At 61.4% G+C, this 57671-nt stretch carries 32 protein-coding genes (1 of these 32 running past the window's edge); 20 read left to right on the top strand and 12 right to left on the bottom strand.

Going from position 1 to position 57671, the window contains the following annotated elements; all coding sequences use genetic code 11:
* A protein-coding gene (locus ACIOVB_RS04425) for an ATP-binding protein (RefSeq protein WP_401265197.1) crosses the window boundary here: on the top strand, positions 1-2061 show its 3' portion. 111 nt of this gene lie to the left of the window's left edge; only the last 2061 of its 2172 coding nucleotides appear in the window; its start codon lies beyond the left edge, outside the window; the stop codon is at positions 2059-2061.
* 139 nt (positions 2062-2200) lie between these two features.
* On the opposite strand, the gene ycaC is transcribed toward ACIOVB_RS04425, so the two are convergent.
* Entirely contained in the window at positions 2201-2833 is a 633-nt protein-coding gene (gene ycaC / locus ACIOVB_RS04430; RefSeq protein ID WP_401265199.1) for an isochorismate family cysteine hydrolase YcaC, read from the bottom strand.
* Positions 2834-3056: 223 nt separating this feature from the next.
* Here ycaC and ACIOVB_RS04435 point away from each other — a divergent pair, with 223 nt between their 5' ends.
* Both ACIOVB_RS04435 and ACIOVB_RS04440 read left to right on the top strand, forming a co-directional pair.
* The gene (locus tag ACIOVB_RS04435; RefSeq protein ID WP_401265201.1) at positions 3057-4625 is read left to right on the top strand and encodes a diguanylate cyclase; all 1569 of its coding nucleotides are present in this window, start codon (positions 3057-3059) and stop codon (positions 4623-4625) included.
* A 132-nt stretch (positions 4626-4757) separates the two neighbouring features.
* Entirely contained in the window at positions 4758-5507 is a 750-nt protein-coding gene (locus tag ACIOVB_RS04440; protein ID WP_401265203.1) for a helix-turn-helix transcriptional regulator, read from the top strand.
* A 60-nt stretch (positions 5508-5567) separates the two neighbouring features.
* Here ACIOVB_RS04440 and ACIOVB_RS04445 read toward each other — a convergent pair whose 3' ends face one another.
* From ACIOVB_RS04445 to ACIOVB_RS04465, 5 genes are all read right to left on the bottom strand, one after another.
* Positions 5568-7526, bottom strand: coding sequence for a MacB family efflux pump subunit (locus ACIOVB_RS04445; RefSeq protein WP_401265205.1), 1959 nt, complete (start codon positions 7524-7526; stop codon positions 5568-5570).
* Between the two features lie 2 nt (positions 7527-7528).
* Complete coding sequence (gene macA / locus ACIOVB_RS04450) at positions 7529-8677, bottom strand: macrolide transporter subunit MacA (RefSeq protein ID WP_187678735.1); 1149 nt, start codon at positions 8675-8677, stop codon at positions 7529-7531.
* A gap of 66 nt (positions 8678-8743) precedes the next feature.
* Positions 8744-17044, bottom strand: coding sequence for an amino acid adenylation domain-containing protein (locus ACIOVB_RS04455; RefSeq protein WP_401265209.1), 8301 nt, complete (start codon positions 17042-17044; stop codon positions 8744-8746).
* The gene (locus ACIOVB_RS04460; protein ID WP_401265211.1) at positions 17041-30015 is read right to left on the bottom strand and encodes an amino acid adenylation domain-containing protein; all 12975 of its coding nucleotides are present in this window, start codon (positions 30013-30015) and stop codon (positions 17041-17043) included. Before ACIOVB_RS04460 ends, ACIOVB_RS04455 begins: the two co-directional genes overlap by 4 nt.
* 259 nt (positions 30016-30274) lie before the next feature.
* Positions 30275-36685 carry an amino acid adenylation domain-containing protein gene (locus ACIOVB_RS04465; RefSeq protein WP_401265213.1) on the bottom strand — a complete coding sequence of 2137 codons (6411 nt, stop codon included), beginning with the start codon at positions 36683-36685 and terminating at the stop codon, positions 30275-30277.
* A 485-nt stretch (positions 36686-37170) separates the two neighbouring features.
* Between ACIOVB_RS04465 and ACIOVB_RS04470 the strand changes: the two genes are divergently transcribed.
* The 6 genes from ACIOVB_RS04470 to ACIOVB_RS04495 all read left to right on the top strand — a co-directional run bounded on the left by ACIOVB_RS04470 (position 37171) and on the right by ACIOVB_RS04495 (position 41990).
* Positions 37171-37965 (top strand): helix-turn-helix transcriptional regulator, encoded by a 795-nt coding sequence (locus tag ACIOVB_RS04470; protein ID WP_401265216.1) that lies wholly within the window; start codon positions 37171-37173, stop codon positions 37963-37965.
* Between the two features lie 72 nt (positions 37966-38037).
* Positions 38038-39447, top strand: coding sequence for an efflux transporter outer membrane subunit (locus ACIOVB_RS04475; protein ID WP_401265218.1), 1410 nt, complete (start codon positions 38038-38040; stop codon positions 39445-39447).
* Positions 39448-39603: 156 nt separating this feature from the next.
* The gene (locus ACIOVB_RS04480) at positions 39604-40209 is read left to right on the top strand and encodes an SCO family protein (protein WP_187678740.1); all 606 of its coding nucleotides are present in this window, start codon (positions 39604-39606) and stop codon (positions 40207-40209) included.
* A complete protein-coding gene (locus tag ACIOVB_RS04485; protein WP_401265220.1) occupies positions 40209-40688 on the top strand; it encodes a copper chaperone PCu(A)C in 480 nt (159 codons plus the stop codon). The genes ACIOVB_RS04480 and ACIOVB_RS04485 overlap by 1 nt, the downstream gene beginning before the upstream one ends.
* A 208-nt stretch (positions 40689-40896) precedes the next feature.
* Complete coding sequence (locus ACIOVB_RS04490; protein WP_187678742.1) at positions 40897-41349, top strand: Ohr family peroxiredoxin; 453 nt, start codon at positions 40897-40899, stop codon at positions 41347-41349.
* 185 nt (positions 41350-41534) lie between these two features.
* On the top strand, positions 41535-41990 hold the full coding sequence (locus tag ACIOVB_RS04495; RefSeq protein ID WP_401265223.1) for a MarR family winged helix-turn-helix transcriptional regulator: 456 nt from the start codon (positions 41535-41537) through the stop codon (positions 41988-41990).
* 31 nt (positions 41991-42021) lie between these two features.
* Here the strand turns inward: ACIOVB_RS04495 and ACIOVB_RS04500 are convergent, their stop codons facing one another.
* Both ACIOVB_RS04500 and ACIOVB_RS04505 read right to left on the bottom strand, forming a co-directional pair.
* Positions 42022-43512 carry an aldehyde dehydrogenase family protein gene (locus tag ACIOVB_RS04500; protein WP_401265226.1) on the bottom strand — a complete coding sequence of 497 codons (1491 nt, stop codon included), beginning with the start codon at positions 43510-43512 and terminating at the stop codon, positions 42022-42024.
* Positions 43509-43904 carry a c-type cytochrome gene (locus tag ACIOVB_RS04505; protein WP_401265229.1) on the bottom strand — a complete coding sequence of 132 codons (396 nt, stop codon included), beginning with the start codon at positions 43902-43904 and terminating at the stop codon, positions 43509-43511. The genes ACIOVB_RS04500 and ACIOVB_RS04505 overlap by 4 nt, the downstream gene beginning before the upstream one ends.
* 335 nt (positions 43905-44239) lie before the next feature.
* On the opposite strand from ACIOVB_RS04505, the gene ACIOVB_RS04510 reads away from it, so the two are divergent.
* From ACIOVB_RS04510 to ACIOVB_RS04530, 5 genes are all read left to right on the top strand, one after another.
* Positions 44240-45388 carry an amine dehydrogenase large subunit gene (locus tag ACIOVB_RS04510; RefSeq protein ID WP_401265231.1) on the top strand — a complete coding sequence of 383 codons (1149 nt, stop codon included), beginning with the start codon at positions 44240-44242 and terminating at the stop codon, positions 45386-45388.
* A 12-nt stretch (positions 45389-45400) separates the two neighbouring features.
* Positions 45401-45940, top strand: a complete 540-nt coding sequence (locus ACIOVB_RS04515) for a MauE/DoxX family redox-associated membrane protein (protein WP_401265234.1) — start codon at positions 45401-45403, stop codon at positions 45938-45940.
* Between the two features lie 3 nt (positions 45941-45943).
* Entirely contained in the window at positions 45944-46564 is a 621-nt protein-coding gene (gene mauD, locus ACIOVB_RS04520) for a methylamine dehydrogenase accessory protein MauD (protein ID WP_401265237.1), read from the top strand.
* Positions 46565-46578: 14 nt separating this feature from the next.
* Positions 46579-47100: a methylamine dehydrogenase light chain gene (locus ACIOVB_RS04525; protein ID WP_401265240.1), complete on the top strand. Its 522-nt coding sequence runs from the start codon at positions 46579-46581 to the stop codon at positions 47098-47100.
* A gap of 142 nt (positions 47101-47242) precedes the next feature.
* The gene (locus ACIOVB_RS04530; RefSeq protein WP_401265243.1) at positions 47243-47764 is read left to right on the top strand and encodes a c-type cytochrome; all 522 of its coding nucleotides are present in this window, start codon (positions 47243-47245) and stop codon (positions 47762-47764) included.
* A gap of 3 nt (positions 47765-47767) precedes the next feature.
* Here ACIOVB_RS04530 and feaR read toward each other — a convergent pair whose 3' ends face one another.
* From feaR to paaY, 3 genes are all read right to left on the bottom strand, one after another.
* Positions 47768-48682 (bottom strand): transcriptional regulator FeaR, encoded by a 915-nt coding sequence (gene feaR, locus ACIOVB_RS04535; RefSeq protein WP_401265245.1) that lies wholly within the window; start codon positions 48680-48682, stop codon positions 47768-47770.
* 84 nt (positions 48683-48766) lie between these two features.
* On the bottom strand, positions 48767-49690 hold the full coding sequence (gene paaX, locus ACIOVB_RS04540; protein ID WP_305443021.1) for a phenylacetic acid degradation operon negative regulatory protein PaaX: 924 nt from the start codon (positions 49688-49690) through the stop codon (positions 48767-48769).
* Positions 49691-49745: 55 nt separating this feature from the next.
* Positions 49746-50342 (bottom strand): phenylacetic acid degradation protein PaaY, encoded by a 597-nt coding sequence (gene paaY, locus ACIOVB_RS04545; RefSeq protein ID WP_401265248.1) that lies wholly within the window; start codon positions 50340-50342, stop codon positions 49746-49748.
* Positions 50343-50712: 370 nt separating this feature from the next.
* Between paaY and paaF the strand changes: the two genes are divergently transcribed.
* The 6 genes from paaF to paaK all read left to right on the top strand — a co-directional run bounded on the left by paaF (position 50713) and on the right by paaK (position 56890).
* A complete protein-coding gene (gene paaF, locus ACIOVB_RS04550; RefSeq protein WP_401265250.1) occupies positions 50713-51483 on the top strand; it encodes a 2,3-dehydroadipyl-CoA hydratase PaaF in 771 nt (256 codons plus the stop codon).
* Positions 51484-51516: 33 nt separating this feature from the next.
* Positions 51517-52308 (top strand): 2-(1,2-epoxy-1,2-dihydrophenyl)acetyl-CoA isomerase PaaG, encoded by a 792-nt coding sequence (paaG, locus tag ACIOVB_RS04555; protein ID WP_401265252.1) that lies wholly within the window; start codon positions 51517-51519, stop codon positions 52306-52308.
* A 2-nt stretch (positions 52309-52310) separates the two neighbouring features.
* The gene (paaH, locus tag ACIOVB_RS04560) at positions 52311-53825 is read left to right on the top strand and encodes a 3-hydroxyacyl-CoA dehydrogenase PaaH (protein WP_401265255.1); all 1515 of its coding nucleotides are present in this window, start codon (positions 52311-52313) and stop codon (positions 53823-53825) included.
* Complete coding sequence (gene paaI / locus ACIOVB_RS04565) at positions 53812-54261, top strand: hydroxyphenylacetyl-CoA thioesterase PaaI (RefSeq protein ID WP_401265257.1); 450 nt, start codon at positions 53812-53814, stop codon at positions 54259-54261. Before paaH ends, paaI begins: the two co-directional genes overlap by 14 nt.
* Positions 54254-55465 (top strand): 3-oxoadipyl-CoA thiolase, encoded by a 1212-nt coding sequence (gene pcaF, locus ACIOVB_RS04570; RefSeq protein ID WP_401265259.1) that lies wholly within the window; start codon positions 54254-54256, stop codon positions 55463-55465. Before paaI ends, pcaF begins: the two co-directional genes overlap by 8 nt.
* Before the next feature lie 99 nt (positions 55466-55564).
* On the top strand, positions 55565-56890 hold the full coding sequence (paaK, locus tag ACIOVB_RS04575) for a phenylacetate--CoA ligase PaaK (RefSeq protein ID WP_401265261.1): 1326 nt from the start codon (positions 55565-55567) through the stop codon (positions 56888-56890).
* 42 nt (positions 56891-56932) lie between these two features.
* Here paaK and ACIOVB_RS04580 read toward each other — a convergent pair whose 3' ends face one another.
* Complete coding sequence (locus ACIOVB_RS04580) at positions 56933-57451, bottom strand: hypothetical protein (RefSeq protein WP_401265263.1); 519 nt, start codon at positions 57449-57451, stop codon at positions 56933-56935.
* Positions 57452-57671: the final 220 nt, after the last annotated feature.

The raw sequence follows: 57671 nt of genomic DNA on the forward strand, positions 1-57671 counted from the left end.
GCAGCCAGCCGAGCGGCGCTCGCCAATAGTGAGGCGCGCTTCAGTACCATTCTGGAAACCATCGAGGCCGCATTCGCTATCGTCAAAGTCAAATTCGACGCCGACGACCACCCCGTGGATTATTGTTTCGTCGAGGCCAACCCGGCGTTCGAACGTCAGTGCGGCGTCAACCTGCGGGGTAAATGGGTCACAGAGTTCGCCCCTAACCTTGAGAAGTTCTGGTTCGAGACTTACGGACACGTGGCCAAGACCGGCGAGCCGGCAAACTTCGAGAATTACGCCAATACGTTTGAACGCTGGTTCGATGTGCGTGCAGTGCGGGTCGGTGACCCTGCCGATCGCCAGATCGCGATTTTCTTCAGCGACGTCACCGCACGCCGAGACGCCGAAGAGCGCTTGCGGATCAGCGAAGCGGTCGCGCGGGAAAACGTCGAGCGCGTACAACTCGCCCTCGCGGCCGGCGCCATTATCGGTACCTGGCACTGGGATCTGCCGACCGATCGCTTCACTGTGGATGAGTCCTTCGCCAGGGTTTTTGACCTTGATCCCGCATTGGGCCGCGACGGCCTGACCCTGGAACAAGTGGTGATGACCGTACACCCCGATGACAGAGAGGGGCTCACCGGTGCGATCAATGAAGCGATTGCCCGTGGCGGCGCCTACTCCCATCAATACCGGGTGCGCCGCGCCGACGGGAAATACAACTGGATCGAGGCCAACGGTCGCGTCGAATGCGCCGACAACGGCACCCCGCTGCGCTTTCCCGGTGTGCTCATTGATGTTGAGGATCGGCGCAATGTCGAGGCGGAGCGCGACCGCGCCAACGCCGAATTGCGCGCGCTCAACGAAACTCTGGAACAGCGTGTATCAGCACGCACAGCCGATCTCATGCAAGCCGAAGAGAAACTGCGCCAGTCACAAAAAATGGAAGCGGTCGGCCAACTGACCGGCGGCCTGGCCCATGACTTCAACAATCTTCTCGCCGGCATCTCGGCCGCCCTGGAATTGATAGAAAAACGCATCGCTCAAGGCCGCCTGAAGGAGGTCGACAAGTATTTGGTCACCGCCCAGGGCGCGACTAAACGCGCCGCGGCCCTGACCCATCGCCTGCTGGCCTTCTCCCGACGCCAGACCCTCGATCCACGGCCAACGGATGTGAACACCCTGATCGCCGGGGTGACCGAACTGATCCAGCGCACCGTCGGCCCGAGCATACGTTTGAATACCGTCGCCGCACCCGATCTCTGGCCGGCCCTCGTCGACGCCAGCCAACTGGAAAACGCCCTGCTGAATCTGTGCATCAACGCCCGCGATGCCATGCCCGATGGCGGAAGAATCACAGTCGAGACGGCCAATCGAACAATGGCGTTCGAGACCGCCCGTGCTCTGGACATGCCCGAGGGGGAATACCTTTGTCTATGTGTCACTGATACCGGCACTGGCATGAGCGCTGACGTCATCGCGAAAGCCTTCGACCCGTTTTTCACCACCAAGCCGCTCGGCCAAGGCACCGGCCTGGGGCTGTCGATGATCTACGGGTTCACCAAGCAATCCGGCGGTCAGGTGCGGGTGCATTCGAAAGTAGGCCAAGGCACCACCATGTGCATCTACTTGCCTCGGTACCGCGGGGAGGCGCTGCAAAATCACGATGCCACTCACAGCACGACAACACCTCTGGCAAAAGCGGGGGAAACCATCCTGATTGTCGACGACGAGCCGACAGTGCGGATGTTGCTCAAAGACGTACTCAGCGAACTCGGCTACACCCTCCTGGAAGCGGCCGACAGCGTCGAGGGACTGGAAGCATTACGCTCCAGCGCACACATCGATTTGCTCATCACTGATGTCGGATTGCCTGGCGGTATGAACGGGCGACAGATGGCCGATGCGGGCCGGGAAATCCGCCCAAAACTGAAGACCTTGTTCATTACCGGCTACGCCGAAAACGCCGTTATCGGCAGCGGCCAACTCGGGCCGGGCATGCAAGTGCTGACCAAGCCCTTTGCCGTCGACACACTGGTTTCGCGCGTCGGCAACTTGATGTCCGCCAAACTGGATTGAGGCTGCCTCAGGCAACGACTCGCAGGCATGGCTGCGCCCGATATTGCGCTTCCGGGTCGTCGCCAGGATTGGACTTTCCAACTGCAGAAAAAACCAAAGCCTGCTTTTAAGGGCAGGCTTCTGGCATTGCAGCGTCGGCTTACTTCTGCTGAGCGGTCAGCGCCGCATAGCCATTCATCAAATTGCGGTAGTTCGGAATTCGCTGCGACAGCAAGTTACCCAGCCCTTCGATGTCATTGCGCCAGTCGCGGTGCAGCTCACAGGCCACCGAGAACCAGTTCATCATCTGTGCGCCGGCCTGGGTCATGCGGTTCCACGCGGCTTGTTGCACGGTGGTGTTGAAGGTACCGGAGGCATCGGTCACCACGAACACATCAAACCCTTCCGCCAGCGCCGACAGGGTCGGGAACGCTACGCAAACATCTGTTACCACACCGGCAATGACGATCTGCTTGCGGCCGGTGGCCTTGATTGCCTTGACGAAGTCTTCGTTGTCCCATGCGTTGATCTGGCCTGGGCGAGCGATGTACGGCGCATCGGGGAACATCTCTTTCAGCTCCGGTACCAGCGGGCCGTTCGGGCCTTGTTCGAAACTGGTGGTGAGGATGGTCGGCAGTTCGAAGAACTTGGCCAGATCGGCCAGCGCCAGCACGTTGTTCTTGAACTCGTTCGGCGAGAAGTCCTGCACCAGAGAAATCAGACCGGTCTGGTGATCAACCAGCAGAACTACGGCGTCGTCTTTGTTGAGGCGGTTGTAGGTTGGAGTGTTCATCTGTGCGTCCCTTTGTAATTGTGGAAGTTCGTTTGCGTTCAAGATGGGCACAGATTACTGAGACACTGAAACGGGATAAATCGGCTGAAAAGCGTTTCTCCGTCAACTCAGAAGAGACAATCAATTCATACTGAATCTTGCTCCGACAACAACCCGACCTTTATGGCGATCCTTGTCATACTGTTGCCATGCATTACGTTGAATCGAAACCAAGGAGATGTTCATGCTCGGACGCCACCCGCCAGAGCGGAACGCTGACAAGCTCACCTCCCCCGCTGCCCTGAAAGCCGTGAGGGCGGGATCGACTTTTCGACTCACGGTCAGTTTCATGCTGGTGGTGGTCGTTGCCTTTCTGGCAGTCGAGAGCTGGCGGACATGGCGCGACTATCGCGCCGCCTTCGCCTCCGCGCGCGACTCAGTCACCAACCTGACCCGTGCGACGGCTCAACATGCCGAAGACACCATTCGGCAAATGGATGTGCTGACGGCGGCCCTCAGCGAGCGGATCGAAGGCGATGGTCTGCAAAACCTCGATGTGCCGCGCATTCACAAACTGCTGGTGCAGCAATCGACAATCATGCCGCAGTTGCACGGCTTGTTTATCTACGGGCCTGACGGACAGTGGATCGTGACCGACAAGGAGGTCACGCCCGAGACTGCTAATAACGCCGACCGCGATTATTTCCAGTACCACCGCACCCATGACGATCGGCAAGTGCGCATTGGCGAGGTGGTCGAAAGCCGCTCCACCCACGACCTGATCATTCCCATCTCGCGCCGCCTGAATAATCCCGATGGCTCGTTCGCCGGTGTGCTGCTGGGCACGATCAAAGTGAGCTATTTCGTCGATTACTACGGCGACTTCAGGATCGACGACAAAGGCGCGCTGGTGTTGGCCAAACGTGACGGCACAATCCTCGTGCGCCGCCCGTTCATTGCGTCAGTGATCGGCAAGAGCCTGGCCAATAGCGAGATATTCAAGACCTACCTGCCCAACTCCAATGTGGGCATCGCGCAAGTGCGCGCCGTCATCGACGACACCGAACGTCTGTACGGCTACCGCGCCCTCAGCACTTATCCGCTGGTGGTGGAGGCCGGGCTTTCCCAGGAATCGATCATCGAACCATGGCGTCAGGACTTGCTGAAAAACGGCTTCGTGCTGGTGTTTCTGATCCTGGTGCTGACTTGTTTCGGCCTCATCGTACTGAGCCAGCTGCGCCAGCGCATGGCGATGGAGCGGGAAATCCGCCACGCCCACCAGACCATGCGCGACATGGCGCTGACCGACAGCCTCACCGGACTTGGCAACCGGCGCCGACTGGACAATGCGCTGGCCGATGAAGTCCGTCTGGCCCGGCGCCAAGGCTCGGCACTCTCGCTGATCATGCTCGATGTCGACTACTTCAAACGCTACAACGACCAATACGGACATGCCGTCGGAGATGACTGCCTGAGCGCGGTCGGACGCGCGATCCAACAAGCGGTCAAGCGTCCGGGTGACTTGGCCGTGCGCTACGGCGGCGAGGAGTTCACCGTGCTGTTGCCCAATACCGATAGCGATGGAGCGATTCAGGTGACCGAAGATATTCTGCAAACCATACGCTCGCTCAGAATGGAACACGCCGGGCACCCTTTGGGCTATGTCACGGCCAGTGCCGGGATTACCACGCGTCATCCGGTCGATGAAACGGTCACGCCTGCCACCTTGCTGAAATCGGCGGATACCTGCCTGTACCAGGCCAAGCAACAGGGCAGAAACCGTTGGTGCTCAACGGCTCCGGTTATGAGCTAATAACGCCTTCATTAAACCGTCGCTCAAACGTTGTACTAGGATAAGAACCAATTTCTGCAATTTTCGTCGCTCAAGGACATCGTCGACAAAGCCGCAGGAGTGTTAGCCCCCGCAAACTCATGGATGATGTAAATGAATTCATACCTGTTCCCTCACATCGGCAAAGTCATCGCCAGCACTGGCAGCCGTCATTTCCCGCGCATGCTGCATGACCTGATCCTCACTCAACTGGCAGTCGATGCCACGCACATCCGCCAGATGCGTGTTGAACCGGTGGGCCGCACCGCGACCCGCAGTGAACCGGAACCCATGAAAGAGCCGGCGTTGTTGGCCGAAACGGTATTTTCCGACCACAGTGTCGCGGCGGTCGACGATTTGCCTAATCTAGAATCATCGACCGCCGCCGAGGCTTCGCAACTGCACCTGACCCGGCGCAAGGACGGTTACCGCTACGTGATTTCGGTATACCGCAACGGCCAGTCGCAACGCTTTTCCGCGCAGGAGCGCAGCCTGTTGCAGGACATCTCCCCGGTTCTGTTGCCGATGGTGGAAAAGCACATCGATGCACTCCAGCCAGCCAACCCTTGTGCAGAAAACCCGGGCGAAGCTGCCGAGGGCACGGGACTGGAAACCCTGCGGGCGCGCTTCAATGAACGCTTGCAGCAATTGGGGTTGAGTCTGTCCAATCGTGAAACCGAAGTGTGCATCGGCCTGCTTGCAGGACGTACTGCGCCGGAGCTGGCCGAGCAATTGCAGTTGAAGGTCAACACGGTAGAGAGCTATCTCAAGCGCGCGGCGATCAAGTTGGGGATCAGCGGGCGGCATTCGTTGATGCGCTGGATGTATTCGCCGCAGGAAACTTCGGCTTCCACGGCGGCCTGACAAAAATCCCACCTGTAGGAGCTGCCGAAGGCTGCGCCTACAGGAATTCGGTGAGTACCATCAGTCGCGGGCCAACGCCTCGATCGGATCAAGCCGCGAAGCATTCCGTGCCGGCACGAATCCAAACACGATGCCGATCAGCGTCGAGCAAACCACCGCTGTCAGCACCGAAGCCAGCGAGAACACCATCTCCCACTCTTTGATAAACACTGAAAACAGATGGCCGATGGCGTAGGACAGCGAAATCCCGATCGCCCCGCCCAACAGACAGACCATCACCGCCTCCACCAGAAACTGCTGACGAATATCTGACTGGCGCGCGCCAACCGCCATGCGAATGCCAATCTCGCGAGTACGCTCGGTCACGGACACCAGCATGATGTTCATTACCCCGATACCGCCGACCACCAGCGAAATCAGCGCAATCAACGACAACAACAACGCCAGCGAGCGACTGGTTTTCTGCACGGTCTGCATGATGCTGTCGAGGTTATTGGTGAAGAAATCCTTGGTGCCGTGGCGTTGCAGCATCAGTTTGTTGACGTGTTCATCCACCACGTTGCTGGGTTGGCCGTCCTTGAGCCGCACGCTGATGCTGTCCAGGTAGCGCTGGCCCAACAGGCGCCCGGCAGCAGTTTCGTACGGCACCCAGACGTTGAGAGACTTGCTCGCAGCGAACAGGTTTTTGTTCTCGGCGGCCACACCGATCACCGTACAAGGCAAGTTGCCGATCAGGATCACTTGCCCCAACGGGTCGACATGTTCGCCGAACAGCCGAAGCCGGGTTTTGTGATCGATCACCGCCACCTGTGCCTGGCGCCGGGCGTCGCTTTCACTGAACGGGATACCGGCCTCCATCTTGATACCACGTACCTGAAAGTACAGGTCGCCGACACCATTGACCTGCGCATCCAGATCGATATTGCGATAACGCAGCAGCAGGTTTCGGCCGACCACCGGCGTGGCGCTGTCGACGTAATACAGCTGATTGAGGGCGGCAACGTCAGCGGGCACCAGAGTTTCAATGGCCGTCGAGCGGCTGTCGCCAAAACTGGTGCCGGAATAGATATCGATGGTGTTACTGCCGATCGCCTGAATGTCCTTCAACACGTAACGTTTGGCACCCTCGCCGATAGCCGAGATCGACACCACCGACGTAATGCCGATTACGATGCCAAGCATGGTCAGCAAGGTGCGCATGCGGTGCGAAACCAGCGCGACCCAGGCCATGCTGAACGCTTCCTTGAACAAACCGAGGCTGGCGACCAGGCGTCGTCCAGCGGTGGATTTGGCAGGGACCGCTTCGTCGCCTGACAGCTGCGCCGTGGCGCGCTCGTTGCGTCGGTCGCTGAGGATCTCGCCGTCACTGACCTCGATGATGCGTTCGGCGTTGGCCGCGACTTTCGGGTCGTGGGTCACCAGGATCACCGTATGCCCGGCAGCGTGCAATTCCAGCAGAATGCGCATGACCTCCTTGCCGCTGGTGGTATCGAGGGCACCCGTAGGCTCATCGGCAAGGATCACATCACCGCCGTTCATCAACGCCCGAGCGATACTCACCCGCTGCTGCTGCCCGCCGGACAGCTGACTCGGTCGGTGGCTCAGGTGCCCTTGCAGACCCAATCGCGCCAACAATTCCCGAGCGCGGGCATGACGTTGCAGCTCCGGGATGCCCGCGTAGATCGCGGGCATCTCGACGTTATGCATGGCACTCAGGTGCGGCAGCAGGTGATAGCGCTGGAAGATGAAGCCGAAGTAGTCGCGACGCAATGCCGCCAGGGCCTCGTTATCGAGGTCACGGGTTTCCTGGCCGTTGATCCTGTAACTGCCGGCGGTGGCGTAATCGAGGCAGCCGAGAATGTTCATCAACGTCGATTTACCGGAGCCGGAGGCGCCAATGATCGCGACCATCTCTCCGGCATGGATCGTCAGGCTGATGTCCTTCAACGCGAGAAACTCACGGTCGCCGGCGGTAAAGCTGCGGGTAATCCCGCTCAGTTGCAGCAAGGGCTCGTTCATCGTCAAGACCCCGCCACGGTCGACACCGGATCACCGATCACCACGCGGTCGCCCTCGGCCAGACCATCATTGACCTGCACCTTGACGTTGTTGTTGATCCCGGTTTGCACATTGCGCGCCTGTGCCTGGCCCTTGGCGTCCAGCACGCGCACCGGAAAACTGCCGTCACTGTTGCGCGGCCCCAGCGCTGCCACCGGAATGGTCAACACGGATTTGGCAGTATCCAGCACCACCCGCACCTGCGCGGTCATCGAGATGCGCAAGCGATGATCCGGGTTGGGCACCTCGAACAGTGCGTTATAGAACACCGCCGTGTTCTGTTTTGGCGTGCCGGCGGGCGGCGTTTCGAGAAAGTTCTGCGGTGCCGGTTCAGTGCCGCGCAGCTTGCCGTAATAGCGTTTGTCCTCGCCGAGAATGGTGAAATACACCTCCTGCCCCGGCATGATATGAATCACGTCGGCCTCGGAAACCTGCGCCTTGACCGTCATGGTGTCCAGATCCGCCAATTTCAGCAGGATCGGCGCCAACTGGTTAGCGATAACGGTCTGGCCTTCTTGAGTAACGATGCCGACCACGTCGCCATCGATCGGCGCGACGATTCGTGTGTAGGCCAGGTTGACCTTGGCGGTGTCGATCTGGATGTGCGCACTCTTGATCTGCGCGTCCAGTGACATCAGATTGGCCTGCTGCACTTCGTAGTCAGACTGCGCGGTTTCGAAGTCCTGGCGCGAGATCGATGCGTCGTCCTGCAAGTTCTTGTAGCGTTCGTAAATCGCCTTGGTCTGCCTGAGTTGGGCCTGCGTGGCGCGTTTTTGCGCTTGCAGGTTTTCCTCATCGACCTGGGCCTGACGCAGGGTGTTCTGCAACACCAGCGGATCGATTTCTGCCAGCCACTGGCCCTTTTTCACCTTGTCGCCCACCTTGACCTTGAGCGACTTCAACTGGCCGGACACTTGCGCACCGACGTCCACCTGCTTGATACCTTCGAGCAACCCGGTGGCCAGCACCGCATTTTCGATATCACTGCGTTCAACCGTCGCAGTCAGGTACTGCGGCGCCTCGGCCGGCGCCTTTACCGCATAGAACACCAACCCGGCCAGCGCCACCAACGCCAATCCCATACCGACTTTGCGCAACTTCGACTTTTCCATAAATGACCACAAGTCCGTTCAGGATTGAACCCGGCCAGCGGCCGGGCTCTGGTAGATAAACAACATTCAGGACAGCACTTCGTTAACCGGCACCGACAAGCCGTCATGCCACCACGCCGCAAGACTGAAGACGTTGGGCGCCTTGAGAATCGTGAAGTGGTTGCCCGGCCCGTACCACACCGCCAGATCCGTCACTTGGTGCTGCCAGCCTTCGACCATCGCTGCTTGCTCGCGCTGATTGCCCGCCGCGTCCAGCGTCGGGTCGTCGACCAGCGCCAGCCGCACCAGGCCGGTGTAAGCCTGGCGTGGCTGGTAAACCGTGCGCAGCGCAGTGGCAAAGGTGCGCACCGGGCCATGCATCGCCTGTTCGGATGAGCGCGCGGACAGGACGCCGGCACGCACCATGCCTTGGTGCAACAGGCGCATTTGCAAAGCGTCATCGGCCTCGGCAAATGCCTGCGCATCGATACCCAGCGATTTACCGGAAGACAGCTGCAACGCCTCGATCAAGCGCTGTAGCGCAGCAGTGGTCGTGTACGGTTTGCCCACCACACCGTTACCGCCGGGCGCTTCGCTGTCGATCAGGGTCAACGAGGCGACCGTGCGCCCGGCATCCTGCAATTGCGCCGCCATCGCGTGTGCCACCCAACCACCGAACGAATGGCCGATCAGGTGCACCGGACCTTGCGGGTAGAGTTGCTCGATGGCTTGCAAATAAAACCTGGCGGCAGCCTCGACCTGACTGTGCGGCACCGTGGCGCCGTCGAGACCGCGCGGTTGCAGACCGTGAATCGGCCACTCCGGCCCGAGCGCCTCGGTCAGGTGGATAAACCCGGTGACGCTGTCACCCGCGCCGGGTACGCAAAAGATCGGTGCATGCCCGGGGTGGCCAGTCTGCACCGTCAACAACGGCTGATAAGTGACGGGCTCGGGAGCCTTCGCCCCGTCCAGTGCCTGACCGAGCGCTTCTCCCAGGGCGCCGATATGCGGCGCCTTCATCATGCTCTGGTGATCCCCGGGCACGTCGATGCAATGCAGCAAACCCGCAGGCAACTCTTCGGCCCAACCCCGCGTCGGGCTGAGCAGTGACATTTGCGCCGAACGCTCCTGAGCGCGCAGTAAATGCAGGGGTAGCGGAATCGGAGCAATTCGGTAGTGCGCCAGCGCATGCCCGTGGGCCACTTCACGGTCGAGGTAGTGCCAGGCATCCGTCGAAGCGATCGCCGCCAGTTCCGGACGCAACAATTGTTGTTCCCGGCAGCGCTCGAACAGCTCCGCGAACCCCATCGGCTCCAGCTCGGTCTGCAGCAGGGCCAGGCGAGCCAGGGCTTGCTGCCCCTCGGCACCCTGCCCGGCCCAATGCGCCGTGCAGTGCAGCAACAATTGGCGCTTGTGCACATGGGCATCGTTCCAGCGTGCCTTGTCCGGGTCGGCCAGACGCGGCACATAGGTATCGATCAAGCCGAGGAATTCCACCCACTCATCCATGCCGAGCAACTGCAGGGCAATTTCATACGCCAGTACGCCACCGAACGACCAGCCGGCCAGTCGATACGGCCCACTAGGCTGCTGTGCACGGATAATCCCGACCAGCCGCGCCGCGAGGCATTCCATCGTGCGCAGCTGGGGTTGCCCGAGGTCGATGCCCGGCAAGCCATAGATGGGGAACTCACCGGCGATGTGCGTGCCCAGCGCCGGGAAATACACGTCCCGGCCGCTGAATTCATGCACCAGGAACAACGGTGTGCCATGACGGCCGGCACGCACCACGACCAGACCGTTTTGCGGCTCGGCAACACCGTTGCGCGAGCTGAGCAGCGTTGCCGCAGACTCCACAGTCGGATGCTGGAACAGTTCGGCCAAAGTGATCGTCTGGTTGTTCTGTTGCAGCAGGCTGACCAGACGCACCGCCAACAATGAATGCCCGCCCAGTTCAAAGAAGTTGTCGTGGCGGCCGACGCGTTCGACCTGCAACACCTCAGCCCAAAGCCGGGCAAGATTCGCCTCCACGGGATTGGTCGGGGCTTCGTAAACGCGACTGAGCAAGGCTTGCGGTGTCGGCTCCGGCAACGCCTTGCGATCGACCTTGCCATTGTTGTTCAGCGGCAGCGTGTCGAGGCGCACCCAGGCCGCAGGCACCATATATTCCGGCAGGCGTGCTTGCAGCAGCGCACGCAGGGTGGCGCTTTGCAGACTGGCATCATGCGCCGTGTAATAGGCCACCAAGCGCATCGGTTCCTGACCGTCGCGCCGGGCCAGCACCACCGCTTCCCTGACGCCCGGACAGCTCAACAGGCGGTTCTCGATTTCACCCAACTCGATGCGGAAACCGCGGATCTTGACCTGATCGTCGTTGCGCCCGATGCACTCCAGTTGCCCTGGCGCCAACCAGCGCACCAGATCTCCGGTGCGGTACATCATTGCCTCAGGCTTGGCGCTGAACGGATCGCGGAGGAATTTCTCGGCAGTCAGTTCAGGTCGATTCAAGTAACCCAACGCAACGCCCTGCCCGCCGATATACAGCTCACCGATCACACCAAACGGCACCGGTTGCTGATGGGCATCGAGCACATACGCACGGGTGTTGGAAATCGGCCCACCGATCGACACGCTGTCGGCATCGTTCGCAACGGCGCGCACTTCAAAAGTCGTGGCGTAGGTCGTGGTTTCCGTCGGGCCGTAGCAGTGCACCAGACGCAGATCCGGCGCCTGCGCCAGCAGGGCGCGAAACGCCGCCGGATCACCCCGTTCACCGCCGCACAGCAGGATTCGCAGACCTTTGAGTGCCTCGGGAATCAGTTGCACGTACTGGTTGAACAGCGCGGTGGTGACAAACAGGATGGTCGCCCCGCAGCGGCGCAACTCGTGCCCGAACGCCTGCGGGTCGAGCAAGGTGGCTGGGTCGATCACCGCAACCTGAGCACCGTTGAGCAGCGCCCCCCAGACATCCATCGTGCTGGCATCGAATGCCGGGTTAGAAGCGAAGGCCACCCGATCAAGCGGATTGAAATCGGCGTAGCCGTTATTGATCACCAGCCGGGTGATCGCCCGGTGCGGCACCATCACGCCCTTCGGTGTACCGGTTGAGCCGGAGGTGTACATGATGTACGCCAAAGACTCTGCCGACTGCGGCAGTTGCGGGTTGTGCGACGGTTGCCCGTCGAGTGCCAGGGCATCCAGATCAATCCGGCGCACCGGGTCATCGAATACGGCACCGGTCGCCGTCAGCAAGGCCGCCGCCTGACAGTCCTGAACCATGAACGCCTGACGGTCGGCAGGCGCGTTGATGTCCAGCGGCAGGTACGCCGCCGCGCATTTAATGATCGCCAGTTGCGCGATCAACAGATCCAGCGAGCGCGGCAACAGAATCGCCACAGGGTCGCCGGGACTTACGCCCTGAGCCATCAAGTAATGGGCCAGTTGGTTGGCCTTGCGGTTCAACTCGGCGTAACTCAACGCTTGCGCGCCATGCACCGCCGCAACGGCTTCGCCCCGCGCCGCCGCGTGCTGTTCAAACACGCGGTGAACGGTCAGGGTTTGCGGATACTCCCGTTCAGTGGCGTTGAAGTCGACCAGCAATCGCTGGCGTTCCTCGTCATCGACAAGTGGCACGTGTTCCAGCACCGCTTGATCATTGCTGACCATCGCCTGCAGCAACTGCTGGAAGTAACCGACAAACCGCTGCGCCGTTGCTTCATCGAACAGTGCCGTGGCGTACTCCAGCCACCCGCCGATAACGCCCTGCGCGTCGCCCAGGGTCAGCGTCAGGTCGAACTTGGCGAAGTGGCTTGGCTCCGCGACGGCCTCCAGCGTGAGCTCACCCAAGGCCAGCGCCGGGCCATCGCTGTTACGCCAGTTGAGCATGGTCTGGAACAGCGGGCTGTGCGCCAGACTGCGCACCGGCCGGGTGATTTCCACCACTTGTTCGAACGGCAGATCCTGATGCGCCTGGGCTTGCAGCGTCAGCGCCTTGACCCGCGACAGCAACGCTTCGACGCTCAGCGCTCCCGAGGTATCGATGCGCAATGCGAGGGTGTTGACGAACAGGCCGATCAAACCTTCGATTTCGGCTCGCGTGCGGTTGGCCACCGGTGAGCCAATCACCACATCAGCCTGCCCGGACAAGCGACTGAGGACCATCGCCCAGGCACTCATCACCGTCATGTACAAGGTCACGCCATGACGCTGACTCAAGGCTTTGAGCGCAGCGCTCAAGCGCTCGTCCAGGCGCACCTCGACGCTGCTGCCGGCATAGTCCTGTTGCGCCGGGCGCGGTCGGTCGGTGGGCAGCGTGAGCACGGCCGGCGCGTCGGCCAGCGTGCGTTGCCAGTATTCACTCTGACGCTGCAATACGTCGCCGCTCAACCAGCGGCGTTGCCACAGCGCGTAGTCGGTGTACTGCAACGCCAGCGGCGGCAACGGATCGTCCTCGCCATGCCTGAACGCCTGATACAGCGCCATCAGTTCGCGGGTCAGCACGCCCATCGACCAGCCGTCCGAGATGATGTGGTGCAAGGTAATCAACAACACATGGTGATCGTCCGCCAACCGCACCAGCCGTCCGCGAATCAATGGATCGCCCTCCAGATCGAACGGCCCCGATGCCTCGCCCTGAATCAGCGCGAGCAAAGCCTCGTCAGCCGCCGGGTGCAGACGCAAATCCTCGACGCGCAACAGCAAACCGCTGTCGACCGGCGTAATCAGCACCTGTGCGTCGCCGTTGAACGGGGCAAAACGACTGCGCAGGGTCTCGTGGCGCGCGACGATGCGGGCCAGCGCCCGTTGCAGTGCATCGTCGTCAAGCACGCCTCGCAAGCGCAGGCCGATCGGGATGTTGTACGCCGTGTTGGCACCTTCCATCTGCGCCAGAAACCAGAATCGCTGCTGGGAAAATGACAGCGGCAGCGCCCCTTCGCGCGGCACGGCCAGAATCGGCGGCTGCGTACAGCGCCCGGCCTGGGTCAACACTTGCGCCACCGCCGCCAGTTCGGCATTGGCGAACAACTCGCCCAGCGCAAGCTCGACGCCCAGGCGCTGTCGTACTTGCGCAACCATGCGCATGGCCAGCAACGAATGGCCTCCAGACTCGAAAAAGTGATCTCGACGCCCGATCCGTTCAACCTGCAACACCTCGGCCCAGATCTGCGCCAACGTGGTTTCCACTTCACCCTGCGGCGCCTCGTATGCCCGAGTGAACAGCGCCGAGCGCTCAGGTTTGGGCAAGGCCTTGCGGTCGAGTTTGCCGTTGGCGGTCAGCGGCAGCGCATCAAGTTTCACGAAGGCTGACGGCACCATGTACTCGGGCAACTGGGTCAGAAGCTGCGCGCGCAGTTCAGCCACGGCCAATGGCTGGACCTGCGCCTGTTCGGTGAAATACGCCACCAGTCGTGGCTGCCCCGGTTCATCCTCGCGAGCCAGCAACACCGCCTCCTGAATGCCGGGGAGCTGGTTGAGGCGGTTCTCGATTTCCCCCAACTCGATGCGCACGCCACGGATCTTCACTTGATCATCGTTGCGCCCCAGGTATTCGAGGGTGCCGTCGACCCGCCAGCGTGCCAGGTCGCCAGTTCGGTACATCCGCGCTTGAGGTACGCGGCTGAATGGATCGCGCAGGAAGCGTTCGGCGCTCAGGTCCGGCCGATTCAGATAGCCGCGGGCAACACCGCTGCCGCCGACATACAACTCTCCCGTCACGCCAATCGGCACCGGACGCTGTTGATCATCGAGCAGATACACCGTCGCATTGCTCACCGGTTTACCGATGTGCAACCCATCGCCCGCCTCGATGCGCCCGGACGTTGCCACCACGGTGGTCTCGGTCGGGCCGTAGTTGTTGATCACGTCGAAGTGCTGATTGCGCGAAAACTGCCGCAACCGGTCGCCACCGACCAGCAGCGTGCGCAGGGTCGGATGTTCCAGGTTCTGGCTGAAGGCGTACTCGGCCACCGGCGTCGGCAGAAAACTCACGTCCAACGGTTGCGCACGCCACCAGTCGAGCAAGGCATCAATGTCTTCACTGCCCTCGTGAGCCGGGGCGATATGCAAGGTCGCGCCTGCACACAGCGCCGGCCAGATTTCCCATGCCATGGCATCGAAACCAAACCCGGCCAGACTTGAGGTGTGGCGACCGGCGCATAAATCGAAGGCCGCACAGTGCCAGTCAACCAGATTGCACAGCGTGTGGTGCTCGACCATCACCCCTTTGGGCAGGCCAGTGGAGCCAGAGGTGTAGATCACGTAGGCCAGATGCGAGGGATTCAGGCCGGGCACCTGGGGATTGTGGGTAGTGCCCAGCGGCCAGGTGCACGGGTCAAGATCGATCACCGGCACGTCCAGAACGGGCAGGCGCTGCGCAAGATCACTGGATGTCAGCACAGCCACCGGCGCACTGTCGCTGAGCAGGTAGCTCAAGCGCTCGGCGGGGTGCGCCGGGTCCACCGGTACGTAAGCGGCCCCGGCCTTGAGAATCGCCAGCAGTCCGACCAGGGTTTGCAGGCCGCGTCGGGCGACAATCGCCACCCGATCGTCGGGTTTCACGCCCAGCCCGATCAGATAGTGGGCCAGTGCGTTGGCCTTATGGTTCAACTCGGCGAACGTCAATGGCTCACCCAGATACACCGCCGCCAACGCGTCGGGCCGGGCGACAACCTGAGCCTCAAAACGATGATGAAGGGGCTGCGCCGGCGGGTATTCGACGTGAGTGGCGTTGAACCCCGACACAACCTGCTCGCGCTCGGCCGGCGGCAACACCGGCAATTGATTCGACGGGGTGTCTGATGCGCGCTCCAGGGCCAGCAGCAGATTTTCCACCGCGCACAGCATGTAGGTGCAGATTCGGTGGGAGTCGACCTCGGTGCTGGCGAGCAACGTCAGGCTGAAGCGGTCAGCAAAATCGTCGATGCTCAGGGTCAGTGGGTAGTTGGTACGTTCTTCCGAACGCAAGACGCTGATGCCCTCCCAGGCTGCGAGCGCCTCGGCGCTGGCATTGGCACTCGACGCGCTGTGCCGGTAATTGAGCAGCGTGCTGAACAACGGCGAAGACGCCACCACGCCACTGCAACGCTGGGCCAGCGCCAGCGGCGCGTGTTCGTGGCGCATCAGGGTGGTCAGGCGCGCATGGGTGGCCTTCACTGCCTCGCCCGCCGCTTGCGCCCCTGCATCGACCCGCAACGGCAACGTGTTGATGAAAATCCCCAAGGCGCGGTCGGTGGATTCAGCGCCTTGCATCCGCCCCATCAGCACGGTGCCAAACACCACATTCGATTTACCGGTCAGCGCGCTCAAGACCTGCGCCCAACCGAGATGAAACAGGCTCGCGACACTCACCCCCAGCAACCGTGCCTGTGCCCGCAAACGCTGACCGAGTAGCGGATCAAGCGCCAGACTGAGCTCCTCGATATCGCTGCCGTCACCGTGGACGCCTTGCAAACCAAACGGCAATGTCGGCTCGTCAATGTCACCGAGCATGTCGCGGAAAAAGGCTTCATGTTCCTGCTCGCTGATCCCCAATCGAGCGTGTGCCACGTAGTTGCGAAACGGCACGGGCGGCCCCAATCGAGCAGCGAATCCGGACAGACAGGCTTGCAGCTCTTCGCTGACCACCGCGAGCGCGGAATGGTCCATCGCCATGTGATGAAACAGCAACATGGCGACGATGCGCTCCTCGCGCGGATCCCACGCGTGGACCAGACGCAACAGCGGCGCACGGGTGACATCGAGGCGAAAATGCCGGGCGTCGAAACGCTTGTGCAACTGCGTCAGCACGTCACCGTCGGCCACTTCCAACGGCACCTCTTCCAGCGGCAGCTCGGCGGTTCTCAAGACCACTTGCAACGGCGTATCCAGGCCCTCCCAGAACACCGCCGTGCGCAAAATGTCGTGACGGTCGATCACGGTCTGCAAGGCCTGGACGAACGCCTGCAAGCGCTCGCGCCCGCTGAACGCAAAATGCGCCTGCATGACGTACGGATCGCCATGGGTGGCACTGACATGGTGGTAGAGGATGCCTTCCTGCAACGGTGTCAGCGGATAGATGTCCTGCACATTGGCGGCGCCACCGGGGACGGTGTCGACCAATTGATCGAGACGGTCCTGACTCAACTCGGCGAGCGTCAGCATCGCCGACGTGATTCGCGTGGTGCTTGGGACGATGCCATTGACCGGCACCTCGACTTGCCCCGCTCTCGCTGCCGAGTACGTCCCGGCCTTGATCAATTCGATCAGCGCCGGCTTGTGCTCGCGCAGCAACGCCAGCAGGGCCGGCTCGCTCAACGCCTGTTTGTTGCCGTTGACCCGTAACTGGTCATCGGTGACCGCCAACTGGATGTCTTTTTCCTTCAACGTCACCAACAGTTCGTTCACGTTCACAGGACGATCTCCATTCTTTCCGTGATTGCCGCGTAACCGGCCAGGGTCGGGTGTTCAAACAACGCCCTGACATCCGCTTCAATGCCTTCCTGTTGCAGACGTCCGACCAGACTCACCGCCAGCAACGAATGCCCACCCAACTCGAAGAAATGGTCGTGACGCCCTACCCGCTCGACGTTGAGCAACTCGCACCACAGCCGCGCCAGGATGATTTCCAACTCACCGACCGGCGCTTCGTATTCGTGGCTGCTCACCGAGTGCTGATTCGCTACAGGCAACGCCTTGCGATCGAGTTTGCCGTTGGGGCTGAGCGGCAAGCGGTCGAGATGGACGAAAATCGCCGGGACCATGTAGTCCGGCAGATGCTGCAGCAACGCCCCACGCAGAATGTCGACGTCCAGCCGTGCGCCCGTGTAATAGGCCACCAGGCGTTTGTCCCCTGGAACATCTTCGCGGGCAACCACGACCGCTTCCTGCACGCCACCGATCTGTGTCAGGCCTGCCTGAATCTCGCCAAGCTCGATGCGCAGCCCACGGATTTTCACCTGGTCGTCGTTGCGCCCCAGATACTCGATATTGCCGTCGGCACGGTAGCGGGCAATGTCGCCGGTGCGGTACATCCGCGCGTGCGTCTGATCACTGAACGGATCGTTGAGGAACCGTTCGGCGCTCAGCTCGGCACGGTTCAAATACCCCCGCGCCACTTGCACACCGCCGATGTACAACTCGCCGACCACGCCTTGCGGCACCGGTTGTTGCCACGCATCGAGGATGTACATCCGGGTATTGGCGATCGGTTTGCCGATTGGCGTGTTGTCTGGAATGTCTTCGCAAGATCCGGTGCAATGCCAGGCCGTGACATCCACCGCCGCTTCGGTCGGGCCGTATAGGTTGTGCAGTTCGCTGGCCGGCAATTGTTGTTTGAAACGCCGCACCAGACTGCCGGGCAATGCTTCGCCGCTGCACATGACCTGACGCAGCCCTGCGCAACGCTCGGTCTGGCCGTGGGCGAGAAACACATCGAGCATCGATGGCACGAAATGCACGGTGGTGATGTTCTCGCTTTCGATCACTTCACTCAGGTAGGCCGGCTCCTTGTGTCCGCCGGGACGGGCCAGCACCAGCCGCGCACCGGTCATCAGCGGCCAGAAAAACTCCCAGACCGACACGTCGAAGCTGAACGGCGTTTTTTGCAGCACCGCGTCCGCCGGTGTCAGCGCGTAGGCGTCCTGCATCCACAGCAGGCGGTTCACCACTGCCGAGTGCTCGTTGGCCACCCCTTTGGGCTGGCCGGTAGAACCGGAGGTGTAGATCACGTAGGCCAGATGGTTGGGGGTCAGCCCGGCGACTGGCGGATTGTCCGCCGACAAGTCCTGCCAGGTTTCCTGATCCAGATTGATCACCGGCACAGCCACTTCAGCTGCCAACCCGGCCGTAGCGCTCTGCACCAGCAGCACCACGGGAGCGCTGTCGGCGAGCATGTAAGCGATGCGTTCCGGCGGATAATCCGGATCGAGTGGCACATAACCACCGCCAGCCTTGAGAATCGCCAGCAAGCCAATGACCATTTGCACACTGCGCTCGACGCCGATCGCCACCCGTGAATCCGGCTGAACGCCAAGATTGCGCAGGTGATGGGCCAAGCGGTTGGCGCGCTCGTTCAATTGCTCGAAGCTCAAGCGCTGGTCACCGACTTGCACCGCTGGCGCTTGCGGGGTTCGCAGCACTTGCGCCTCGAACATGCCGTGCAGGGTTTGCTCCAGGTTGTAGTCAACCGTGGTGGCGTTAAAGTCGAACAGCAGTCGCTGGCGCTCCTGATCGGGCAGGATCGACAGGCGATTGAGCGGTTTTTGCGGCGTCTGCTCCAGTGCCTCGACCAGCACGATCAACGCCGTTTGCACGTAAGCACAGATCCGTTGCGAGCCGACCTCTGCCGAGGTAATCGCAGTGATTCTGAAACCCGCGCCCAAATCGTCGACATTGAGGCTCAGCGGATAGTTGGTGCGTTCTTCGCCGGCCAGCGTCTCGATGCCCTGCCAGGCCGGGTGCGCTTGCGTTTGGGTTGCACTGCTGTGCCGATAGTTGAGCATCGCGCTGAACAGCGGCGCCGGCGCAGCGACACCGCTACAACGCTGGGCCAGAGCCAGCGAAGCGTGCTCGTGTCCAAGCAGTCCGGTGAGTCGCGCATGCGTCGCCTTGAGCGCGACACGCACCGGTTGGTCGCCGACATCCACGCGCAGTGGCAAGGTGTTGATGAACATCCCCAGCCCGCGATCGGCCCCCGCCCCACCCTGCATCCGCCCCATCAGCACGGTGCCGAAGACCACGCGTTCCTGCCCGGAGGTGGCCGCCAGTACCTGCGCCCAAGCCAGGTGAAACAGGCTGGCGACGCTGATGCCCCCTTGTCGCGCCTGACTGCGCAAGCGTTGCGCCAATGCCTCGGGCAAAGCCTGAACGGTTTCCTCAAAAGCGCTGGCCGAGCCGTTCACCTCACTTAAACCGAACGGCAAAGTTGGCTCATCGATGTCGCCGAGCATGTCGCGGAAAAACGCCTCGTGCTCCTGTTCACTGATGCCCAATCGGGCCTGTGCCACGTAGTTGCGATACGGCACCGCCGCCGGTAACGGCTCGGTCAGCCCCAGCAGACTCGCCTGCATCTCGTGACGCACCACTTCCAGCGCGGTGTGATCCAGGGCGATGTGATGGAACAACAACAGCCCCGCCACGCAGTCATTGGCCGGATCGCGGGCATACAGCAGCCGAATCAACGGCGCCTGACTGAGATCCAGGCGCTGTTCCAGCAGTTGCTCGATCGCAACCTCCTGCACCGGTAACTCGGCATGACGCCACACCACCTGAAGCGGCGCGGCCAAGCCCTGCCAGACGATGGCCGTACGCAAAATATCGTGGCGCTGCATGATGTGCCGCAGCGCGTTGGCGAAGGCCTCGACGCGCTCAACGCTGGCGAATGCCATTCGCGATTGCAGCACGTACGGGTCGCGTTCGGCGGCAGTGATGTGGTGGTAAAGAATGCCTTCCTGCAACGGCGCCAGCGGGTAAATATCCTGCACGTTGGCCGCGCCACCCGGCACAGTGGCGACGACCCGCTCGATACTGGCCTGATCCAGATCGGTCAGGGTCAGCATGTCCGGGGTGATACGCGTGCAATCGGCTGGAATGCGATTGGCCGGTACGTCGATTTCGCGACCACTGCCCACCGCAGCAGCCAACGCCGCGAGGGTCGGCTGGTGGAACAGCACGCGCACATCGCTGCTCAGGCCGATCTGGCGCATGCGTTCGATCACACTCACTGCCAGCAACGAATGCCCACCGAGTTCAAAGAAGTTGTCGTGGCGGCCAACCTGTTCGACTTTCAAGACCTCGGCCCAGATCCGCGCCAGCGCGGTTTCGACCGGGCCTTTCGGCGCTTCATAGGCGCGGCTGAGCCATGCACTTTGGTCCGGTTCGGGCAGAGCCTTGCGGTCGAGTTTGCCGTTGGCGGTCAGCGGCAAAGCGTCCATTCGCACGTAGGCCGCCGGCACCAAGGCTTGTGGCAAGCGGTTTTGCAGATACTTGCGCAAGTCCTCGATAGCGACTGACGTGCGCTCGGTAAACCAGGCCAGCAATTGCCCGTCGCGCACCAGCGTTACCGCTTCCTGCACCGCTGGATGGCTGGCGAGCGCCGCATCGATTTCGCCCGGCTCGATCCGTACACCGCGCAGTTTGACCTGATCGTCGTTGCGGCCCAGATATTCGATATTGCCGTCGGCCACCCAGCGCACCAGGTCTCCGGTGCGGTACATACGCGCACCTTGGGGGCCGAACGGGTCGTTGATGAACCGCTCGGCAGTCAAATCGTCACGGTTCAGATAACCCCGCGCGACGCCCGCACCACCGACGTACAACTCACCCGCGACGCCAACTGGCACCGGACGCTGTTGCGCATCGAGTACATAGGCCCTGGCATTGGCAATCGGCCGCCCGATGTGCAGAACCTGCCCGCATTCGATCCGCCCCGATGTCGCCACCACCGTGGCCTCGGTCGGGCCGTAGTTATTGATCACGTCGAAGGTCTGAGCACGCGGGAACTGCCGCAGCTTGTCGCCGCCAATCAACAGCGTGCGCAAGGTCGGGTGGCCCAGCTCGCGACTGAACGCATATTCGGCCACCGGTGTCGGCAAGAAACTCACCTGCAACGGCTGCGCCCGCCACCAGTCGAGCAGTTCATCAAGGTGTTCATTGCCAATGGATTCGGGCGGCAGGTGCAAGGTCGCGCCGACACACAGTGCCGGCCAAACCTCCCACGCCATCGCATCAAAACCGAAGCCGGCGACACTCGCAGTGTGGCTGCCGGCATGCAGGTCGAAGGCTTGAGCGTGCCAGTGCACGAGGTTTTCCAGGGTCCGGTGTTCGACCATCACGCCTTTGGGCTGGCCGGTGGAGCCGGAGGTGTAGATCACGTAGGCGAGGTTGTGCGTGGTCAAGCCGTTGACCCGGGGATTGTCCGCCGACAAATCCTGCCAGTAGTCTTCGCCAAGATCGATCACGGGCACCGTCACCTCACCCGGCAACCGCGTGTCCAGTACCAGCACCGCCAATGGCGCACTGTCGCTCAGCAGGTAAGTAATGCGCTCCGCCGGATAAGCCGGGTCGATAGGCACATAGGCAGCGCCGGCCTTGAGAATGGCCAACAACCCGACCAGCATCTGTGGGCCGCGCTTGAGACAGATCGCCACTCGCGTATCCGGCCCCACACCCATCCCGACAAGGTAGTGCGCCAGGCGATTGGCCTGTTGGTTGAGTTGCAAGAAGCTCAATCGCTGCTCACCCGCCTGCACAGCCAACGCATGGGGTGTGCGCAGAACCTGCGCTTCGAACAATCCGTGAACGGTCTGACTGACAGGGTAATCGGCGCTACTGGCGTTGAAGTCGTGCAGCACTCGCTCACGCTCAAGCGCTGGCAGGACTGAAAGGCGATTCAGTGGCTGTTCGGGGTTGTGTTCCAGCGCCGTCACCAGCGCCGCGATGGCGGTATGCATCAGATCGCAAACCCGCTGCGCGCCGACGTGGCTCGGGGTCAGAACCGCCAGGTTGAAGCCCTCGCCCAAGTCATTGACGCTGAGGGTCAGTGGATAATTGGTGCGCCCGTCATGGGCGAGGAATTCGATGCCTTGCCAGGCCTGTGCCGCCGCTGATCGCTCGGCGCTGTGTCGATAGTTGAGTACCGAACTGAACAGCGGCAACGGCGCCGCCACACCACTGCAACGTTGCGCCAGGGCGAGGGACGCGTGCTCATGCCCCAGCAGCGCGGCCAGTCGCTTGTGCAAACTCAGAACCGCGTCGCCGACACTGCGGTCATCAATGTCCATGCGCAACGGCAAGGTATTGATGAACACCCCAAGCGCCCGGTCAGCGCCTTCGCCTCCTTGCATCCGGCCCAGCAATACGGTGCCGAACACGACGTGTTGCTGAGCCGCTGTCGCCGCCAGTACGTGCGCCCAGGCCAGATGGAACAGGCTGGCCGCACTGACACCGAACAACCGGGCCTGAACGCGCAAGCGCTGGCTCAGCCCGGCCGGCAGCGCCAGCAAATGCTCCTCGATATCGCAGCCATCACCCTGTACGTCGCGCAAGCCGAACGGCAGGGTCGGCTCGTCGATATCGCCGAGCATCTCGCGGAAGAAGGTTTCGTGTTCCTGCTCGCTGACGCCATGGCGAGCCTGGGCCACGTAGTTGCGATACGGCGCCGCTAACGGCAGCGGTTCGGTGCTGCCCAGCAGACTGGCCTGCATCTCGTGGCGCACCACCTCCAGCGCCGTGTGATCGAGGGCGATATGGTGAAACAGCAACATCCCCACCACTCGGTCATGGGCCGGGTCGTGGGCATACACCAGACGCAACAGTGGCGCCTGGCCAAGGTCGAGACGGAAGTGGCGGGCATCGAATCGCCCGTGCAACTGCCCGAGGATGTCACCGCCGGTTGGCTCCAGCGCAACGGCTTGCACGCTCATCGGCGCCTGACGCCAGACCACTTGCTGCGGGTTCGGCAGCCCTTCCCAAACCACGCTGGTGCGCAGGATGTCGTGACGTGCGATCACGCTTTGCAACGCCTCGGCAAAGGCGTGCAAATGCTCGATATCGGCGAATGCCAGACGTGACTGCAACAAGTAGGGATCACCGTCTGCGGCGCTGATGTGGTGATAAAGAATGCCCTCCTGTAACGGTGCGAGCGGGTAAATCTCCTGCACATTGGGCGCACCACCGGGCACGGTGGCGACGATGCGTTCGATGCTGGCCTGATCCAGATCGGTCAGGGTCAGCATGTCAGGGGTGATGCGCGTGTAATTGGCTGGGATGCGATTGGCCGGTACATCGATTTCGCGCCCGCGCCCCACGGCTGCGGCCAGCGCCGCCAGTGTCGGCTGGTTGAACAGCACGCGCACATCGGCGCTCAGGCCGATCTGGCGCATGCGTTCGATCAGGCTCACCGCCAACAGCGAATGGCCACCGAGTTCAAAGAAGTTGTCGTGACGGCCGACTTGATCAACCTTGAGTACAGTCGCCCAGATCTGCGCCAACGCGGTTTCCACCGGGCCTTGCGGTGCTTCATAGGCGCGGCTGAGCCACGCACTTTCATCGGGTTCGGGCAGCGCCTTGCGATCGAGTTTGCCGTTGGCCGTCAACGGCAAAGCGTCCAGACGCACATAGGCTGCAGGGATCAGGGCGTCCGGCAATCGGGCCTGCAAATGGGTAAGCAGTCCGGCAATTTCGACAGATTCGCGTTCGGTGAACCACGCGACCAGCCGCCCGTCACGCACCAGCACCACGACATCCTGCACCGCATTGTGAGCACTGAGTGCGGCTTCGATTTCACCGAGTTCGACACGCACGCCGCGCAGTTTGACCTGATCGTCATTGCGGCCCAGGTATTCGATGTTGCCGTCGGCCAGCCAGCGTGCCTGGTCGCCGGTACGGTACATCCGGGCGTTCGGCTCGTCACTGAATGGGTCGTCAAGGAACTGTTCGGCAGTCAATTGCGCGCGATTCAGATAACCCCGTGCGACACCGGCGCCGCCGACATACAGTTCACCTTGCACACCCACCGGCACCGGCTGCTGCTGGCTGTCCAGCAGGTAGACTCGGGCATTGGCAATCGGCCGCCCGATATGCAGCACCTGCCCGCATTCGATCCGCCCCGACGTCGCCACCACCGTGGCCTCGGTCGGGCCGTAGTTATTGATCACGTCGAAGGTCTGAGCACGCGGGAACTGCCGCAGCTTGTCCCCGCCGATCAACAGCGTGCGCAAGGTCGGGTGCCCCAGATGGCGACTGAACGCATAGTCGGCCACCGGCGTCGGCAGGAAACTCACCTGCAATGGCTGCGCACGCCACCAGTCGAGCAGTTCATCAAGGAGTTCATTGCCAATGGATTCGGGCGGCAGGTGCAAGGTCGCGCCGACACACAACGCCGGCCAAACCTCCCACGCCATTGCATCAAAACCGAAGCCGGCGACACTCGCGGTGTGGCTGCCGGCGTGCAGGTCAAAAGCTTCGGCGTGCCAGTGCACGAGGTTTTCCAGAGTACGGTGTTCGACCATCACGCCTTTAGGCTGGCCGGTGGAGCCGGAGGTGTAGATCACATAGGCGAGATGCCCCGGATTCAGCGCCGGCAACTGAGGATTGGTCTGCGGGAAGCGCTGCCAGTCATCACCGTGCAGGTCGATCACCGGCACGCTTGCCGGTAGATCGCGCGTCGAAGGCTGGGCGAGCACCGCCACCGGCTCGCTGTCCTGCAACAGATAAGCGATACGCTCGCGCGGATGCGCCGGATCGACCGGCACATAACCGGCGCCAGCCTTGAGAATCGCCAGCAGCGCCACGAGCATGTCCGGGCCGCGACGCAAACAAACGGCGACACGATCATCCGGTTGCACACCGAGGCCGATCAGGTGGTGCGCCACGCGGTTGGCACGCTGGTTCAGTTCGCGATAGCTCAGGCGCTGCTCACCCTGCACCGCCGCCCATGCATCGGGGCGCGCCGCGACTTGCGCTTCGAACAAACGCTGGATGGGCTGCCCACTCGGGTAGTCACGGCCGGTGATGTTGAAACCCACCAATACCCGTTGACGCTCACTCGGCGACAAGATTGACAGCTGCTGCAGCGGCGCGTCAGGCGTGTATTCGAGCGCCGTTACCAGACCGTGCAACGCCGTTTGCAAGTAATCGCACACCCGCGCGCCATCTACTTGTGGCACCGCCTGCACGCTCAGCCGGAAAGCGTTACCAAGGTCGTCGACGCTGACCACCAGCGGGTAATTGCTGCGTTCGCGAGAGCTGAGAATCTCAATGCCCTGCCACGCCAGCGCCGCCGAATCCGCCGCACTGTGACGATAGTTGAGCAAGGTGCTGAACAGCGGCAGTGCAGCCGATACGCCGCTGCAACGCTGAGCCAGCGCCAACGATGCCTGCTCGTGCCCGAGCAATTGCGCCAGGCATTGATGAGTGGCGCGCACACTGTCCTGCACCGACGCGGCGCCCACGCTGACGCGCAGCGGCAACGTATTGATGAACATGCCCAGCGCCCGGTCGGCGCCCTCGCCGCCCTGCATCCGGCCCAGCAACACGGTGCCGAACACCACATCCTGCTGACCGGAGACTTTCGCCAACACCTGCGCCCACGCCTGATGCACCAGACTCGCAATACTGATGCCGAGCCGACGCGACTGCTCGCGCAGACGCTCGCCGAGGCCGGCATCCAGCGCTGCATGACTGTCGAGAATATCGCGGCCGTCGCCGTGCACGTCCTGCAAACCGAACGCCAGGGTCGGTTCGTCGATATCGCCGAGCATGTCGCGAAAGAACGCCTCATGGACTGCTTCGCTTGCGCCAAGCCGCGCCTGCGCTACGTAATTGCGATATTGCACCGGCGCCGGTACATCGATTGTCCGGCCGTGCATGACGTCGTTCACTTCCGCTACCAGCACCTCCAGTGCCGTGTGGTCGAGCACGATGTGATGCAGCAAAAGTATCCCGATCCATCGGTTATGCGGCTGATCTTCGGTATAGGCAAAGCGCATAAGCGGTGCTTGGTTGAGATTCAGGCGTGCTGTTTTTGTCGCAGTACGCGGATCGAAGCGTGCCTGCATTTGCTCCAGTACATCGCCGTCGAGTTCGTCGGCATCGACCCGTTCCAGCGCCAGCGGTGCCTCGCGCCACACCACCTGTACCGGTTCTTCCAGCCCTTCCCAGACCACACTGGTGCGCAGAATATCGTGACGGCCAATCACCTCATTCAAGGCGCGGACAAAGGTTTTGATCTGCGCCAGACCGTCAAACGCGAATTGCGCCTGCAACACATAGGGATCGCCGGCGCTGGTTGCCAGGTGGTGATAGAGAATCCCCGCCTGCAACGGCGCCAGCCCATAGATGTCCTGCACATTGGCGACGCCGCCGGGCACACTGGCGATGACCCGGTCGATGCCGATCTGATCCAGTGTGGCCAACGGCAGCATGTCGGGGGTGATGTGCGTGCAACCGGGCTCGATCAGATTGCCCGGCACCACGCTGACACTGGCTGTGCTCAAGGTCGCCGCCAGCGCCGCCACGCTCGGCTGGCCGAACAGCACGCGCACGTCGCAATGCATTTCGTGTTGGCGCATACGCTCGATCAGCTTCACCGCCAGCAGCGAATGACCGCCGAGTTCGAAGAAGTTGTCATGCCGGCCGACCTGTTCGACGCCGAGCAGGCTCTGCCAGATTCCAGCGATGAGCGCTTCCACCTCACCCACCGGCGCCTCGAAACCACGCCGGGCGAACGCATCGCTGTCCGGTGGCGGCAAGGCCTTGCGATCAAGTTTGCCGTTGGGGGTCAGCGGATAGGCATCGAGGCGCACGAAGGCGCTCGGCACCATGTACTCGGCCAACGAACCCTGCAGGTGATCGCGCAACTGCGCAGCACTGGGCTCAACGCCCTCGTCAGCCAGCCAGTACGCCACCAGACGTTGCTCGCCGGGGCTGTCTTCACGGGCAATCACCACCGCTTCGCGCACGCCTGCGCAAGCGGCCAGGCGTGCTTCGATCTCGCCGAGTTCGATTCGGAAACCGCGGATTTTCACCTGGTCGTCGTTACGCCCCAGGTATTCAAGACTGCCGTCTGCGGCCCAGCGCGCAAGGTCGCCGGTCTTGTACAAACGCGCCTCGGCATGGCCACTGAACGGGTCGACAATAAAGCGTTCGGTGGTCAGGTCCTGGCGGTTGAGATAACCGCGTGCCACCCCGGCGCCACCGACGTACAACTCACCGATCACCCCGACCGGCACCGGTTCGCGTTGCGCGTCGAGCACATACAGTTGCAGGTCGGGTATGCGCACACCAATCGGGCTTACGCCCATCAACTGCGCGTCAGACGCGACCAGCGGTCGGTAGGTCACGTGCACCGTGGTTTCGGTGATGCCGTACATGTTCACCAACCGCGTCCCCGCATTGCCAACTCGCGCGTACCACGGCTTAAGCAGGCCCGGCTCCAGCGCCTCGCCACCAAAAATCACTTCGCGCAAGGAATGCTGCAACGGGCTGCGTGCCTGTCCGGCGACCATTTGCCGGAACGCGCTCGGCGTCTGGTTAAGCACGGTGACGCCGGTACGGCACAGCAGCGCATAGCAGTCGTCCGGTGAACGGCTGACGGCTTGCGGCACCAGCAGCAACTGCCCACCAAAACTCAGCGCGCCCCAGATTTCCCATACCGAGAAATCGAAGGCGAAAGAGTGGAACAGCGCCCAGATGTCCTGCGGGTTGAATTGAAACCAGTCATGAGTGGCCGAAAACAGTCGCGCGACGTTGCGGTGTTCGACCATCACGCCTTTGGGCAAACCAGTGGATCCGGAGGTGTAGATCACGTACGCCAGGTGCGCCGGGGTCAGTTCCGGGATCTGCGGGTCAGTGGCTAATTCGGCGCGTAAATGAGCGCTGTCGAGATCGACTGTCGGCACGTCGAGATCCGCCACGCGGTCGCGCGTCGCCGCTTGCATCAACACCGCGACCGGCGCGCTGTCCTGCAGCGTGAAAGCAATTCGATCCAGTGGATACGCCGGATCGATCGGCACATAACCGGCGCCAGCCTTCAGTACGCCAAGCAAGCCGATGATCATTTGCGGGCCGCGCTCGACGCAGATGGCGACACGGTCGTCCGCGCGAATGCCCAGCGCCAGCAAGTGATGTGCAACCTGATTGGCGCGACGATTCAGTTCGCCATAGCTCAGGGTTTGTTCACCGAAGATCAACGCAGTGGCGTCCGGCCGGGCCTGCGCATGGGCTTCAAATTGTTGATGGATCAGTGGCGTATCGGGGAACTGTGCCAGCGGCGCGTTAATGCCGTGCAGCAGTTGTTCACGTTCCCTGGCCGGCAAAATATTCAGGCTGTGCAGCGACTTTTGCGGATCGGCTTGCAACGCTTCAACCAAGCCTTCCAGCGCCGTGTGCAAGTAACGGGCAATACGCTCGGCGCCGAGGCTGGCGTCCGCCAGCGCGGTAATGCGCAAATCCTCGCCGAGGTCATCGATGTTGACGGTCAACGGGTAGTTGGTGCGTTCCCGGGCGCCCAGCACCTGAACGCCGGGCGCGATATCAATCACCTCGGCGACTTCTTCGACGGCGCTGTGACGGTAGTTGAGGATTGCGCTGAACAACGGCGTCGGTACTGCCACCGCACTGCAACGCTGGGCCAGCGCCAGCGAGGCCTGCTCATGGGCGAGCAACGCAGTCAGGCGACGATGGGTCTTCAGCACGGCGGCGTGAACACTTTCCGCGCCGACATCCACTCGCAGCGGCAACGTATTGATGAACATCCCCAACGCCTGCTCACCGCCCTCGCCCACCTCCATCCGCCCGAGCAACACGGTGCCGAACACCACCGCCGTACGCCCGGACAATTGGCCCAACACCCGCGCCAGCGCCAGATGCATCAGGCTTGCCACGCTCACGCCCAATTGCCGCGCATGCTTACGCAGTGCTCGGCTCAAGTCGCTGTCGAGCATCAACCAGGTTTCCTCGATGGCCTGCCCGTCGCCTTGAACGTCCTGCAAACCGCAAGGCAGCGTCGGCTCGTCAATGTCCGCAAGCATCTCGCGGAAAAACGCCTCATGCGCCTGTTCACTGGCGCCCATACGCGCCCGCGCCAAGTGGTCGCGGTAAGGCACGGGCGCGGCGACCTGGGCGGTCTGCCCGAGCAAATACGCCTGCGCTTCGCGGCGCACCACGTCCAGTGCGATGTGATCCATGATCAAGTGGTGAAACAGCAAGAGCGCGACCACTCGCCCGTTCGCCGGGTCTTGTGCGAACACCAGCCGCAACAGCGGTGCCTGCTGCACGTCAAGGCGGAAGAACTTCGGGTCATAGCGATCCAGCAACTGCTGCAGCACATCACCGCGGCCCTGCAACACGAGCTCTTCACAGCTCAGCGAAGCCTTGCGTTGAACCACTTGCAGCGGCTCGTCCAGCCGCTCCCAGATGAAAGAAGTACGCAGGATGTCATGGCGTCCGATCATCCATTGCAGCGCTTGGGCGAACGCATCCAGTCGTTCACGATTGTCGAAAGCGAATCGCGCTTGCGACACATACGGATCGCCTGCGGGTGCCGACAGGTGCAGGTACAGCATGCCCTCCTGCAACGGCGCCAACGGGTAAATGTCCTGCAGATTCGCCGCGCCGCCCGGCACCGTGGCGATGATGCGGTCGAGGCTGTCCTGATCCAGCGTCACCAGCGGCAGCATGTCCGGCGTGATCCGGAACGCCGGGCTCAGCCAGTCCCCCCCATGGCTGGCGACCAGTTCCAGCAGTTGCGCCTTGTGCGCAGCGAGGCTGTCCCACAACGCGTCATCCAGCGCGTCGTCACCCAGAATGACCAGGTCTTCATCTTCCTGTTGAAGGCGGATCGCATGGGTCGAAATAACAGCCATCAGTTCGCTGAAATGCATGGAGTAACCTGCTGTAAATACGGGAAAAAGGAGCGCGCAGCAGCCAGTCCGTGCAAGCGGCGCGCAGCCTGGAAAAACTAAAACATCGGGGCTTGGGTGTCTGACATGGGAAGCGGGGACAAGCCGTACGCGATACGAGCAACACAATCTCCCCTGTAGGAGTGAGCCTGCTCGCGATCACGGTGGGTCAGTGACAAACGTATTGACTGACCTGACGCTATCGCGAGCAGGCTCACGCCTACAGGTTTCATGCTTGCTGTCAGAGCCGGCGTTTGCGGTTCAGGTTCGGGATGGTGGTTTGAGCGATTTCCACCTGTTTCGCCTGCCGGGTGGTCTGCGCTGCCAACGCTGCCAATGTCGGCTGACTGAACAGCGTCCGCGCATCGACATGCAGCCCGGCCTGACGCATACGCGCCACCAGACTTACCGCCAGCAAGGAGTGCCCACCCAGCTCGAAGAAGTTGTCGTGACGACTGATCTGATTGACGTTGAGCACCAGCGCCCAGATCTGCGCCACGGTATTTTCAACTTCACCTTCGGGCGCTTCGTAAGGTCGGTTGAGCACCGCCTCCACACCCGGTTCCGGTAAGGCCTTGCGATCAATCTTGTCGTTGGGCGTCAATGGCAGCGCGTCGAGCTGCACAAAAGCCCCGGGCACCATGTACTCCGGCAAACACCCCAGCACATGCGCGCGCAAATCCCCCAGACTTGGTGCGACAACGCCGGCACGCACGGTGTACCAGGCCACCAGACGCTCATCACGCACCATCACCACTGCTTCACGCAACGCCGGATGCTCGATCAGCCGCGCCTCGATTTCCCCCGGTTCCAGGCGCAGACCGCGCAGTTTGACCTGAAAATCGTTGCGACCCAGGAATTGCAGGTTGCCGTCACTGCTGTAACGCACCAGATCGCCGGTACGATAAAGCCGATCATCCTGCACAAACGGACTGTCGATAAAGCGCTCGGCCTGCATCTCGGGCAGTCCCAGATAACCGCGCGCCACGCCGACTCCGCCGATGTGCAACTGACCGCAAACCCCCAGCGGCACCGGTTGATCATGGGCATCGAGAACGTACAGCCGCGTGTTGGCCAGTGCCTTGCCGATTGGCACCACGCTGTCCGGCACCGGCATATGCGGCTCCAGCGTCCAACCGGTGCTGTCGACAGTGCTTTCAGTCGGGCCATAGACGTTATGCAGGCGTACCCACGGCAGGCGCTCGCGCACTTGGCGGGCCAGCGTGGCGCTGAGTTCACCGCCACCGTTGAGTACGTCAGTCAGGCTGGTGCACTCCTCGACATCGTCCTGCTCGATGAAATGCTGGAGCAGCGCCGGTACGAACTTGACCACGGTGACCTGCTGCTCGCGAATCGTCTGCACCACATAGGCTGAATCACGGTTGCCGTCGGGCCGCGCCAATATCAGACGCAGACCGGAACACAGCGGCCAGAAAATTTCCCATACCGAACTGTCAAAACTGAACGGCGCCTTTTGCAACAGCGCGCCGTGTTCGGTTGGCGGACTGATCTGCGAGCCCCAATGCACCATGTTGCAGGCGCTGCGGTGCTCGACCATGACGCCTTTCGGCAGTCCGGTGGAGCCGGAGGTGTAGATCATGTAGGCGAGGTTTGAAGCACTCAGGCCGGGCACTTGCGGATCGTCCTCCGGTTGATCCTGCCAATGGCTGTGGTCGAGATCGATCAGCGCCACCTCGGCTTGGCCAAGCAGATTGCGTGTAGCCTCATGCACCAGCACCGCGACCGGCACACTGTCCTTGAGCATGTAACTCAGGCGCTCCAGCGGATAATCCGGATCCAGTGGCACATACGCCCCGCCCGCTTTGAGAATGCCAAGCAGACCGATCACCAAATCCAGTCCACGCTCAACGCAAATCGCCACTCGCGCATCCGGTTGCACACCGATTTCACGCAGGTGATGGGACAGTCGATTGGCGCGCGTATTGAGCTCGCGATAGGTCAGACGTCCTTGCTCGGATTGCACTGCGATGGCGTCCGGTCTGCGCCTGACCTGCGCCTCAAACAGTGCGTGAAGCGGTTGCTCCAGCGGGCAATCGACTTCAGTAGCGTTGAACTCGATGAGCAAGCGTTGCAGCTCCTGAGTCTGCAAAATCGGCAAGCGGTTGAGCGGTTGTTGCGGCGCCTGCTCCAGAGCGTCCACCAAGCCGCTCAAGGCTGCTTGCACATAACCGCAGATCCGTTGGGCGCCGATCCCTGCCACCGTTCTGGCGGTCAGGCGCAGGTCGCTGCCCAGATCGTCCACACTCAGGGTCAGCGGATAATTGGTGCGCTCCTCATTGGCCAACGTTTCGATACCTTGCCAGGCCTGACGTGCCGGCCCGAGCAGCTCGCTGGGGTCTGTGTGTCGGTAGTTGAGTAACGCACTGAACAGCGGCGATGGCGACGCCACACCACTGCAACGCTGAGCCAGTGCCAGCGAGGCGTGCTCATGCCCCAGCAGCGCGGTCAGCCGTGCATGCGTCGCCTGCATCCCAGCCAGAACACCCGTATCGACATCGATGCGCAGCGGCAAGGTATTGATGAACACGCCAAGCGCCCGGTCAGCGCCCTCGCCGCCTTGCATGCGCCCCATCAGCACGGTGCCGAATACCACTCGCTCCTGGCCTGAAGTCGCCGCCAGCACCCGCGCCCACGCCAGATGAATCAGGCTGGCGATGCTGACGCCGACCTGCCGCGCCTGGCTGCGCAAGCGCTGATACACGCCCTCTTTCAGTGTTTGCTGCGCTTCTTCGATGCCGCGACCATCACCGTGCACCTCTTGCAGACCGAACGGCAAAGTGGGCTCGTCGATATCGCCGAGCATCTCGCGAAAGAACGCCTCGTGCTCTTGCTCGCTGACTCCCAGGCGCACCTGCGCCACATAGTTGCGATACGGCACCGGTGGCGCCAGCGGCTCGACCTGCCCGGACAGGCTGGCCTGCATCTCGCCGCGCATCACCTCAAGCGCAACGTGGTCCATCGCCAAGTGATGGAACAGCAAGATGCCGACTACCCTGCCGAGGGCCGGATCACGGGCATACACCAGGCGAATCAGCGGTGCCTGGCTAACATCGAGGCGATAACGGCGGGCGTCGAAGCGCTCATGCAATTGATCGATGATCGCGCCTTGAGCGGGATCAAGAACGACTTCCTCCACTGGCAGAATCGCCTCGCGCCACACCACTTGCACTGGCGTGGTCAACCCTTCCCAGACCACTGCGGTGCGCAGAATGTCGTGACGGGCCATGACCTGACGCAACGCTTCGGCGAAGGATTCGACCCGCTCGACACTGTCGAATGCCAGCCGCGATTGCAGCAGATATGGATCACCCTGCGCGGCAGTGATGTGGTGGTAGAGAATGCCTTCCTGTAATGGCGCCAGCGGATAGATGTCCTGCACGTTGGCCGCGCCACCCGGCACTGTGGCGACAATGCGGTCGATGGTCGGCTGATCCAGTTGCACCAGCGTCAAAATGTCCGGCGTGAGGTGGGTGCAATCCGCTGCGATAAGGTTTTCCGGCACTTCGACCTCACGCCCCGACCCCACCGAAGCCGCCAGCGCTGCCAATGTCGGCTGACTGAACAGCACACGGACGTCGCTGCTCAGATCGATCTGGCGCATGCGTTCGATCAGGATCACGGCCATCAACGAATGCCCGCCCAGTTCGAAGAAATGATCGTGGCGTCCGACTCGCTCGACTTGCAGCAGTTCGGCCCAGATTTGCGCCAGGGCAGTTTCCACTGCGCCTTGCGGGGCTTCATATTCGCGGCGAATCAACGCCTCCGGCCCCGGCGCCGGCAAGGCCTTGCGGTCGAGCTTGCCGTTGGCGGTCAGCGGCAACGAAGTCAGGCGCACATAGGCGCTCGGCAGCATGGCGCTGGTCAGGCGGGTTTTCAGGTGCGCGTGCAACTGATTGATATCCAGCGGCTGGCGCTCGGTAAACCACGCCAGCAGTTGCCCGTCGCGAACCAGCACCACGGCGTCCTGTACCGCGTCGTGACTGACAAGCGCGGTTTCGATTTCGCCCGGCTCAATTCGCACGCCCCGGATTTTCACTTGATCGTCGTTGCGCCCCAGGTATTCGAGATTGCCGTTGGCACGCCAGCGCGCGAGATCGCCGGTGCGGTACATGCGCGCGCGGGGCGCATGACTGAAAGGATCGTCGAGGAAGCGCTCGGCGGTCAGGTCTGCCCGGTTCAGATAGCCTCGGGCGACTCCGGCGCCGCCGACATACAATTCGCCCGTAATGCCAATCGGCACCGGCCGTTGCTGCTCGTCCAACAAGTACACCCTTGTGTTGCTCACCGGCCTGCCGATATGCACCGCCTGCCCGGACTCGATCCGGCCTGAGGTCGCAACCACCGTGGCTTCGGTCGGCCCGTAGTTGTTGATCACTTCGAAGGATTGCTGCCGATTGAACTGACGCAGGCGATCACCGCCGATCAGCAAGGTGCGCAGTGTCGGGTGATCAAGTTCGCGGCTGAAAACATATTCAGCGATGGGTGTCGGCAGGAAACTCACGTCCAACGGCTGTGCGCGCCACCAGGCGAGCAAGGCATCAATGTCTTCACTGGCGTCGTGGCTGGGTGCCAGATGCAAAGTCGCGCCGGCACACAGCGCCGGCCAGACTTCCCAGGCCATGGCGTCGAAGCCGAACCCGGCGAGGCTTGAGGTGTGCTGACCGGCACGCAGCTCAAAGGCGTCACAGTGCCAATCCACCAGATTGCTCAGCGTGCGGTGCTCGACCATTACGCCTTTTGGCAGGCCAGTGGAGCCGGAGGTGTAAATCACATAGGCGAGATTGGCCGTGGTCAATCCCGGCACTTCGGGGTTGCAAACAATCGCCGACCCACCCTCCAGATCGAGCTCAAGAACCGGCACGTCCAGCACCGGCAGCCGATCGCGCAGAACACTCTGGGTCAATACGACGATCGGTGCGCTGTCGCCAAGCAGATAACTCAAACGCTCGGCAGGATGCTGTGGATCAATCGGTACGTAACCTGCCCCGCTCTTGAGGATGGCCAGCAAACCGACCAAGGTGTCCAGCCCGCGATAAGCGATAATCGCCACGCGCTGATCCGGCCGCACACCGAGGTCGATCAAGCGCTGGGCCAGGGTATTGGCCCGGCCATTGAGTTCCGCAAACGTCAACGATTGCCCCTGATAAACCGCCGCAATTGCGTCCGGTCGCTCAGCCGCTTGCGCTTCGAAGCGCTCATGAATCGTTTGGCCTTGCGGACACTCCAGTCGCGTGTCGTTCCATTGCTGCAGCAGCATCGATTCGGATTCAGTACTCAGGCAAAAATCGCTCACCGAAAGCTCTGGGCACTCCAACCCTTGCTCCAGAATCGACAGTAACCGTGCCGCCAGTGCCTCGATCTCATCGGTCTCGAAAAATGCCTCGTTGTAGACCAGATGCAGCCACACTTTGTCGTTGTGACGGTTGCTGCGCAGGTGAATCGCCAACGGTGTGGCTTCGTGGCGATTGGAAACCTTGACCGTATGCCCCAACGCCGCGCCATAGCGGTAATCATGATCATCCTGTTCGTAGGACACCGACACTTCAAAAAGCTGCGAACGCTCTTCGCGCATCAGGCCGAGTGCGCGATTCATCTCGCTCAGGGCGAAACGCTGGTGGCGGAAATCCTGTTTCAGTTCATCACCAATGGCCCGGACCAATTGTGCGAACGACTGCTCTTGGCCAAAGCGCAGACACACGGGACTGACCTGGGTAAATAACCCGAGCGTCGCTTTGAATCGGGCACCGGAACGGTTGAGAATCGGCAGCCCGACAACCCACTCTTCACGCTGCAAGGTACGGCTGAAATAGACGTGCAGTGCCGCCAGCAACACATGGAATGCCGAGCCGCCTGACTGTCGGGCCGTGTGTTTCATGCGTTCGTGCAGCAGCGAAGGAAAGGCTTGAACGTGTGTCAGGGTCGCGGCTGCTCGTTTGGCAAAACGCTCGCGATAACGTGGCACTAGCAGCGGTTCCGGGACTGTCCGGTACTTGTCGAGCCAGTAGGCACGGTCACGCGTATGACGAACAGAGTGGTGATAACGCGCGTCGTCCTGGATGAACTCAGCGTAGGAAGGCGTCCGCATCTGCGGTTGTTGCCCTTGGGTCAGCGCGCTGTAAATCTCGCCGAGCGCTTTGAGCATCTGACCAAACCCCCAGCCATCGAGGATCAGATGATGGGCCTGGGTGGCGAGCCAGTGACGGTCGTTGTCCAGGCGGATCAGAGAGAAACGGAAAAGCGGCTGTCCATCCAGCTCGTAAGTCTGTTCCATCGCCTGCTGGATCAGAACCTGCGCCGCCGACTGCGGCTCCGGGTGCGCGGAAAAATCAAAAACCGGCATAGACACCGGCAGTGACCGGGCGAACCGTTGCAACGGCAAACCGTCAGCACCGGCGCCCACCAACAGGACTGTTCGCAAGGCATCGTGACTGGCAACCAGAGACTTAAGGGCCGCGTGCATCAAATCTGCATCCAATGGCCCGGTTAGTTCGACATAACCACCAATGTTGTACAGCGGCGAATCTCCACGGCTCAGTTGATCAAGCCAGATATCCCGTTGGGCGGCGGTCAGGGGGAACGTCTCGACAGGCGCGGACAGATCGTCCGCCGCATTGGCAGAAGTAGGCTGCATAAGGTCCATCTCATGTAATTTGTCGCGTATTCAAGCATCGGCCTCCCCACCGACATGACACCTGAAACCCGGACAACCACCCCGCCCGCACACGCCTGACAGCCTCTATTGAGGCGAATCGCGCAGGTATTGTCTAAAAATCCGGAGAGGAAATACTGAAAAGCTTGTAGGAAAAGAACCACATGCCCATACCGCCTTTTACTCAGGCGCTGCCGACCGGAAATCACGACCGCCCCGTTTTCAGGGCCTTTGGCGTGACTGGACAGTCATTCGCGACAACTGTTGTGCCATCAGCCCCGTCAGAACCCCGGCGCCAACAATCATAAATAGTGGCACTTTGTGTCCCTGTTTCCCCCTACAGACGTAGGACAAATGTATAGGTTTAAATCCTGCCCCAGATCATGTTCAAGGAGAAATGACTGGGTGGGCGGCTTTGACGACGGCAGACGATTCAGTGATGGCTCTGAACCAGGGATGAAAAGGATATGAATCTGACCGGCAGTATTCGCAATATGGAAAACCCGCACTTCTACTGGCAACTCGGGGAACTGATTGCAAGCACCGGCGATGATCACTTCGCCACGAACATGTTCCAGTTGGTCGACACGCTGGTGCCGGTCAACCGGGTCGATCTGAGCGAATGGACGCTGGATGAGCGTCAAGCCAGCGTGGTCGAGATCAAGCCGCTGGGCAGTGCCGGTCTACCGCAGACTTTCCCTGCGCGCGATCCGCTGGAGAGCCCGGACAATCATCCGTTGTTGCAGAAAATGATCGAGATGAACGACTCGCTGTTGATTCAACTGAAAGCCTCGCTTCTATCCCGACATCCGCAGCACAGCGTCCATCAATGCAATCTGGTGTCGCGCAGCTCCAACCGCCGCTGTGTCATTTCGTTCTACCGGCCGCATACCCAGCGCGTGTTTTCCCTGCCGGAACTGTCTTTTCTCAAGAGCCTGTCCGACACCCTGCTGCCGCTGATCGAACGCCATGCGCAGATCAGTCGGCAAACCCTGGCCAAACAACCGCGTTTGCCCTTGGCCGATCTGGATCAGGCCCCGCTTGCGCGAGTGTTCGATGAACGATTGGCATTGAGCGGCATCGCCCTGTCAGCGCGCGAGAAAGAAGTCTGCCTGGGCTTGCTGACCGGCGGCACAGTGCCGCAAATGGCCGAAAGGCTGCGGGTCAAGAACAGTTCGATCGAGACCTACCTCAAGCGCGCCACGGCCAAGCTTGGGGTCAGTGGCCGGCATGGTCTTGCCAAATGGATGGCTGGGGCCTGATCCGGCAGTTCTGCTGAAAAACGGGCACGGATACAAGACGTGCCCGCCGTCTTCCGTGCATGAGGCTGTTCGATGTCCACCCTGCGAATTTCCTTGCTCTGCCTGGCAATGCTCGCGGGCGGCTGTTCACTGATTCCCGATTACCAACGCCCAGTCTCACCAAGTGCAGCGCAATACCCGCAAGGTGCGGCCTATCCGGCATCGACCCAGACTGCGGGCAACGAAGACTGGCGCACACTGTTCAATGATCCGGCCCTGCAACAGTTGATCGAGCGCGCGCTGGTCAACAATCGCGATTTGCGCGTGGCGGCCCTCAACGTCGAAGCGTTCCAGGCGCAGTACCGCATCCAGCGCGCCGACCTGTGGCCGGCGGTGTCGGCCAATGCCAGCGAATCGCGCCAGCGCATGCCACCGAGCGTGACCCAAAGCAAAGCGCTGATCAATTCGACCTATTCGGTCAATCTCGGCATCAGCGCCTATGAGCTGGACTTTTTCGGCCGCGTACGCAGCCTCAGCGAGCAGGCGTTGCAGACTTGGCTGTCGACCGAAGAAGCTCGCCGCAGCGCGCAGTTGAGCCTGGTGGCCAACGTCGCCAACGCCTACCTGACCTGGCGCGCCGATCAGGAACTGCTGGCGCTGACCCGTGAGACCCTCGCCGCCGATCTACAGAGCTTGCGCCTGACCACGCGCAACCGTGAGGCTGGTAAATCGTCGGCACTGGAGCAGGCGCAAGCGAAAACCAGCGTCGACACCTCACGGGCCAATCTGGCGCGCTATCAGCGTCAGGTCGCGCAGGACTTGAACAGCCTGACGCTGCTGGTCGGCGCGCCGGTGCCTGAGTCCCTACCGGCGCGGCCGTTGGCCAGTGATCTGGTGCAACAACTGCCGGCGGGGCTACCGTCGGATCTGCTGCAACGGCGGCCGGACATTCTTCAGGCCGAGTACAAACTCAAGGCCGCCAACGCCAATATTGGCGCGGCGCGGGCAGCGTTTTTCCCCAGCGTCAGCCTGACCGCCAATGCCGGCACCTCCAGTCGTGACCTGTCAGGCCTGTTTGGCGCAGGCTCCGGGGCTTGGACGTTTCAGCCGCAGATCAGCCTGCCGATTTTCAATGCCGGCAGCCTGCGCGCGAGCCTGGATTATTCGAAGTTGCAGAAAGACGTGGCGGTCGCCGAATACGAAAAATCGATTCAAACGGCGTTTCAGGAAGTTGCCGACGGACTGGCGGCGCGCACGACTTATCAGCAGCAATTGCAAGCGCAGCGCGATCTGGTGCAAGCCACACAGGACTATTACAACTTGGCGCAACACCGTTATCAGAACGGCGTCGACAGCAGTCTGGTGTTCCTTGATGCCCAGCGTTCACTGTTCAGTTCGCAGCAAGGCTTGATCACTGATCGCCTGGCGCAACTGGTCGCCGAGGTGAATCTGTACACCGCGCTGGGCGGCGGCTGGCGGGCACAGGAGTCGACGGTTCACTAGGTACTCGTCACTTTTTCTTACACCTTTTGTCGCCCTGCGACACCCTGTCAGCCGATCGAAAACCGACTCGCCGGTTCAGTTTGGTATCATGCGCCGCTTTTACGGTTAACCCCTCGCCAGTCCTGCCGACTGACGGGCTGCAAAAGGCGGTATTAGATGACGGCTTTGTTGACTCGCCGCAAGGTACTTGCGGGAATGGGCGTGCTCGGGCTCGGCCTGCTCGCCGGCTGCGACACCCGCGGCCAACTGTCGTACAAGTACGGCAAGGATCTGAGTAACAAGATCATGGGACGCACCTTCAAACTGAAGAACACCGACGGCGAAACCATGACGCTGTCGAGCTTTCGCGGTTTGATGCCGATGGTGTTCTTCGGCTTCACCCAGTGCCCGGCAATCTGCCCCACCACACTGGCCCGCGCGGCCAAAATCAAAAAACTGATGGGCAAGGATGGCGATCGCTTGCAGGTGATCTTCATCAGCCTCGACCCCGAGCGCGACACGCCAGAAATCCTCGACGCCTACATGAAAGCCTTCGACCCTACCTTCGTCGCGCTGTACGGCACGCTTGAGGAAACCAAGGCCACGGCCAAGGAATTCGACGTGTTCTTCGAGAAGGTGCCGGCTGGCGACACCTACACCATCTCGCACACCGCCACCAGTTACGTCTACGACTCGCGCGGCGAGCTGCGCCTGGGACTGTCCACATCGCTTTCGGCAGAAGAATGCACGGAAGATTTGCTTACTGTTATGGAGGTTTGCTGATGCACCCCGTTCTGAACAACATCAAACGCGTCGTGTTCGGTCTGTCCCTGCTGGGCCTGGCTTTTCAGGCGTCGGCACAAACCACCGTCAGCGACGCCTGGGTACGTGCCACCGTGCCGACCCAGTCCGCCAGTGGCGCGTTCATGACCGTCACCGCCGACAGCGACAGCAAGCTGCTCAGCGTCGCGACCCCGGTGGCCAAAGACGTGCAGATCCACGAAATGACCATGAAGAATGACGTCATGAGCATGGGCCCGGTGAAATCGGTCGACCTGCCAGCCGGCAAAACCGTCAACTTTGATCCAAACGGCTACCACGTCATGCTGATGGGCCTGACCGGTCAGTTGAAAGAAGGCGAAACCGTGCCTTTGACCCTGACCGTGGAAAACGCCAAAGGCGAGAAAGAAACCGTTGAAGTGAAGGCCGCCGTGCGTTCGCTGACCAACATGCAAGGTCACGATCACAGCAAAATGCATTGATCTGACTGACTGAAACACCCGCGGGGCGGCCTGATCGTTATCAGGCCGCCCCGTTTTTTTTGCGCGAAGGAAACGTTTACCGCTCGTCGCGTGGGGCCTGTCGAGCGGGTTGACAGAACTCTGGGGCAAGAGGATTATTATTACATCGCATGCGATCTAAACGCATGCGATAACAACTTCAATCATTATGTCTTTGAGGATTAATCCCATGAGCAAAATCGAAAAAGTCCTGGCCACCGGCAAAACCCACACCACCGCTGCCAGCGCCGGCATCACTTCGCGCGGTCACAACGGTAACCTCGACATTCAACTGTCGTCGCCGGGCAGCGCCAAACCGGCCCATGTGTTTGCTAACGCCCTGCCGCACCCAACTGCCGAGCAATTGTTTGCCGGCGCCTGGTCCGCTTGCTACACCGCCGCGGTCGGCCTGGTCGCCAATGACCTGAATGTGGTGCTGCCGGCCGACATGTCCGTGGACATCGAAGTCGACCTCGGCCAGACAGGCCCGGCCTACTTCCTTCAGGCTCGTCTGACCCTGCGCGTACCGGGCATTGCCGACGACATCGCGAAAACTTTGGCGCACACCGCTGACCAGATCTGCCCCTACTCGAAAGCCACTCGCGGCAACATCGATGTGGCGTTGAATGTCATCACCGAATGATTTTAGTCAGCCAAATACATCGCATGCGATATAGGCGCATAGGATAGAGATGCAATCGGTTCGCCCTGCGTTCACGGGCGAACCGATTGGCGTTTCAAACACCAGCAGCACTCCCGATAAAATCGCATCCGACGTATAGTTCGCCCCATACGTTTCAACGGTTCAGCAGACCCACGAGGATGAACATGAAAAACACCCTGGCCCCCACCGATCTCAAACTTAGCGACTTCCTGTGCTTTGCCGTTTATTCGACCAACCTCGCGTTCGGCAAGGCCTACAAACCGATCCTCGAAAAGCTCGGCCTGACTTACACCCAATACATCACCATCGTTGCACTCTGGGAGCAGGACGACCAAACGGTCGGCAGTCTCGGCGAAAAGCTGTTCCTGGAATCCAACACCCTCACCCCGATCCTGAAAAAACTCGAAGCAATGGGTTATCTGCAACGTCAACGCGACCCGGCGGACGAGCGTCAGGTGCGGATCGGCCTGACCCAAAGCGGCAAAGACCTGCGCAACGTGTCCTCGGGCAGCAGCCTGTTCGACGCAACCGGGCTGACCGTGGACGAGTTCACGCAGATGCAGCAATCAATCGTCAAATTGCGCAACAACCTGATCAAGTCGACGAATGCTGAAGGGTGATTGGCCTGTCCAGGTTATTTGTTGCCTGTAATCAATGCGCGATGCAGACGGATTTCAGTTCGGTATAAGCCTCGATCACCGTCCGGCCAAACTCCCGGCCCATTCCCGATTGCTTCACCCCGCCAAACGGCATCGCCGGATCGAGCAGTACGTGGGCATTGACCCACACCGTACCGGCCTCGATGCGCGGCACAAGGTTCATCGCCTTACTCAGATCATTGGTCCACAGACTCGCCGCCAGGCCGTAGGGATTGTCGTTAACCAGTGCAATCATCTCGTCCTCATCATCAAACGCGATGACCGCCAACACCGGCCCGAACACCTCTTCACGCGCCACGCTCATGCTGTGATCGACATCCGCCAGCACTGTCGGCTGCACGTAGAAGCCTTCGCGATCCAGCAACTCGCCGCCGCAGACCACCCGCGCACCTTCGCGCCGCGCCAGTTCGATGTGCTTGAGCACACTTTGTTGCTGCTTGTGCGACACCAACGGATTGATCGCCGCTTCGGCGTCCATGCCCGCACCGATCGGCAACGCCGACACTGCCGCCGCTAGCCCTTCGACAAATGGGTCGTGGATCGAGCGATGCACATAGAAGCGTGAAGCCGCCGCACACACCTGACCGTTATTGAGCAAACCACCGAGGAGCGCGCCCTGAATGGCTTTTTCGAGGTCGGCATCGGCCAGCAGAATCATCGGGTTCTTGCCGCCCAGTTCCAGCGCAAAACGGGTCATGTTGGCCATGCACGCCACTCCAACGGTTTTGCCCACGGCGGTGGAACCGGTGAATGACACTTTGCTCACCAGCGGATGCGCAGTCAGCGCGCCGCCCACTGAAGCACCGCCGCCCGTGACCACATTGAACACACCTGCCGGAATGCCTGCTTCAACGGCCAATTCCGCCAGACGCAGAGCCGTCAGCGGTGTTTCCATTGCCGGTTTGATGATCACCGTGCAACCGGTGGCCAGCGCCGGCATCAACTTCCACGCCGCGATCATCAACGGGAAATTCCACGGCACGATGCCGACCACCACGCCCACGGGTTCGCGTTTAGTAAACGTGGTGAAACGCGTGCCAGGCGGCAACGGAATCGACACGTCAAAGGTCTGCCCTTCGATCTTGGTCGCCCAGCCTGACATGTAGCGCATGAACTCCACCGTGGCGTTCACATCCAGTGCGCGGGCCATGTTGATCGACTTGCCCTGACTCAGGGTTTCCAGTTGCGCCAGCTCTTCGCCGTGCTCTTCGACCAGACGAGTGAAGTTCAGCAGGATGCGCTCGCGATCCGCCGGCCGCAGCCCCGACCAGATGCCGGACTTGAACGCGGCATGGGACGACTGCACGGCGCGCTCGACCAGTTGCGCCGGGGCATCCAGCGTTTCACACAAGGTCTGGCCGCTGGCCGGATTGACCACGGCAATCGTCGGGCCTTCAGCGAATTGCCATTCACCATCGATAAAGCAGCCATGACGACGATCAATGAACGCCGCGACCTGCGGCAGCACTTCAACGTTGCTCATAAAGCCTCCTTGGATTTGAGGAAACACACCACGGCCTGACGGTCGTCTGCCGAAGCCAGGCCCATATAAGGCATGTAGGTCCCGGGCACGTAGGCCTGGGGCTGGGTGATCAGTTCGGCGATGGTTTCGGCTTGCCAGCTGACATCTTTGTTGCGCATCGCCGGGGAATAACTGAAGCCCGCCAGGGAACCGGATTTTCGCCCGATCACGCCGTTGAGGTTCGGCCCCATCATCCCGGTGACGTCTTTTTTTACCGCATGACAGACACCGCATTCAGTGGCAAAGACCTGAGCGCCATGACGGGTGTCGGGCGCGCAATCGGCGGCGATGGCAGCTTGGGCCACTGTCAGGGAAAACAAAGAAGCGAAGGCAAATCTGAGCGGAGTGAACATAGAAGACCAACCCGAAAATTATTGAATACCCACCGTCACCTGTAGGAGTGAGCCTGCTCGCGATGAGGGCGTGTCAGTCGCCATCAATGTTGAATGCCAGACCGCCATCGCGAGCAAGCTCGCTCCCACAGGGATTTGTGTCGATTGTCGGGGCTTGCGACGACACGGGTTTTGCCCTGTCTGCCAGTCGCTTTGGCGCGCCTGCCAATTGCGCCGCACGACACTGGCACAAACACACAAGCACTTGGCAGACACAGCAATTCCCCGATTCTTGCGCAGAGGCAAAATCCACTGGCACCCACTATTCAGGGCACCAGTCAGGGAGTTCCCCTTCAATGCGAACCAACCGGATCACCGTACCGTCAGCGCTGGGCTTGAGCCTGTTGCTGCTCGGCTTGAACAGCGCCCGCGCCGAACTGCCGCCCGACACCATCGGCCAGACCACGCTGGCGTTCCCGCCTGAAGCGCATCGCGCCTATGTGGTCGACGTCGAATTCGAAAACTTCGTGATGGGCCGCGTCACCGTGGTCGACCCCGACCAGAAAAAAATCCTCGGCATGGTGCCCACCGGTTTTGCCGCGCCGTCGGCCCTGAGCCACGACCGCAAAACCCTGTTCAGCGCCGACCTGTTCTATTCGCGCGGCACTCGCGGCACGCGCACCGACGTGCTGACTGCATGGGACACCTCGACCCTGTCGCCGTCCTGGGAAGTGGTGATCCCGAGCAAACGCGCCGAATCCCTGACCCAGCGCTATGGCCTGAAACCGAGCGGCGATGACCGTTTCGTCTACGTCTACAACTTCACCCCGTCGACCTCGGTGACCGTGGTCGACACCCAGGCTCGGGCCGTCAGCAGCGAAATCGCGATTCCCGGTTGCGTGCTCAATTACCCGGTGGGCAATCGTCGCTTCGCTTCGTTGTGCGGCGACGGCAGCCTGCAAGTCGTCACGCTCAACGATCAAGGCCAGGAAAACGCGCGCAGCCGCACGCCGTTCTTCGACCCGAATGCCGAGAAGCTCAACGAACGCGCGGTGAACGTCGGCGACACCTACTACTTCGTCACCACCACCGGCACCGTGCGCCCGGTCGACTTTGCTGGCGATGCGCCGAAGCTCCTGCCGTCGTGGTCGCTGGTCAACGACGCCGAGAAGAAAACCGGTTGGGCACCCGGTGGCTGGCAACTGATGGCGGTCGCGCCAAAGCTCGATCGCTTGTACGTGCTGATGCACGACGCCCACGAAGCGATGAAGTGGGAAGACCCGAGCACGTTGATCTGGGCCTTCGATCTCAAGACCGGAAAGAAACTCGCGACCCTCGAAGCGCCGAAACCGGTGTGGAGTCTGCAAGCCACTGGTGATGACAAACCACTGCTGCTTGGCGCCGATATCGAGGGCGGCTTGCAGATCTTCGACCTGAACACCAACACGCTCAGCGCAAGCATGCCGAAAGTCGCCAAAACCGCGACTCAGGTCATGAGCTATTAAGGGGTTGCCGCCATGACGATTGACCCGATTTTCATCCTTGCCAGTGCGCTCGCGGTTGCGGTGCTGCTGGCCAGCGCCGCAACCCACAAGCTACGCGCGCCGGCCCGCTTCGCCCGGCAACTGGCTGACTATCAACTGCTGCCCGAGTCGCTGGTTCGTCCGGTCGGGCGAGTGGTTCCGTTGCTGGAACTTTTGATCGCTTTTGCCCTGCTGGTTCCCCTCAGTCGCGGCCCGGCAGCATGGGTGGCGGCGGCGCTGATCGCCCTATATGCGGCGGCCATCGGCATCAATCTGTGGCGCGGTCGTCGTGACATCGATTGCGGCTGCGCAGGGCCCGATCAGGTGCAACCGCTGCGTCCGGTTTTGCTGCTGCGTAACGCGGTGTTGATTGCCTTGGCGCTACTGGCCAGCGCGACGCCGCTGGTTCGCGACCTGAATCTGTTCGACAGTTTCGTCACTGTCGCGGCCAGTGCCGTGGCGCTGCTGATCTACGCCGCCGCTGATGGCTTGCTGGCCAACTCCCCTCTTCTGCTCAAATTGATTGGTAGGTGATTTATGGAAGGTCTGATGATTTCCAATGTGTTGCTGTGGGTGCTACTGATTGCCCTGGCGTTCGCGGTGATGGGGCTGGTGCGGCAGATTGGCGTGCTGCACGGGCGCATTGCCCCGGCCGGTGCGCTGATGGTCGATAAAGGCGTCGCAGTCAATGAAGCCGCACCGCAAGTCACCGCCGCCGATCGCCACGGGCGCCCGGTCAACTTCGGTTACGCCGGGGAAAAGAACCAGTTGCTGTTCTTCCTCTCGCCGACCTGCCCGATCTGCAAATCGCTGTTGCCGGCGATCAAATCCATCGCTAAACAGCAAGCTGACCGCCTCGACGTGGTGTTCATCAGCGACGGCGACATGGAGGCCCAGCAAGCACTGATCCGCGAACACAAACTCGACGACGTCACCTACGTAGTCGGCCCCGAAGTGGGCATGACCTATCAGATCGGCAAGCTGCCCTACGCCGCGCTGATCGACAAGACCGGCACTTTGCGCGCCAAAGGCCTGGTCAATTCCCGCGAGCATCTGGACAGCCTGTTCGAGGTCGAACACCTGCAAAGCGCGACATTGCAGGACTACCTCAACAGCCAGCCACAGCCGCATCACCACAGCCACGGCCATAGCCACTGAGCGGGGAGAGACTGATGAAAATTCTGGATCTGTTGTTCGAACGCTCGGCCCGCCGAGTGGCCGACACCACGTCGCGACGCAAACTGCTGGCGCGCATGGGTTCGCTGATGGTCGCCGGCGCCGCACTGCCGCTGCTGTTGCCGCTGGATCGCACCAGCAAGGCACTGGCGGCGGACAATCCCAAGGCTGGCGATCCGGGTGATCCGAACAGTTGCGACTACTGGCGCTACTGCTCGATCGACGGCTTTCTGTGCAGTTGCTGCGGCGGTTCGGTGACGTCGTGCCCGCCGGGCACCGAAGCCTCGCAAGTGACCTGGATCGGCACCTGCCGCAACCCGGCGGATGGCAAGGACTACATCATTTCGTACAACGACTGCTGCGGTAAGCAGAGCTGTGCGCAGTGCGCGTGTACACGTAATGACAGTGAAGAACCTGCGTACCGGCCGTTCAACAACAACGACGTGAACTGGTGCCTGGCGGCGAAATCGCACATCTATCACTGCACGGTTTCGATTATTCGGGGTGTAGCTGTCTGACCAGAGCGCAGCAACTTTCCCCTGTGGGAGCGAGCCTGCTCGCGAAAGCGGTGTTTCAGGCGACAGCTCTATTGGATGTGCCGGCGTCTTCGCGAGCAGGCTCGCTCCCACAGGGTGTTGTGTGAATTTTGAAGGAGTTGTCATGCGTCACTTGCTCATTCTTGGTCTGGCGCTGGCGATAGCCGCACCGTCGGTCTACGCCCGCGCCATCCCCAACCCGAACCAACGCCACGCGCCGGGCAACGAGGCGCCGCAAACTCCCATCGCCCAGGCCAATTACAGCGTCGGCGTGAACTACCAACTGCAATGCGCCGGTTGCCATTTGCCCGACGGTACAGGCTCGGCCGCCAACGACACGCCGCGTATGGCCGGTTTTGTCGGCAACTTCCTGAAAGTCCCCGGCGGCCGTGAGTTTCTGGTGCGCGTCCCCGGTATGTCGCAGTCCGCGCTGAACAACGCGCAACTGGCCGACCTGCTCAACTGGCTGCTCCGCGAGGACGGCATGGCCGGTGCCAGTGCGCCGAAGAATTATCCGCCGTACAGCGCCGACGAAGTCGCGCAGTTGCGCCACGAAACCATGCTCAACCTGCCCGGCACGCGAGCACAGCTGATTAAGGAAATGCGCACCCAAGGCATCGCAATCGATGACGGCATGAACGACTGAACCTCAAGCGTGCTGCTTGCGGTACTCCCCCGGCGCAATGCCGAAGCGCGATTTGAACGCCGTGGAGAAATGGCTCGAATCGGTAAAGCCCCACGAGTAACCGAGCACCGACAGCTTCTGCTCGCCCCCCGACTGACGCAGGGATTCGGCGCACAAGTCCAGCCGTCGATTCTTGATGTAACGGGCCACCACCAGGCCCTTCTTCGCGAAGATCCGGTACAGCCCGCGCACCGACATCCCGACTTCCCGCGCCAGCCATTCCGGGCACAGTTCTTCGCAACGAATGTGCTCGTCAATGCACGCCAGGGTTTTCTGGAAGATCCGTTCATGTAGATCGCTGCAGTCTTCGCTTTGGCTGATCGCCGGGCGCAACAGGCTGACAATTGCCTCCAGCGTCGCTTCGCTTTCACTCAAACTAAGGTTCTTCTGGCGGGTGGCATCGAGGATCAAATGATGCGAAAGCATGGCCATCGGGGAGCTCGCCAGGATGCGGTGACCGCACTTGACCTGATTGAAGCGCAGGGTCTTCTCCACCAGATGAGTCGGCAGAATCAGCGACAACTGCCGGGAGTTCTCGTGGTAGGTGAAATCGCTCGGCCGGGAGGCGTCGATCAGGGTGATATCCCCGGCCGACAGCAGGGCTTTGTTGTCGCCCTGGGCCATGCCCGCCGAGCCTTCGAGCTGAAACACGGCAAAGTATTTGCCGCCCTCGCCCGCGGCGATTTCCGCCGGCGTGCGATACAGCCGCGCTTGGCAGGCGTCGACAAAACTGAGCTTGAGCGCACCGCTCTGGTACTCACGAATGCGCCCGGTAAAACCGGCGCCGAGGGTTTGCGCATTGAAGGCGCCGCAGATCTGATTGATCTGATAGATCCACTGATCGAAGCCGTCACGGCGTTGTGCAGTTGAAGGATTCATGTCTGGCCTCACGCAGGCTTGTTTTTATTATCTACGTCAATCCAAGCGTTCATCCTGAACAGTGCGGCTCCCTCGCTGTGGCGATTATTTCAAGCCGCCAAAGCGTCGATAGAAACTCTCGCCGACGTCCGGCAACGGCCCGTCGGCAGTCTCCAGCGCAGTGTTCAGCCACTCTTCGGCCTTGGCGTAGATCAAACGGTAGATGTTGCGGCACAACTGCCGCGCCGCGCGACCTTCCCAGTCGCCGGGGAGCAATTCGTCCGGCAGTTGCGGGTCGCGCAGCAGCAGTTTGCGGTATTCGTGAATAAGCAGGAGACGTGCCATGAAACAGTCTGCCGGCAGCAGGTTTTCCTGCTCGCGAAGCGCTTGCCAGAGCGGTCGGAACAACTGGATAAACTCGCTGTAGTGCGCCGCCAGCTCCTCAATGCTCCAACTCTCGCGCACCTGCGCCCGCAGGGCTTTGGAGGCCAGCACGTCTTGTGCGGTGGTTTCAAAAACGATGGTGTCTTCCAGCGCGCCGAGGTCCTGCAACGTGGCGTTGACGTCCGCGCGATCACTGCGTGGGCACGCCAGCACCGCCGGGGAAATCGCACCAAAACCTTGCCATTCGAGCTCTTCGCGCACCTGCTTGCGCTTGTCCTGGCTCAACTGCGTGAGCATCGCCAGGCACCACGAACCGTCCCACGCCGGCACGGTTGAGCTGTAAACCCGTTTGAAGGCTTTATCGAAACGCCGCCGGCCAGTGCCGGTGAGGCTGTAATAACTGCGCCGGCCGACTTTCTCGGCGGTCAGCCAGCCTTCCTTGGTCAAACGAAAGATTGAGGTACGGATCAGCCGCTCGTTGATGCCGATCGGCTCCAGCAACTGAATCAGACTGCCCAGCCACACCGTCCCGCCGTGGGGTTCGATGGCATCCCCGTACAGCGTGATGATCAAGGAACTGGCGCGGATCGGCGTCTGCTCCTGGAAGCGGGTAATCAGATGGTTCAAAGGTGTCAGGGATGACATGGGCGTACCGGGTTGAAAAAAAGAAAGGAATATACCGAATCGAAACGGGTGGTGTTCATAGTGAACTGTTCTTGGGTCGCAATCCGCTATCGCTGATCCGTGGCCGATCCGGTTCGGGCTCGCTCAACGGCTCGCAGACTCGCATCTGCGTCAGGCAACGCTTGGCCAGTTCCTGATACTCACGCGTGCCGGCCTGCTTCCACGCCACTTCCTGGTCGCTGAGTTCACGCTTGATACTGGCCGGCGCGCCCATCACCAGCGACTGCTCGGGGCATTCGAACCCTGCCTTCACAAACGCCGCTGCCGAGACGAACGACCGTGCTCCGATCCGCGCGTTGTCCATCACTACCGCATTCATACCCACCAGTGCATCGGCGCCGATCCGGCAACCGTGCAACACCGCGCCGTGGCCGATGTGGCCGTTGCGTTCGACCACGGTGTCGCTGTCGGGAAAGCCGTGCATCACGCAGGTGTCCTGCAGGTTGGCGCCCTCTTCCAGAACGATGCGGCCGAAGTCGCCACGCAAACTCGCCAGCGGCCCGACGTAACAGTGCGGCCCGATGATCACATCGCCGATCAGCACGGCGGACGGATGCACATAGGCGGTTGGGTCGACCACCGGAGTCAGTCCATCAAGGCTGTAACAGGTCATCGCAGGCTCCTTTGCCGGACGTTGTGCAGTGAGATACGCAAAGCGATGCGCAAACAGGCTTGTTTTGTATCACATCGTTTCACGACATAAAAGCTTGAAAAGCGTATCGCTTTATAAAGCCACCGCTTGTCGCCCGTAAACCCTTAATCAATTTAGTATTTATTCTTTATTTATCAATAATTTGATTAATACGAAACGAGCTAAACCAGAAAGTGATAGATCGGACGAAATTCTATTTGAGACACATTAATAGCATTTCATTGTTGCTTTTGCGTATCACGTTAAGTCTATACTTCGGCAAAACCGACGCCCGACGTCGAACCAACAACAAGCCGGCAGCAGCCGAGCGCACACCGTGAGGGCCTTTGCCATGCCTCAAACCCTGGCCGTTGAACAGCTGCAAGCTGTGCGCCTGATCACCCTGCAACGTCCGCAGGCGTTGAATGCCCTCAATACCGAACTGCTCGGCGAACTCGCCGCCGAACTGAGCATCGCTGAAGCCGACCCGCACACCCGCGCCGTAGTCCTGACCGGCAGCCGCAAAGCCTTTGCCGCCGGCGCCGACATCAAGGAAATGGCCGAGCGCGATCTGGTCGGCATCCTCAACGACCCGCGCCAGGCCTCATGGCAAATCATCACCCGCTTCAGCAAACCGCTGATCGCCGCCGTCAACGGCTTCGCCCTCGGCGGCGGCTGCGAGTTGGCAATGCACGCCGACATCCTGATTGCCGGCGAAGACGCGCGTTTCGGCCAGCCGGAAATCAACCTCGGGATCATGCCCGGCGCCGGCGGCACCCAACGTTTGTTGCGTGCGGTCGGCAAGTCACTGGCGATGCAAATGGTCCTCACCGGCGAAGCCATCGACGCCCGCCACGCCCTGCGCGCAGGCCTGGTCAGCGAAATCACCCAACCGGAATTCACCGTCGAACGCGCCCTGCAGATCGCCCACGCCATCGCCACCAAGGCACCGCTGGCCGTGCGTCTGGCCAAGGAAGCGCTGCTCAAGGCGATGGACACCGATCTGGCCAGCGGCCTGCGTTTCGAGCGCCATGCCTTCACGTTGCTGGCCGGTACCGCCGATCGCGATGAAGGCATCCGCGCCTTTCAGGACAAACGAGCGCCGCAGTTTCGCGGCCAGTAACCGAATCGAACGACCTCCCGGAGAACCCTGCCCATGAACTTCGAACACATCCTGTTTTCCATCGAGGCCGGCGTCGCCTTGCTCAGCCTCAACCGGCCCGAGCAGCTAAACAGCTTCAACACCGCCATGCACCTGGAAGTCAAAGAAGCGCTGAAGCAGGTGCGGCAGACCCCTGAAGTGCGCGTGCTACTACTCACCGGCGAAGGTCGCGGCTTCTGTGCCGGGCAAGACCTGAGCGACCGCAATGTGGCGCCGGGCAGTGAGGCGCCGGATCTTGGCGTGTCCATCGAGACCTTCTATAACCCGCTGATTCGCCAGTTGCGTGATCTGCCGATGCCGGTGATTTGCGCAGTCAACGGCGTGGCAGCCGGGGCCGGGGCGAACATTCCGCTGGCCTGCGATCTGGTGCTGGCGGCGCGTTCGGCGAGTTTTATTCAGGCGTTCTGCAAAATCGGTCTGATCCCGGATTCCGGCGGCACCTGGACCTTGCCACGACTGGTCGGCATGGCCCGCGCCAAGGCTTTGGCCCTGCTTGGCAATCGCTTGAGCGCCGAACAAGCCGAGCAATGGGGTTTGATCTATCGCTGCGTTGACGATGCTCAGTTGCGCGACGAAGCCCTGACCCTCGCCCGTCACTTGGCCACGCAACCGACTTACGGTCTGGCGCTGATCAAACGCAGCCTCAATGCCAGCCTCAGCAACACCTTTGACGAACAACTGGAGCTTGAGCGCGATCTGCAACGCCTGGCCGGGCGCAGCGAGGATTACCGCGAAGGCGTCAGCGCATTCATGGACAAACGCACACCTGCGTTCAAGGGTCGCTGAACATGAACGCTCTCAACCGCAACGCACAAATCGCCGTAATCGGTGCCGGCGCAATGGGCGCCGGCATCGCTCAGGTCGCCGCGCAGGCCGGGCATCCAGTGCTGCTGCTGGACAACCGTCCGGGCGCGGCTGCTAAAGCCATTGATGGCATTGACCGACAACTCGGCAAACGCGTCGAGAAAGGCAAACTTGCCCCCACCGAACGAGCAGCAATCATTGCTCGCTTACAAGCCGTAGAGGCCATCGAAGCGCTGGCCGACTGCACGCTGATCATCGAAGCGATTGTCGAAAACCTTGAGGTCAAACACGCACTCTTCGCTCAGTTGGAAAGCCTGTGCGGCGAACACTGCATCCTCGCCAGCAACACCTCTTCGCTGTCGATCACGCGCATCGCCGCCGGCCTGAAACGCCCGGAGCGCTTGCTCGGCCTGCACTTTTTCAACCCCGCGCCCGTGATGCCGCTGGTGGAAATCGTCTCCGGTCTGGCCAGCGATCCCGCGCTCGCCAGCACCTTGTTTGACACGGCAAAAGCCTGGGGCAAACAACCGGTACACACCCGCTCGACGCCGGGTTTTATCGTCAACCGTGTGGCGCGGCCGTTCTACGCCGAAAGCCTGCGCCTGTTGCAGGAAGGCGCCGCCGATTGCGCCACCCTTGATGCCTTGATGCGTGATGCCGGCGGCTTCGCCATGGGCGCGTTCGAACTCACCGACCTGATCGGCCACGATGTGAATTATGCGGTGACCTGTTCGGTGTTCGACGCCTATTACGGCGACACCCGTTTTCAACCGTCGCTGATCCAGCAGGAACTGGTGGATGCCGGACGCTTCGGGCGCAAAAGCGGTCGTGGTTTCTACGACTACAGCGAGGGTGCGCAGCGTCCCGATGCGCAGCACGTCAGCAGCGACGCGGCTGTCGACAACTGCGTGGTGGAAGGCGATTTGGGCGCCCTGAACGACTTGATCCCGCGCCTGAAAACCAACGTCATCCAGCGTGACGGCAGCGGTTTGCTGAGAGTCGGCGACGCCATCCTGGCCCTGAGCGACGGCCGCATGGCCAGCCAACGCGCCAATGAAGACGGCCTGCGCAACCTGATCCTGATCGATCTGGCCTTCGATTACGCCACAGCCAAACGCATCGCCATCAGTTGTTCGGCGGACATCAGCGACAGCGCTCGCGATCAAGGCGTCGCCCTGCTGCAACGCGCCGGCCTGCACGTCAGCCTGCTCAGCGACACACCGGGGCTGGCCGTGTTGCGCACCATCGCCATGCTCGCCAACGAAGCTGCCGACACCGTGCTGCACGACGTCGCCACGGCCGCGGATATCGATCTGGCGATGCGCGCCGGCGTCAATTATCCGCAAGGCCCACTGGCCTGGGCTGACCGAATCGGACTCGCGCAGATCACCCGCGTCCTCGACAACCTGCAAGCCACTTACGGCGAAGAGCGCTACCGGCCATCGCTGCTGTTGCGCCGCAAAGTCGCCGAAGGGAGCACATTCCATGACCAGCCTTGAAGCCATGAGCCTCGCCAGTCGCTGCGCGCAAACGATGCTCGAGCGTGACGCCGCCACTCAGGGCATGGGCATTCGCCTGATCAGCGCCGCCCCCGGCAGTTGCACCCTCGGCATGGGCGTGCGCGCCGACATGATCCAGGGCCACGGCACCTGCCACGGCGGTTTTCTGTTCGCCCTCGCCGACTCGGCGTTCGCCTTTGCCTGCAACAGCTACAACGACGCCACTGTGGCGATCGGTTGCAGCATCGATTACATCGCTCCTGCCCACTTGGGCGACACCCTAACCGCACGCTGCACCGAACAATCGCGCTCGGGCCGCACCGGCAATTACGACGTTCGCATCGAAAACCAGCAGGGCCAGTTGATCGCCCTGTTCCACGGCAAATCCTACAAAGTGCGCGGCACGGTGCTGGCGCAGGAGATTCCCCATGAATGACGCTCTGATCATCGACGCCGTCCGCACCCCGATCGGGCGCTACGCCGGAGCCTTGAGCAGCGTGCGCGCCGACGACCTCGGTGCCGTGCCGCTGCGTGAATTGCTGCGCCGCCACCCGCAAGTGGACTGGAATCAAGTCGACGATGTGATCTACGGCTGCGCCAATCAGGCCGGCGAAGACAACCGCAACGTCGCGCGTATGTCGGCGCTGCTGGCCGGGCTGCCGGTCAGCGTGCCGGGCACCACGCTCAACCGTTTGTGCGGCTCCGGTCTGGATGCCATCGGCACTGCCGCGCGGGCGATTCGCAGCGGTGAAGCCGGATTGATGCTGGTCGGCGGTGTCGAATCGATGTCCCGCGCGCCGTTGGTGATGGGCAAGGCTGACACTGCGTTTTCGCGTTCGGCGGAGCTGTTCGATACCACCATCGGCTGGCGTTTCGTCAATCCCTTGATGAAGAAAGCCTACGGCATCGACTCGATGCCGGAGACCGCCGAGAACGTCGCCGAACAGTTCAACATTTCCCGTGCTGATCAGGACGCCTTCGCCCTGCGTAGCCAACAGCGCGCTTCAGCGGCGCAGGCCAATGGACGTCTGGCCAAAGAGATCGTCGCCGTGGCAATCGCGCAGCGCAAAGGCCCGGCCAAAGTGGTCGAGCACGACGAGCACCCGCGCGGCGACACCACGCTTGAACAACTGCAAAAACTCGGTACGCCATTCCGTGAAGGTGGCAGCGTCACCGCCGGCAACGCGTCCGGGGTCAACGACGGCGCCTGCGCCCTGCTGCTGACCAATGCACAAACCGCCCAGCGCTACGGCTTGAAGGCCCGTGGCCGTGTGGTGGCGATGGCCACCGCCGGGGTCGAACCACGAATCATGGGCATCGGCCCGGTGCCAGCCACGCGCAAAGTGCTGGAACTGGCCAACCTGAGTCTTGCCGATATGGACGTTATCGAGCTCAACGAAGCCTTCGCCGCCCAGGGCTTGGCAGTGCTGCGTGAGCTGGGTCTGGGCGACGACGATCCGCGGGTCAACCCGAACGGCGGCGCCATCGCCCTCGGTCATCCGCTGGGCATGAGTGGCGCACGACTGGTCACCACTGCCCTGCACGAACTGGAAGAACGTCGTGGCCGCTATGCGCTGTGCACCATGTGTATCGGCGTCGGCCAGGGCATTGCGTTGGTGATCGAACGCTTGTCCGACTAAAGAACCGCGATTCCCGAGGTGCCGAGCGGTATCCTTGGGGCATGCACTCAGCGCCCCGCAAGCACGGGGCTGAAACACAAAAATAATTCGAGTGAAGTCATGAACATGCCAATTGCCCAAGCCGTGCTCAACCCTGAACTGGATCCGCTGGAAACCGCCAGCGTCGATCAATTGCGCCAGCATCAACTCGAACGCCTGCGCTGGAGCCTCAACCACGCGTACAACAACGTGCCGCTGTATCGCCAACGCTTCGATTCACTGGGCGTACATCCGGACGACATCCGCTCGCTGGACGATCTGGCGAAGTTTCCGTTCACCACCAAATCCGACCTGCGCGACAACTACCCCTACGGCATGTTCGCCGTGCCAATGCATGACGTCGTGCGCCTGCACGCGTCCAGCGGCACCACCGGCAAACCGACCGTGGTCGGTTACACCCAGAACGACATCGACACCTGGGCCAACATCGTTGCCCGTTCGATCCGCGCTGGTGGCGGTCGACGCGGCGATAAGGTGCATATTTCCTATGGCTACGGCCTGTTCACCGGCGGTCTGGGCGCGCACTACGGTGCCGAGCGTCTGGGCTGCACGGTGATCCCGATGTCCGGCGGCCAGACCGAAAAACAAGTGCAACTGATCAAGGATTTCCAGCCCGATATCATCATGGTCACGCCGTCGTACATGCTCAACATCGCCGACGAGATCGAACGCCAAGGCATCGACCCGCACAAACTGGCCCTGCGCCTGGGTATCTTCGGCGCCGAACCATGGACCGCCGAACTGCGCAGCGCCATCGAAGCACGCCTGGGCATCACCGCCCTCGACATCTACGGCCTCTCGGAAATCATGGGCCCGGGCGTGGCCATGGAATGCGCGGAAACCCGCGACGGCCCGACGATCTGGGAAGACCATTTCTACCCGGAAATCATCGATCCGATTACCGGCGAAGTGTTGCCGGACGGGCAGATGGGCGAACTGGTGTTCACCTCGCTGAGCAAAGAAGCCCTGCCGATGATCCGCTATCGCACCCGCGACCTCACCCGCCTGCTGCCCGGCACCGCACGCCCGATGCGCCGCATCGACAAGATCACCGGGCGCAGCGACGACATGCTGATCATCCGTGGCGTCAACGTGTTCCCGACTCAAGTTGAAGAACAGGTGCTGAAGATCAAACAGCTTTCCGAGTCCTACGAGATTCACCTGTATCGCAACGGCAATCTGGACAGCGTCGATGTCCACGTCGAACTCAAGGCCGAGCATCAGGGCCTGAGTGACGAGCAGCAGAAGGCTCTGTGCGGCGAGCTGAGTCGGCACATCAAGACGTATATCGGGATCAGTTCACGGGTATTGCTGCAGCCGCCGTTCTCGATCAAGCGTTCGGAAGGCAAGGCGTGCCATGTGATTGATAAGCGCGCCAAGGGCTGATTCGGCCCTTAAGAAGCGGCGAAGGCGCAAGGCCTTCGCCGCTCAGCGTTTGCGGGACAACGCTTTGCGTACGCGCTCTCGGGACATTTTCGAACCGGTTTCCTGCGCTTGCGCCTTCACCTCAGTCGTCTCTGGCGCCAACTCATCGGCCAGCTGTTTCTTGCGCTTGGCCACTTCGCGCCACTGATAGCCGAAATACAGCAAGGCGACAAACAAGCCCACCACACCAGAAATCACAACACCAACGACGTTCCACAGCACGAAGGTGATGAGCAACGTTTTCCAGTTGAACGGTGTCAGCGGCTGTTCTGCGGACTTCTTTTTGTCTTCCGCCGGCTCGCGCTCAGGCGCCGCCGGCACCTTCTGCACCCCATCCAGATCGAAGCGCAGGGCGAAGTTCGATCCAGGCACCTGCACGTCAATTCGGTCGCCCTCAACGGTATGCACGCGAATTTCACCATCAAGATCCGAAACCGAGCTGAAACTGATTTGGCTTTCGCGTATTTCGCCGTTTATCAGCGTAAACACTTTGGGTTTGTCGTCACGGGGAACGTCGCTCATATCGATTCCTTGAGAGATCCACGCCGAACAACGCGCATGGGAGAGATCCGTAGGGCGCAAATGCTACTGAGCGACCATCACCCTGTCCAGAAAACAACCCTTCGCCATTGATCGGAAGCGATACACAAAAATATACGACACGTTAATTTGTGTTTGATATTAATTTCCGTATCACTTATAAAGTTCTCCATGCCCTCGAACATGCCTTAAAAAAACCGAG

The sequence above is a fragment of the Pseudomonas sp. NPDC087639 genome (assembly GCF_044743385.1).
Lineage (GTDB): Bacteria > Pseudomonadota > Gammaproteobacteria > Pseudomonadales > Pseudomonadaceae > Aquipseudomonas.

What these genes read in the sequence shown, in the direction of transcription:
- ycaC (WP_401265199.1), bottom strand. Translation starts at nt 2,833, where the DNA reads ATGAACACTCCAACCTACAACCGCCTCAACAAAGACGACGCCGTAGTT.
- ACIOVB_RS04435 (WP_401265201.1), top strand. Translation starts at nt 3,057, where the DNA reads ATGCTCGGACGCCACCCGCCAGAGCGGAACGCTGACAAGCTCACCTCC.
- ACIOVB_RS04440 (WP_401265203.1), top strand. Translation starts at nt 4,758, where the DNA reads ATGAATTCATACCTGTTCCCTCACATCGGCAAAGTCATCGCCAGCACT.
- ACIOVB_RS04445 (WP_401265205.1), bottom strand. Translation starts at nt 7,526, where the DNA reads ATGAACGAGCCCTTGCTGCAACTGAGCGGGATTACCCGCAGCTTTACC.
- macA (WP_187678735.1), bottom strand. Translation starts at nt 8,677, where the DNA reads ATGGAAAAGTCGAAGTTGCGCAAAGTCGGTATGGGATTGGCGTTGGTG.
- ACIOVB_RS04460 (WP_401265211.1), bottom strand. Translation starts at nt 30,015, where the DNA reads ATGCATTTCAGCGAACTGATGGCTGTTATTTCGACCCATGCGATCCGC.
- ACIOVB_RS04465 (WP_401265213.1), bottom strand. Translation starts at nt 36,685, where the DNA reads ATGCAGCCTACTTCTGCCAATGCGGCGGACGATCTGTCCGCGCCTGTC.
- ACIOVB_RS04470 (WP_401265216.1), top strand. Translation starts at nt 37,171, where the DNA reads ATGAATCTGACCGGCAGTATTCGCAATATGGAAAACCCGCACTTCTAC.
- ACIOVB_RS04475 (WP_401265218.1), top strand. Translation starts at nt 38,038, where the DNA reads ATGTCCACCCTGCGAATTTCCTTGCTCTGCCTGGCAATGCTCGCGGGC.
- ACIOVB_RS04480 (WP_187678740.1), top strand. Translation starts at nt 39,604, where the DNA reads ATGACGGCTTTGTTGACTCGCCGCAAGGTACTTGCGGGAATGGGCGTG.
- ACIOVB_RS04485 (WP_401265220.1), top strand. Translation starts at nt 40,209, where the DNA reads ATGCACCCCGTTCTGAACAACATCAAACGCGTCGTGTTCGGTCTGTCC.
- ACIOVB_RS04490 (WP_187678742.1), top strand. Translation starts at nt 40,897, where the DNA reads ATGAGCAAAATCGAAAAAGTCCTGGCCACCGGCAAAACCCACACCACC.
- ACIOVB_RS04495 (WP_401265223.1), top strand. Translation starts at nt 41,535, where the DNA reads ATGAAAAACACCCTGGCCCCCACCGATCTCAAACTTAGCGACTTCCTG.
- ACIOVB_RS04500 (WP_401265226.1), bottom strand. Translation starts at nt 43,512, where the DNA reads ATGAGCAACGTTGAAGTGCTGCCGCAGGTCGCGGCGTTCATTGATCGT.
- ACIOVB_RS04505 (WP_401265229.1), bottom strand. Translation starts at nt 43,904, where the DNA reads ATGTTCACTCCGCTCAGATTTGCCTTCGCTTCTTTGTTTTCCCTGACA.
- ACIOVB_RS04510 (WP_401265231.1), top strand. Translation starts at nt 44,240, where the DNA reads ATGCGAACCAACCGGATCACCGTACCGTCAGCGCTGGGCTTGAGCCTG.
- ACIOVB_RS04515 (WP_401265234.1), top strand. Translation starts at nt 45,401, where the DNA reads ATGACGATTGACCCGATTTTCATCCTTGCCAGTGCGCTCGCGGTTGCG.
- mauD (WP_401265237.1), top strand. Translation starts at nt 45,944, where the DNA reads ATGGAAGGTCTGATGATTTCCAATGTGTTGCTGTGGGTGCTACTGATT.
- ACIOVB_RS04525 (WP_401265240.1), top strand. Translation starts at nt 46,579, where the DNA reads ATGAAAATTCTGGATCTGTTGTTCGAACGCTCGGCCCGCCGAGTGGCC.
- ACIOVB_RS04530 (WP_401265243.1), top strand. Translation starts at nt 47,243, where the DNA reads ATGCGTCACTTGCTCATTCTTGGTCTGGCGCTGGCGATAGCCGCACCG.
- feaR (WP_401265245.1), bottom strand. Translation starts at nt 48,682, where the DNA reads ATGAATCCTTCAACTGCACAACGCCGTGACGGCTTCGATCAGTGGATC.
- paaX (WP_305443021.1), bottom strand. Translation starts at nt 49,690, where the DNA reads ATGTCATCCCTGACACCTTTGAACCATCTGATTACCCGCTTCCAGGAG.
- paaY (WP_401265248.1), bottom strand. Translation starts at nt 50,342, where the DNA reads ATGACCTGTTACAGCCTTGATGGACTGACTCCGGTGGTCGACCCAACC.
- paaF (WP_401265250.1), top strand. Translation starts at nt 50,713, where the DNA reads ATGCCTCAAACCCTGGCCGTTGAACAGCTGCAAGCTGTGCGCCTGATC.
- paaG (WP_401265252.1), top strand. Translation starts at nt 51,517, where the DNA reads ATGAACTTCGAACACATCCTGTTTTCCATCGAGGCCGGCGTCGCCTTG.
- paaH (WP_401265255.1), top strand. Translation starts at nt 52,311, where the DNA reads ATGAACGCTCTCAACCGCAACGCACAAATCGCCGTAATCGGTGCCGGC.
- paaI (WP_401265257.1), top strand. Translation starts at nt 53,812, where the DNA reads ATGACCAGCCTTGAAGCCATGAGCCTCGCCAGTCGCTGCGCGCAAACG.
- pcaF (WP_401265259.1), top strand. Translation starts at nt 54,254, where the DNA reads ATGAATGACGCTCTGATCATCGACGCCGTCCGCACCCCGATCGGGCGC.
- paaK (WP_401265261.1), top strand. Translation starts at nt 55,565, where the DNA reads ATGAACATGCCAATTGCCCAAGCCGTGCTCAACCCTGAACTGGATCCG.
- ACIOVB_RS04580 (WP_401265263.1), bottom strand. Translation starts at nt 57,451, where the DNA reads ATGAGCGACGTTCCCCGTGACGACAAACCCAAAGTGTTTACGCTGATA.